The 57,671-nt window shown below is 41.3% G+C and carries 47 protein-coding genes and 1 tRNA gene (2 of these 48 running past the window's edge); 16 read left to right on the forward strand and 32 right to left on the reverse strand.

Annotated features, from left to right (window positions below):
* Positions 1 to 574, reverse strand: partial view of an SDR family oxidoreductase gene (locus LH29_RS05010; RefSeq protein WP_045026374.1) — the 5' portion only. The gene continues 173 nt to the left of window position 1, outside the view; the window shows 574 of its 747 coding nt (coding positions 1–574); the start codon lies at positions 572 to 574; the stop codon falls past the left edge of the window.
* A gap of 267 nt (positions 575 to 841) precedes the next feature.
* On the opposite strand from LH29_RS05010, the gene LH29_RS05015 reads away from it, so the two are divergent.
* From LH29_RS05015 to asnB, 4 genes are all read left to right on the forward strand, one after another.
* Positions 842 to 1,240 carry a hypothetical protein gene (locus tag LH29_RS05015; protein WP_157493569.1) on the forward strand — a complete coding sequence of 133 codons (399 nt, stop codon included), beginning with the start codon at positions 842 to 844 and terminating at the stop codon, positions 1,238 to 1,240.
* Positions 1,241 to 1,246: 6 nt separating this feature from the next.
* Complete coding sequence (locus tag LH29_RS05020; RefSeq protein ID WP_045026376.1) at positions 1,247 to 1,468, forward strand: hypothetical protein; 222 nt, start codon at positions 1,247 to 1,249, stop codon at positions 1,466 to 1,468.
* Positions 1,469 to 1,523: 55 nt separating this feature from the next.
* Positions 1,524 to 1,823, forward strand: coding sequence for a hypothetical protein (locus tag LH29_RS05025; RefSeq protein WP_045028727.1), 300 nt, complete (start codon positions 1,524 to 1,526; stop codon positions 1,821 to 1,823).
* A 462-nt stretch (positions 1,824 to 2,285) separates the two neighbouring features.
* Positions 2,286 to 3,974 carry an asparagine synthase B gene (gene asnB, locus LH29_RS05030; protein ID WP_045026377.1) on the forward strand — a complete coding sequence of 563 codons (1,689 nt, stop codon included), beginning with the start codon at positions 2,286 to 2,288 and terminating at the stop codon, positions 3,972 to 3,974.
* Positions 3,975 to 4,728: 754 nt separating this feature from the next.
* Here the strand turns inward: asnB and LH29_RS05040 are convergent.
* On the reverse strand, positions 4,729 to 5,292 hold the full coding sequence (locus tag LH29_RS05040; RefSeq protein ID WP_045026379.1) for a type 1 glutamine amidotransferase: 564 nt from the start codon (positions 5,290 to 5,292) through the stop codon (positions 4,729 to 4,731).
* Entirely contained in the window at positions 5,285 to 6,166 is an 882-nt protein-coding gene (locus LH29_RS05045; RefSeq protein ID WP_045026380.1) for a patatin-like phospholipase family protein, read from the reverse strand. The genes LH29_RS05040 and LH29_RS05045 overlap by 8 nt, the downstream gene beginning before the upstream one ends.
* A gap of 126 nt (positions 6,167 to 6,292) precedes the next feature.
* Between LH29_RS05045 and LH29_RS23645 the strand changes: the two genes are divergently transcribed.
* Positions 6,293 to 7,390: a TlpA disulfide reductase family protein gene (locus tag LH29_RS23645; protein WP_198152346.1), complete on the forward strand. Its 1,098-nt coding sequence runs from the start codon at positions 6,293 to 6,295 to the stop codon at positions 7,388 to 7,390.
* A gap of 423 nt (positions 7,391 to 7,813) precedes the next feature.
* Positions 7,814 to 8,725 (forward strand): DMT family transporter, encoded by a 912-nt coding sequence (locus LH29_RS05055; protein WP_045026381.1) that lies wholly within the window; start codon positions 7,814 to 7,816, stop codon positions 8,723 to 8,725.
* An 81-nt stretch (positions 8,726 to 8,806) separates the two neighbouring features.
* On the opposite strand, the gene LH29_RS05060 is transcribed toward LH29_RS05055, so the two are convergent.
* Entirely contained in the window at positions 8,807 to 10,108 is a 1,302-nt protein-coding gene (locus LH29_RS05060; RefSeq protein ID WP_045026382.1) for a S28 family serine protease, read from the reverse strand.
* Positions 10,109 to 10,198: 90 nt separating this feature from the next.
* Between LH29_RS05060 and LH29_RS05065 the strand changes: the two genes are divergently transcribed.
* From LH29_RS05065 to LH29_RS05080, 4 genes are all read left to right on the forward strand, one after another.
* On the forward strand, positions 10,199 to 10,777 hold the full coding sequence (locus tag LH29_RS05065) for a peptidylprolyl isomerase (protein ID WP_045026383.1): 579 nt from the start codon (positions 10,199 to 10,201) through the stop codon (positions 10,775 to 10,777).
* 10 nt (positions 10,778 to 10,787) lie between these two features.
* Positions 10,788 to 11,348, forward strand: a complete 561-nt coding sequence (locus tag LH29_RS05070; RefSeq protein ID WP_045026384.1) for a GNAT family N-acetyltransferase — start codon at positions 10,788 to 10,790, stop codon at positions 11,346 to 11,348.
* Between the two features lie 79 nt (positions 11,349 to 11,427).
* Entirely contained in the window at positions 11,428 to 11,820 is a 393-nt protein-coding gene (locus LH29_RS05075; RefSeq protein ID WP_157493571.1) for a hypothetical protein, read from the forward strand.
* 102 nt (positions 11,821 to 11,922) lie between these two features.
* Positions 11,923 to 12,633, forward strand: coding sequence for a hypothetical protein (locus tag LH29_RS05080; RefSeq protein ID WP_045026386.1), 711 nt, complete (start codon positions 11,923 to 11,925; stop codon positions 12,631 to 12,633).
* 54 nt (positions 12,634 to 12,687) lie between these two features.
* On the opposite strand, the gene LH29_RS23650 is transcribed toward LH29_RS05080, so the two are convergent.
* The 3 genes from LH29_RS23650 to LH29_RS05095 are packed head-to-tail and all read right to left on the reverse strand — an operon-like array spanning position 12,688 to position 18,206.
* The gene (locus tag LH29_RS23650) at positions 12,688 to 13,446 is read right to left on the reverse strand and encodes a hypothetical protein (RefSeq protein ID WP_052670608.1); all 759 of its coding nucleotides are present in this window, start codon (positions 13,444 to 13,446) and stop codon (positions 12,688 to 12,690) included.
* A gap of 11 nt (positions 13,447 to 13,457) precedes the next feature.
* A complete protein-coding gene (locus tag LH29_RS05090) occupies positions 13,458 to 15,038 on the reverse strand; it encodes a RagB/SusD family nutrient uptake outer membrane protein (protein ID WP_045026387.1) in 1,581 nt (526 codons plus the stop codon).
* A 12-nt stretch (positions 15,039 to 15,050) separates the two neighbouring features.
* The gene (locus LH29_RS05095) at positions 15,051 to 18,206 is read right to left on the reverse strand and encodes a SusC/RagA family TonB-linked outer membrane protein (protein WP_082063417.1); all 3,156 of its coding nucleotides are present in this window, start codon (positions 18,204 to 18,206) and stop codon (positions 15,051 to 15,053) included.
* 761 nt (positions 18,207 to 18,967) lie between these two features.
* Between LH29_RS05095 and LH29_RS05105 the strand changes: the two genes are divergently transcribed.
* Positions 18,968 to 19,444, forward strand: a complete 477-nt coding sequence (locus tag LH29_RS05105; RefSeq protein WP_045026389.1) for a GNAT family N-acetyltransferase — start codon at positions 18,968 to 18,970, stop codon at positions 19,442 to 19,444.
* A 41-nt stretch (positions 19,445 to 19,485) separates the two neighbouring features.
* Here the strand turns inward: LH29_RS05105 and LH29_RS05110 are convergent, their stop codons facing one another.
* The 13 genes from LH29_RS05110 to LH29_RS05170 all read right to left on the reverse strand — a co-directional run bounded on the left by LH29_RS05110 (position 19,486) and on the right by LH29_RS05170 (position 38,622).
* Positions 19,486 to 19,677, reverse strand: a complete 192-nt coding sequence (locus LH29_RS05110; protein WP_045026390.1) for a hypothetical protein — start codon at positions 19,675 to 19,677, stop codon at positions 19,486 to 19,488.
* A 200-nt stretch (positions 19,678 to 19,877) separates the two neighbouring features.
* The gene (gene trpA / locus LH29_RS05115; RefSeq protein WP_045026391.1) at positions 19,878 to 20,660 is read right to left on the reverse strand and encodes a tryptophan synthase subunit alpha; all 783 of its coding nucleotides are present in this window, start codon (positions 20,658 to 20,660) and stop codon (positions 19,878 to 19,880) included.
* Positions 20,661 to 20,762: 102 nt separating this feature from the next.
* A complete protein-coding gene (gene trpB, locus LH29_RS05120) occupies positions 20,763 to 21,944 on the reverse strand; it encodes a tryptophan synthase subunit beta (RefSeq protein WP_045026392.1) in 1,182 nt (393 codons plus the stop codon).
* Positions 21,945 to 22,054: 110 nt separating this feature from the next.
* Positions 22,055 to 22,681: a phosphoribosylanthranilate isomerase gene (locus tag LH29_RS05125; protein WP_045026393.1), complete on the reverse strand. Its 627-nt coding sequence runs from the start codon at positions 22,679 to 22,681 to the stop codon at positions 22,055 to 22,057.
* A 51-nt stretch (positions 22,682 to 22,732) separates the two neighbouring features.
* Entirely contained in the window at positions 22,733 to 23,521 is a 789-nt protein-coding gene (trpC, locus tag LH29_RS05130) for an indole-3-glycerol phosphate synthase TrpC (protein ID WP_045026394.1), read from the reverse strand.
* Positions 23,522 to 23,541: 20 nt separating this feature from the next.
* Positions 23,542 to 24,537 (reverse strand): anthranilate phosphoribosyltransferase, encoded by a 996-nt coding sequence (gene trpD, locus LH29_RS05135; RefSeq protein WP_045026395.1) that lies wholly within the window; start codon positions 24,535 to 24,537, stop codon positions 23,542 to 23,544.
* Between the two features lie 88 nt (positions 24,538 to 24,625).
* Positions 24,626 to 25,210, reverse strand: a complete 585-nt coding sequence (locus tag LH29_RS05140) for an anthranilate synthase component II (RefSeq protein WP_045026396.1) — start codon at positions 25,208 to 25,210, stop codon at positions 24,626 to 24,628.
* 12 nt (positions 25,211 to 25,222) lie between these two features.
* Positions 25,223 to 26,632 carry an anthranilate synthase component I family protein gene (locus tag LH29_RS05145; RefSeq protein ID WP_045026397.1) on the reverse strand — a complete coding sequence of 470 codons (1,410 nt, stop codon included), beginning with the start codon at positions 26,630 to 26,632 and terminating at the stop codon, positions 25,223 to 25,225.
* 492 nt (positions 26,633 to 27,124) lie between these two features.
* Positions 27,125 to 34,612, reverse strand: a complete 7,488-nt coding sequence (gene sov, locus LH29_RS05150) for a T9SS outer membrane translocon Sov/SprA (RefSeq protein WP_045026398.1) — start codon at positions 34,610 to 34,612, stop codon at positions 27,125 to 27,127.
* A gap of 86 nt (positions 34,613 to 34,698) precedes the next feature.
* Entirely contained in the window at positions 34,699 to 35,280 is a 582-nt protein-coding gene (ruvA, locus tag LH29_RS05155; protein WP_045026399.1) for a Holliday junction branch migration protein RuvA, read from the reverse strand.
* Positions 35,281 to 35,292: 12 nt separating this feature from the next.
* Entirely contained in the window at positions 35,293 to 36,399 is a 1,107-nt protein-coding gene (pdxA, locus tag LH29_RS05160) for a 4-hydroxythreonine-4-phosphate dehydrogenase PdxA (protein ID WP_045026400.1), read from the reverse strand.
* 125 nt (positions 36,400 to 36,524) lie between these two features.
* The gene (locus LH29_RS05165) at positions 36,525 to 37,949 is read right to left on the reverse strand and encodes a leucyl aminopeptidase family protein (RefSeq protein ID WP_045026401.1); all 1,425 of its coding nucleotides are present in this window, start codon (positions 37,947 to 37,949) and stop codon (positions 36,525 to 36,527) included.
* Positions 37,950 to 38,145: 196 nt separating this feature from the next.
* Positions 38,146 to 38,622: a superoxide dismutase [Ni] gene (locus tag LH29_RS05170; RefSeq protein WP_045026402.1), complete on the reverse strand. Its 477-nt coding sequence runs from the start codon at positions 38,620 to 38,622 to the stop codon at positions 38,146 to 38,148.
* Between the two features lie 205 nt (positions 38,623 to 38,827).
* Between LH29_RS05170 and LH29_RS05175 the strand changes: the two genes are divergently transcribed.
* From LH29_RS05175 to LH29_RS24915, 4 genes are all read left to right on the forward strand, one after another.
* Positions 38,828 to 38,904, forward strand: a tRNA-Asn gene (locus LH29_RS05175).
* 406 nt (positions 38,905 to 39,310) lie between these two features.
* On the forward strand, positions 39,311 to 39,748 hold the full coding sequence (locus tag LH29_RS05180; RefSeq protein WP_045026403.1) for a hypothetical protein: 438 nt from the start codon (positions 39,311 to 39,313) through the stop codon (positions 39,746 to 39,748).
* A gap of 48 nt (positions 39,749 to 39,796) precedes the next feature.
* Complete coding sequence (locus tag LH29_RS05185) at positions 39,797 to 40,129, forward strand: PadR family transcriptional regulator (protein WP_045026404.1); 333 nt, start codon at positions 39,797 to 39,799, stop codon at positions 40,127 to 40,129.
* A 44-nt stretch (positions 40,130 to 40,173) separates the two neighbouring features.
* A complete protein-coding gene (locus tag LH29_RS24915; RefSeq protein WP_052670609.1) occupies positions 40,174 to 40,797 on the forward strand; it encodes a PspC domain-containing protein in 624 nt (207 codons plus the stop codon).
* 231 nt (positions 40,798 to 41,028) lie between these two features.
* Here the strand turns inward: LH29_RS24915 and LH29_RS05195 are convergent, their stop codons facing one another.
* The 3 genes from LH29_RS05195 to LH29_RS24730 all read right to left on the reverse strand — a co-directional run bounded on the left by LH29_RS05195 (position 41,029) and on the right by LH29_RS24730 (position 43,731).
* The gene (locus LH29_RS05195) at positions 41,029 to 42,477 is read right to left on the reverse strand and encodes a tryptophanase (RefSeq protein ID WP_045026405.1); all 1,449 of its coding nucleotides are present in this window, start codon (positions 42,475 to 42,477) and stop codon (positions 41,029 to 41,031) included.
* Between the two features lie 310 nt (positions 42,478 to 42,787).
* Positions 42,788 to 43,351, reverse strand: a complete 564-nt coding sequence (locus LH29_RS05200; RefSeq protein ID WP_045026406.1) for an OsmC family protein — start codon at positions 43,349 to 43,351, stop codon at positions 42,788 to 42,790.
* Positions 43,352 to 43,443: 92 nt separating this feature from the next.
* Positions 43,444 to 43,731 (reverse strand): hypothetical protein, encoded by a 288-nt coding sequence (locus tag LH29_RS24730; RefSeq protein ID WP_045026407.1) that lies wholly within the window; start codon positions 43,729 to 43,731, stop codon positions 43,444 to 43,446.
* A 291-nt stretch (positions 43,732 to 44,022) separates the two neighbouring features.
* Here LH29_RS24730 and LH29_RS05210 point away from each other — a divergent pair, with 291 nt between their 5' ends.
* On the forward strand, positions 44,023 to 44,523 hold the full coding sequence (locus LH29_RS05210; RefSeq protein ID WP_045026408.1) for a hypothetical protein: 501 nt from the start codon (positions 44,023 to 44,025) through the stop codon (positions 44,521 to 44,523).
* Between the two features lie 137 nt (positions 44,524 to 44,660).
* Here LH29_RS05210 and LH29_RS05215 read toward each other — a convergent pair whose 3' ends face one another.
* From LH29_RS05215 to LH29_RS05255, 9 genes are all read right to left on the reverse strand, one after another.
* The gene (locus LH29_RS05215) at positions 44,661 to 47,030 is read right to left on the reverse strand and encodes a TonB-dependent receptor (RefSeq protein WP_045026409.1); all 2,370 of its coding nucleotides are present in this window, start codon (positions 47,028 to 47,030) and stop codon (positions 44,661 to 44,663) included.
* Positions 47,031 to 47,081: 51 nt separating this feature from the next.
* Positions 47,082 to 47,810: a head GIN domain-containing protein gene (locus LH29_RS05220; protein ID WP_045026411.1), complete on the reverse strand. Its 729-nt coding sequence runs from the start codon at positions 47,808 to 47,810 to the stop codon at positions 47,082 to 47,084.
* 183 nt (positions 47,811 to 47,993) lie between these two features.
* The gene (locus tag LH29_RS05225; protein ID WP_045026413.1) at positions 47,994 to 49,235 is read right to left on the reverse strand and encodes a DUF418 domain-containing protein; all 1,242 of its coding nucleotides are present in this window, start codon (positions 49,233 to 49,235) and stop codon (positions 47,994 to 47,996) included.
* 216 nt (positions 49,236 to 49,451) lie between these two features.
* On the reverse strand, positions 49,452 to 50,570 hold the full coding sequence (locus LH29_RS05230) for a helix-turn-helix domain-containing protein (protein WP_045026415.1): 1,119 nt from the start codon (positions 50,568 to 50,570) through the stop codon (positions 49,452 to 49,454).
* Positions 50,571 to 50,595: 25 nt separating this feature from the next.
* Positions 50,596 to 51,738, reverse strand: a complete 1,143-nt coding sequence (locus LH29_RS05235; RefSeq protein WP_045026418.1) for a helix-turn-helix domain-containing protein — start codon at positions 51,736 to 51,738, stop codon at positions 50,596 to 50,598.
* Positions 51,739 to 51,812: 74 nt separating this feature from the next.
* On the reverse strand, positions 51,813 to 52,514 hold the full coding sequence (locus tag LH29_RS23655) for a CPBP family intramembrane glutamic endopeptidase (RefSeq protein ID WP_052670610.1): 702 nt from the start codon (positions 52,512 to 52,514) through the stop codon (positions 51,813 to 51,815).
* Positions 52,515 to 52,520: 6 nt separating this feature from the next.
* The gene (locus tag LH29_RS05245; RefSeq protein WP_045026421.1) at positions 52,521 to 53,813 is read right to left on the reverse strand and encodes a retropepsin-like aspartic protease; all 1,293 of its coding nucleotides are present in this window, start codon (positions 53,811 to 53,813) and stop codon (positions 52,521 to 52,523) included.
* 6 nt (positions 53,814 to 53,819) lie between these two features.
* Entirely contained in the window at positions 53,820 to 54,494 is a 675-nt protein-coding gene (locus tag LH29_RS05250; RefSeq protein ID WP_157493572.1) for a hypothetical protein, read from the reverse strand.
* Positions 54,495 to 54,739: 245 nt separating this feature from the next.
* Positions 54,740 to 57,671, reverse strand: partial view of a carboxypeptidase-like regulatory domain-containing protein gene (locus LH29_RS05255; protein ID WP_052670611.1) — the 3' portion only. 272 nt of this gene lie beyond the right edge of the window; 2,932 of the gene's 3,204 nt are visible here — the last part of the coding sequence; its start codon lies beyond the right edge, outside the window; it ends in the stop codon at positions 54,740 to 54,742.

The following is a 57,671-nucleotide window of genomic DNA, read 5'->3' on the forward strand; positions in this document are numbered from 1 at the left end:
GGGCAAGGGAGCGCTTTTTTGTTGCCGATACATCAATCCAACCGGGACTAATGGCATTAACTTTTATTTGCGGGCCAAGACTAGCCGCCAGTGCGTGTGTAAGTGCAAGGATGCCTCCTTTGCTTGCCGAGTAAGCTTCTGTGTCAGGCTCCGATTGTAAAGCGCGGGTGGATGCCATATTAATAATCCTTCCTCCGTATGGTTTCATAAACGGCGCTACGTACTTCGAGCACAAAAAAGCGCCGGAAAGATTGGTTCCAATTACTTTGTTCCACTCCCCGAAAGAAAGTTTCTCCAATGGTTTGTCGATACTAATTGCCGCATTGTTTACCAGTGCATAAATGTTTCCGTGCTGTTTCGCCGATTCTTCTACCGCCGTCTCAACCGATTTCTCATCGGATACATCTACCTGATAAACCTGAACTGTTTCATCGGTAAATTCCTCTTGAAACTCCGCAATTGCTTCTTCGTTAATCTCAAAAACCGATACTGCATAATTGTTGTTCAGTAAATCAACAACCAGGTGTTTGCCAATTCCCTGGGTGCCTCCGGTTACTATTACATGTCTTTTCATACTACAAATCTTCTTCAATAAAATTAATCAAATTTCAATTGTATCATTTCTGTGGATGGGGCAAAAATGAATGTCGCCACAAACTTCCTTTTAGCAAAACTTATCGAAAGCAGAAAACACTACATTTTTGTAGGATCGTCACATTTTTCTTACAAAAAAGAAATGTTGAGCTGTAGTTCAGTTTTTCAAATCGCTGGTTTCCAGCAATCTGATTTTTTTGGTATTTCATTTGCCCGGTTCATACCAAACAATTTAAATGTGCAGGATATGAGAGTGCTATTACCCGTTGCCGGAAAAGAAACAGGAAGAGAGAAAATCGCACGAGGTTTTCATAATGCTAAATTGGTGTGTATCTACGATTCGGAGTCGAAAGCTTTTGAGTGGAAAGAGACTTCAGAGATCAGCCCCAACCCGGGCGATCTGACCCACGAGTTAAAACGTTTGCAAATAAATACCATTATCAGCGGCTATATTCCGCCCATGGTTTTGCAAATTTTTACCCGAAACGGTTTTTCAGTATTAAAAGCACGCGGCCGAAATGTACACGAAAACATCAGCTTTTTTACCCAAAACCAATTGGAATCGTTTACCTCGCAGGCAGCACGCGAATTGTGGGGCTGTGAGAGTGGATGTAATTCATGCAGTTCAACATCGTGTAAAAATTAGTGGCTTATGGCAATCGATAAAGCAATAACATTTGTAAAACGGGCAACTTCCGAAAGCGATTTTCGGAAAGCTTGTTACCGGGCCCCGTCGAGAGAGAGCCTGCTGGAAGAAAAAGGTTTTACTGAGGTAGAGTTCGACGATGCTATAAATATGCAGCTGGTAAAATGCCAGACCTACGAGCAGGCCGAAGTGTATCAGCAGATACGCATGTGGTTTTTATCCCTATAATTATTTAATGAACCCGAATAAAGGAGCAGCTGTATTCGGACAAAAAATTTATACTATGAATTACAGAGACCTGGAAGCCGTTAGGCAAATTGTAAACGAAGCAACCGGATTAGATATTAGCTATGCCTACGAAGATCTTGTTTTTCCGGAGCATGGCGCATTTATTATACAGTTTAACGAAGAAAGTACCGATAAACTACATTGTTACTTTCATGAAGATTGTATTGCAAAAGATGCTGCAACGATTTTTGCCAACCTAAAAAACGAGACCGAAAAACGTAAATGCGAACTTCTGCGCGAGGGAGCCTACAATTTTGAGCAGGTTGGAGACAACATTCAAATTCGATTTTTATAGCTGCAAATCAACCAATTCTACATGGTTAGTCAATAATATATCGGGCTAAAACGACGTAATTTTCTTACATATTCGAAAATATTGCTACTTGCCGGCAATTGAATTGTCATAAATGTTGCCGATTTGTTAACAGTTTGATTAATACAGGGGTGTTTGTTAAAACTTTTTATCTGTGATCCCTGTTAGGGTGTGTTGTGGAAATATATACTTTTTTTAATCGCTATGCTGTCATTTTTTAGGGGGTAAACGAAAAAAGAAATAAAACATGAAGAACATGCCTTGTCGAGAAGGGGGTGATTGTATAATATAAGATTATTAAAATGTTTTATTAATTGCTATTAAAGTCCTAAAAAGATAGCTAAATGTTAATTTAAGTAGAAATTTGTCAATAATAATTTTGCAGTATTGACAAAGTGATTATTTTTGACACAAAATATTTGACAGCTAAGAAAATTTACGAATATGTGTGGAATTGTTGGAGCATTTGATTTAAAAGTTAAAGCTGAGGATCTCCGCCCTCAGGTGCTGATGATGAGTAAAAAAGTTCGTCACCGCGGACCGGACTGGTCGGGTATTTATTGTGGCGAAAAAGCGATAATAGCTCACGAGCGTCTTTCAATTGTTGACCCGGAGTCGGGTGGACAACCTTTATATAGTAAAGATGGAAATCTTATTTTGGGTGTTAACGGCGAAATTTATAATCACCGTGAAATTCGTAAGCGTTACGAAGGGAAATACGAATTTTTAACCAAGTCGGACTGTGAGGTAATTTTAGCCCTCTATAACGACAAAAAGGAAAAATTCCTGGATGAGATGAACGGTATTTTTGCTTTTGCCCTTTATGATGAGGTAAACGATTCCTATCTGATTGGTCGCGACCATATCGGTATTATTCCGTTGTACCAGGGATGGGACAAGTGGGGGAACTACTATGTAGCATCCGAATTAAAATCGTTGGAAGGATTTTGTACCAAGATAGAGGAATTTCCTCCGGGACATTATTTATACAGCAAAGATGGCGAACTTAAAAAATGGTATGTTCGCGAGTGGGAGGAATTTGACAATGTTAAAGATAATCCGGCAAGTGTTGAAGAGTTGTCGCAAGCTCTGGAAGATGCTGTACAGCGTCAGTTAATGTCGGATGTGCCATACGGAGTACTGCTTTCGGGTGGTTTAGACTCATCGATAACTTCGGCCCTGGCTAAAAAATTCTCATCAAAACGTATTGAAGATGGTGGCGAAAAAGACGCCTGGTGGCCACAATTACACTCGTTTGTAATTGGTTTGGATGGCTCGCCCGATTTGGCTGCTGCACGTAAAGTTGCCGATCATATCGGAACGGTTCACCACGAAATTAATTATACCATCCAGGAAGGTTTGGATGCTATCCGTGATGTAATTTACCATATCGAAACATACGATGTAACTACCGTTCGTGCATCAACACCCATGTACATGCTGTCGCGTGTTATAAAATCGATGGGTATTAAAATGGTGCTAACCGGCGAGGGTGCAGATGAAATTTTTGGAGGATACCTGTATTTCCACAAAGCACCAAATGCCGAAGAATTCCACAAAGAAAGTGTGCGAAAAGTGAGCCGACTGAATATGTACGACTGTCTGCGTGCCAATAAATCGTTGGCTGCATGGGGCGTTGAAGGTCGTGTGCCATTCCTTGATAAAGAATTTGTTGACGTGGCAATGCGTTTTAACCCGGAGGCCAAAATGGCCAAAGACGGTAAAATGGAAAAACATTGTCTGCGTGAAGGATTTGCCAAATACCTGCCCGAAGAAGTGGCATGGCGCCAGAAAGAGCAATTCTCTGACGGTGTTGGCTATGGTTGGATTGACACGCTGAAACAAATTGCAGAAGACAAGGTGAGCGACGAAATGATGGAAAATGCAAAATATCGTTTCCCGGTAAACCCACCACGAAACAAAGAAGAATATGTGTACCGCGAAATTTACAGCGAACACTTCCCGTCGGATGCGGCTGCAGCTTGTGTGCCGTCTGAAGCTTCAATTGCATGTAGTACGGCTGCTGCTCTTGAGTGGGATGCTTCGTTCCAGGGAAATGCCGACCCATCAGGTCGTGCGGTTAACACGGTTCATGCACAAGGAGCGACATTTAGGGACATTAAGAAGAAATAATTTTAATTTATTATCAATCAACTCAGGGAGCCATTCGTTTTATACGGATGGCTTTTTTGTTGAAAGTCACTTTGGTAAAAACAAAAAAGTTCACGCAGAGATCACTAAGTTTTTGCAAAGCACGCAAAACAGATTCTATGTCTTTGCGAATTTTGCGCTTCTTCTTTTCTTTGCGTGAATCAATATTGATATCCTTTCAACCCTGTTGGTGATCCCGGGAATCATGACTGTTTTTTCTGAAAGTCGATAAAGGAAAAGACAGCTGTTTTTCGTCCGGGACAAGAAACAAGCATTGATAAGCTTTCTTCGCCGGACGAATATCCTTCGGCCATTTCATCCCGGCGCTACGCACCGGGCAATTGCCTTCGCCCCTTTGGGGCTATCTATGAGAGCGCTGAAAGTGCGTTTTATTTTAGCCCGGGGCAGAGTAATTCAAAGAATTACATCGCCCCGGTTAAGGAAGTAGAATCTGAATCGTCCGGCGAAGAAAATTGGATGGAGGCAGTTCGTTGTCCCGGACGAAATTTTAGGATTGTTGTTTTGTGTACAAACCGTGAAAAAATGATTAGAATGGACATTTTCCACACAAAATATAAATCTGAACCATCAGGATTGTTGTTTTACGGACAAAACGCGAAAAAAAATCATCAGGATGGACATTTTGCACACAAAATATGAATCTGAACCGCCAGGATGGGTATTTTGCGCACAAAATATAAGTCTGAATTATCAGATTACAGGAGTCGTGATCTGATTAGCCACACAAGGCAATAAAATTCAGGATTAGCCGGTGGTTATAAAACTCGGGATGAAACTGGCAGGTATATAAAGGTTTGTTTTTGTGTTTCATCAGTTGGTTTTTGCATGTTGATGAAGTAAGCAGCAATTCAAAATCGTTGGGTACAGTTATCGAGTCGTTGTGCATTTGCCTCACGGTAAACTTTTGAGGCAGCTCATTAAAAAGCGGATCGGTCTTAACGATTTCCACCTCAAAATCGCCCGACTCCGGTTCCTGGCTTCGCAGCAATTCCGATCCGTATAAATAACCGGTAACGTGGTGTCCGGCGCAAATACCAAGTACCGGTTTTTCAAAGTCCTTAATCCATTGAAAATAGGGGGCGTGGTGCTCCACAATATCGTCGCCTTGTGGCGATCCGCTTAAAATTATACCGTCAAAAGCATTCAAATTTGTAGCGGGGCACTCTGCGTATTCAATAAAAGCGGGTGTTGATCCTGCATCCGAAATAATTTGTACTATTGGTTCGGCAAACTCCCTAATTCCGGGTTCGGCATTATTTACAACAACTATTTTAGCCATTAAATTCTGCTTTATCGAGTTCAAGAACAGCTGAATGGCGCCCGATTTCGATCACCTCTTTGGCCTTGTAAAAGTCGTAGGTTCCGCAAACATCGCGCGATACGTTAATAACCACATCGGGTTTTCCTTTTTCAATGGCATAGTCTACCTGTTTTAACATTCCGGTAGCCAAGGCCTGATCCATAAGTGAAAGCATTCCGAGTTGCTCCTTTTTCTCTTTCGGATGGTTAATATTCAGAAAATCGTAAAACTCGTTCAACCATTTTTTGTATTTCGATTCCTTTTCTGTCTCGTCTTCTGTCTCGTAAAACTTTTGTGGAAGCGGAATGGCTGCGTTTACATGAACGGCAATAAGCACATCGCCCTCGGTGCGTTTTACGTTCGAAATAGGCAGGTTGTTCATAACGCCACCATCAACCAAAACGGAGTTCTCGCTGGTAACTGGCGTAAAAACAGAAGGAATTGATATTGAAGCACGAATGGCATTAAACAAACTGCCTTTGGTAAACACCACTTCTTCACGGTGTTTTAAATCAACGGCAGTTGCCGAAAACGGAATAGGCAAATCTTCGATAAGCGCATCGGGGATGAATTCCTGAATTTTTGTCAATACCTTTTCTCCTTTAATCAGTCCGTTTCCTCCAAACGAAAAATCTACCATTCGAAACATATCATGCCGCTCCAGCGATATGGCCCACTCTTTAAACTCCGGCAATTTACCCAGAGCATAAATTCCGCCAATCAGAGCACCCATCGATGTGCCGGCTACTGAGGTGATGTTGTACCCCCGGGCCTCTAATTCTTCAATTGCACCAATATGTGCCATTCCGCGGGCAGCTCCGCCCGAAAGTACCAAGGCAACGTTTTTACTCATTTTGCTTTTTTTGTTAAGCTATGCAAATTAATTAAATTCCGGAGTATAATTCAAACTAATCATTTTTAAGGAATCTACAGAATGATTATATTCGACCCAAATTCAATAAATAGAAAAAACTGTACGATGAGAAAATTATTAGTTGTTATTATAGGTTTAGCCTTGTTTGCCTGTTCGCAGCCACAGGATGGTTTTAAAATTACCGTTAAACTGGATGGTGCAGATGGAAACGTGATGTTGGAGCAACGTGGAGCCAGCCAGTGGATTGGCATTGATACTGCCGAGGTGGTTGATGGTGTTGCTGTTTTGGAAGGAGAAGTGGATTTCCCGGGTGTATATTATTTGTCGGTAAACGGAGAACGCAACAAAGCTGTTGTGTTTGTTGAAAATACCAGCATGTCGATAACCGGAAAAGCCGATTCAATTGCGGGTATTCAGGTTAGTGGTTCTGCTTCGCACGATGAGTTTAAAACGATAAACGATAAAATTCAGAAAATTAGCGAAGAGTACATGGCTATTTACCAGGAAGCTCGCACAGCAAGCGCTTCAGGCGATACAGCCAAAGCCAGTGAATTGATGAAACAGGTTGAAGATTTGTACGCCAGTGTTGGTGTAATTCAGGAAGATTTTGTGAAAGAAAATCCGGCTTCGTATGTTACTCCGCTGCTGTTAAGCCAAATTCAGTACGAAAAAGAAGTTGACGAACTGGAAGCTTTAGTGAGTAATCTGGATGCAAAATTAGACTCTGTTCCTGCCATTGTTGATTTGAAAACAAAGATCGAAAAACTGAAAACCGTAGCTGTAGGAAAAATTGCTCCTGATTTTACTCAAAACGATGCAGATGGAAATCCGGTGAAGTTTTCTGATATCTATTCAAAAAACGAACTGACTTTGCTCGACTTCTGGGCATCGTGGTGTGGACCTTGCCGTGCCGAGAATCCGAATGTTGTAGATACGTATAACAAATACAAAGATCAGGGTTTTAGCGTGTTTGGCGTTTCGCTCGACCGTGATAAAGATGCATGGTTAGAGGCTATCGAGGCTGACGGTTTAACATGGGATCACGTATCAGACCTTGCTTACTGGAACAACGCTGCAGCAAAAATGTATGCGGTTAATTCAATTCCATCGAGTTTGTTGGTTGATAAAAACGGAATGATCGTTGCAAAAAACAAAAGAGGCGAAGAACTAGGAGCAACAGTTGCCGAGTTTTTGAGCAAATAGAACAACTTAAGTTCAACAAAAGAAAACCGTTTTAAGGATGATTACTTAAAACGGTTTTTTTGTGGCTCGTTGTCAGACAGTAATTTAATTTGGTCAGTAAAAAAGAAGTTAAAATTCAGCTTTTTAGGCTGGTTGAATCAGCAATAGTTTTTACGCTGGTGCCATTCCGAAATATATATTGTGTAAGCACAAACCATAAGTGTATTGAAGATTAGGATTGTTGAGGTAATTGGTTAAGTTGTGATAGAAGGAAGAGGTGGAGGACCAATTATGAATGTGTGACCAATTAAAAGTTGCTTTTTAAGACTAGAGAGGAGGAAAAGATCCTGGCATTTTTGTCAGGATCTTTTTTTATGTTAGGCCTGATTTTTTCGGCTAAAAGAAATCGGTAAATACATTGGTTGTATTTAGTACATTTGCCGCATGCAAAATCATTTTGGAGAAATAGCCGGAGTTCTTACTGCCGTATTTTGGACAGTAACATCACTGGCATTCGAATCGGCAGGGAAAAAGGTTGGTTCGCTTGCGGTTAATCTCATTCGTTTGGTAATTGCCTTCTTTCTGGTTGGCACCTACAGTTGGATAGCCCGTGGGTTTTTCTTCCCCACCGACGCAAGCATGTACGCCTGGAAATGGCTGGCTTTTTCCGGATTGGTTGGTTTTGTTATTGGCGATTTATTACTTTTTCAGTCCTTCGTTTTGATAGGTGCACGAATTGCCATGTTGTTAATGGCGCTGGCACCACCATTTGCCGCGCTTATTGGCTGGCTGCTTTTGGGGGAGGTTCTTGCCCCACAAAGTTGGTTGGGAATGGCCGTTACCATGACCGGGATAATTATCGTTATCCTGAAACGAGAGAAATCGGAAGAGAACGGTGTGAAGATCCGAAGGTTTAAATCGTCGTACCCCATACAAGGAATTCTACTCGCGCTGGGTGGTGCCATGGGGCAGGCGGCCGGTTTGGTAATCAGCAAAAAGGGAATGGGCGATTATGATGCATTCTCGGCTACCCAAATACGAATTCTGGCGGGAACTGTTGGGTTCTCTATTCTTTTTGTTTTTATAAAACGCTGGCCACGTGTTTGGGCAGCCTTAAAAAACGGATCTGCCATGAAACGGATTACACTGGGAGCTTTCTTTGGCCCTTTCCTTGGTGTGTCCTTTTCGTTATTGGCAGTTCAGCATACGCAGGCCGGAATTGCAGCAACACTGATGGCTATTGTTCCGGTATTGATTATCGGACCTTCAATATTATTGTTTAAAGAAAAGGTAAACTGGAAAGAAATTCTGGGGGCCGTAATTACTGTTGGGGGTGTGGCCATGTTCTTTTTATAGATCGTCAATCTGAGCGAAGTAGAAGACTGTTGAGATGACACTTCGACTTCGCTCAGTGTGACGTTTTTAGGTTGAAAACTACTAAATCTCGATATTCACTTTCATATCCAGCCACTTTTCGAGCGTTTCTTTTACCTGCTGTTTTTGTTCTTTAGGCAAATTTCCGATTCGGGTGCTGTGGCTTCCTTTTGGTTTTACAATTTTCAGGAAATTGGGTTTGTTCGGGACTTCAAATGCCGAAGCCGACCACGGATCCCACTCCCCGTAAATAAACAGCATTTTCGCATCGGTTTTTTTGATGAATTTTTCTACCTCTTTAGCGGTCTTTTTGTTGTATTTAATGGCTAGTTCGGGCAGGTAAATGCGGTTCAGCCAACCTTCTGCACTTTTAATCGACAAATAGTCTTTAAACGGTTCTACATCGTAACCGTAATAACCCAATTCGTGCGCCGCCTGCACAAAGAATGATTTAAAAACTTCCACACCTTCACTCGATAAGTACATGGGCGACGATACTTTAACCAACTCCGCAAACAAATCTTTAGCCGGTGCATCCAGTGGTGGAATATCATCCAATGAATTGTCGTATTGCCAAAATCCGTAAGAGAATTCGAGTACTACATAATCCAGCATCTCGTTGTTATTTAGCAGCGGATGCAAATTCTGATCCTTGAAATATTGCTCAAGAAGAGGCAGGTAAGTCTCACGGTTTTTGAGAATTTGCAGTTGGAATGCCTGTACTTTTGCCCGGCCTTCCGGTGTTCCTGTTGTATGGGCAATAAACGGCTCATGTCGGCCATCCTCAACACCAAAGTTAAGTGGCGCCACATACGGTACCGAAACATCAACATCGTTGGGGTAAAGCCAGCGGTGATAGGCTGTTGTTTGTCCGCCTTTGCTAATGCCGGTGCTTACCCATTTCCCCGAATAATATTTTTTCATCATTTGAATAATGTGGTGATGATCGGCAGCGGCATTACGCACGGTCAGGTAATTCCAGTTTAAAGGCTCCGGCATCGATTCGCCAAAATAACGATGATCCATGCAAATTTGATTGGCCCCTAAAATCGGGCATAGCTCGTTTATATAATTTGGGTTTTCAGAATAGCCGCCGTTGTAGCCTTCGGTAATAAAAACTACGGGCTGGTCAACACCTTTGTCGGCGATCAGCACCCGTTGCAAAAATGTTCCTTTCGATGAATCGGAATGATCAACAGGCTGCTCCACCATTATTTTGTATTTAACTGCAAAAAAATCGGTGCAGTTCATTTGTTCAACACTTTTAACCTCGGGTTGACTCTCGAGAAAGGCTTTTAGTGTGGTTTGCGAAAAAGTTACTGCCGAAAGCAACAGCAGAACCAGTAACAGTTGAAATTTCTTCATGAGTTTTTTGAATTATGCATTGGCTCTGGTTATCCAAAACCGTTTTTTGTACATTTGATTGCAATTAAAAAATAATATTCAAATTAAATTATGAGGAAAGCCATAATCTTTTTGATTCCTGCTCTGGTGTTGGTGTTTCAAACCATCGCTCAGGAACTTCCCCGCGTTGAAATGAAAACCGTTCTTGGAGACATTGTGGTTGAAATTGATACCATAAATGCGCCGCTAACCGCAACAAATTTTCTACAGCACGTTAAGGCCAATACCTATGAAAATGCCTGGTTTTACCGTGTGGTGCGAATGGATAACCAGCCTAATAATGATGTGAAAATTGAAGTAATACAGGGAGGAATATACACCGAACCACGTTTTGAGACTATAAAACCAATTGAACACGAAACAACCGAAACCACCGGAATAAAACACCTTGACGGCACACTGTCGATGGCGCGAATGGAGCCGGGCACAGCATCAACGGAGTTTTTTATTTGTGTGGGCGATCAGCCGGAGTTGGATTTTGGTGGCAAACGAAATCCTGATGGACAGGGTTTTGCCGCTTTCGGGCAGGTGGTTTCGGGAATGGTGGTGGTGCGTAAAATTCAGCAACAAAAGGATGAGCAGCAAACGCTTGTGGAAAAAGTAAGGATTAAAGAAATGCGGGTGCAGTAAAACAGCAAGGATGAGTAACGCAGAAATAAATACTCTGGAAACCGAACGTCTAAGTTTAATCGAGATCGAAGCGAAAGATCTTGAAAAGCTTCATCGGCTGCATTCTATGGCCGAAGTGGATGAATTTAATACGCTTGGCATCCCGCAATCGATAAAAGACACCGAGCAATTTTTACAGCAACAGTTGGAGGCCAAAAGAAAAACTCCACGCAGTTCGTACATGTGGAAAATTGTATTGAAAGAATCAGGAACTTTTATTGGTGTGGCCGGATTTTCATTGTCGAACAATAGGTTTAAGTTGGGTGAAATTTACTATAAACTTGATCCGGCATATTGGGGAAACGGTTATGCAACGGAATTGGCAAAGAGACTGGTGTTGCTGGGATTTAACACTTTTTGCTTACACAAAGTGGAAGCAGGTGTTGCCACCGAAAATATAAAATCTGTAAAAGTGCTCGAGAAAATTGGAATGACCCGCGAGGGATTGCGCCGAAAAATTTTGCCCATACGCGGAGAGTGGAAAGACAATTACCATTACGCCATTGTTGAGGACGATCCGCGCGATTATTGAAAAACATTTAAAGGTATACGCAACCATTCCGGTTTTGCCTCCATCATCTAATAAACATAAATCTCAACAATTAGGCCGTATGAAAAAATTGCTTTTGCTTCTGAGTTTATTTGCCATTCTATCGTGCTCAAAAGACACCCCGATTGGTTTGTGGGATGATAACATAAAACTGTCTCAAAAAGAAGTTGAATTTGATGCTAAGGAAAATACCATTGTCATAACCACGGAAGGAGCGTGGTGGTGGATTGATGCTCTGAAGCTTAATGGTTCATATATTAATATTGATGACATGGACACTGCCGCTGATAACTTTGTGATTGAAGAGCCTGAATTTAAGATTGAGCGAAAAAACGCCACTGAAATTCATATTTCAATGAGCGAAAACCTAAGTGATAATAAGAGGGTGTTGATTATCGGTCTTGAAGCCGGTGATTATTTTGACGGCATTAGGGTAACTCAATCCGCACATTAAAGAAAGTTTGTTTCAAACACATTCACCTCTTTAATTCCTGAACTTTTATCGAATCACAACAAATGCTTGTCCTTAAGGGTTATAGATTACTAAAAAAGGGCAATGAAAAAGATGATTCAATTTATAGCTAGTGTTGTACTACTTGCATTTGTTAGCTGTGCAGATAAACCCACCATTGAAGGGCTTTGGATAGTTGAACGGGTAAAAGTCGGCGATCAGGAAATGACTCCAAATGCACGGTGGATGCGTTTTAATTCTGATTTCTCACAGCAATCAGGGAACGGATGGTTGCAACATTCTTACGGAACATGGAACTTTAATGCAGAAACAAACCAACTATCGGTTGTTAATGAAAACGGCATAAAAGATCCGGCCGAACCGTTTAAAGTTACTTTGGAAAACGATCGGATGACCTGGAAAAGAAGTGAAGATGGGGAGAGTGTTGAAGTAACTTTAAAACGCTCGGATCATCTGCCCGCAACGTATGGCGACGAACTTCTTGGTTTATGGAAACTGGAGGATGCGGTTGGCGATGGAGATTATTTCGGGACAGAGGATGCAAAAGTTGGTAAAGCCAACATTTTCTTTCGTTGGGATGGCCGCTTTGATATTCGCTCCGGAAAGGGTAGAATTCATGGGGTTTACAATGTTCATGGTCACAAGCCAGAAGTGGAGTTAATACCATACGGAGACAATGTGAACAGAGCTTTTTGGACAATCGATTTTAACAAAAATAGAATTACCCTGCAGTTATTAAATTCAGAAAACATTGTAGAACGAAAATTTAGCCGGATACACGAATTTCCGGAATAGAAAAGGGCTGCCTTTCAGGCAACCCTCTTAAGTGTTTATCTTTGGTTAGATTCGTTATGGTAAAGTCAAAACCTCAACCGATGAATCCCATGCATACACATCAGGAATAAAGTGTGTTAGCGTTACTGAAATAACATTACCGTCAATGGTGCCGCTACCTTCAACATATACTTCGCCGTATTCATCGTCGTAGTACCATGCAGGTTGGGCATTCACGGTTACATTCGTTCCGTCCACAATGAAAATAATATCGTAACCACTTTCATACAAGCCTATTGTTTTGTACAACTGCACTGTGCCAAGGCTGGCTTCGTACATCTCAGGTTGCAATACCTCGCCCCAAAATGGCGAGTCGAATGTTCCCGTGCCAATTGCTGTGAAATCAAGTTTAAGTGTAGCTTTGTATGTCGTTGTTCCAAAAAACTCCGATACCGTTGCATCGCTTAAACTCAGGTTAAAATTAAAAGTAACACCCGGTGCAATTCCGGTAGGAGGTACCAGCGGAACAATTTTGGCATAAGCAACTGTTTCACCATCATTAAAAGTTACCGTATTGCTTTCCAACTCAAAAACGCCATCAATGTTATCGTTTGGTTCAAGGCTGATGCCAACCGTTTCTGTTCCGGTTCCATCAGTACGCACAACCTGAACGTTTACTGAATAATTGTTTTCGGCTGTAAGGAGATTGTTGACCACGATGGAAGAGCTAAAAGCTACATACGCATCGGTTTCGTAAAGTTCTCCGATATTGTCCTGGTCGCATGCTGTTAAGGCCAGAACAAAAACCAATAGTGCTAATTGTATTTTCTTCATAATCGTAATTTTTAATTGTCAGCCCATGGATTTTGATCACTCACCTCGTCCATATTTTTATTCCCGTCAAATTCCGATTGTGGTATCGACATCACAAAATCAGGATATTCCGGGTCGAGTGTATTGCGCGACAGTAATTTTTGCGTGTGGTTACTGCCTTCGAAATCGCGCGAGAAACCCGTTTTTAACCGTTTAATATCATGAATACGGCCTACCTCGCCCCACAATTCAATGCGTCGTTGCAGGATAATTTCGTCGAGTAAGGTTGATGAACCTCCAAGCGGAGTTGTTGGGCCGTTTGCATCGTTTACGGTTAGTGTACTGGCATCTGTCAATCCTGAAATATCGTAATTCGGATCGCGTTCTTCCATCAGTTCTGTAAGAATGGTTCGTGCTTCACCAAATCGGTTTTGCATACAAAGTGCTTCTGCTTTTATCAACATCATTTCTTCGTGACGCATCAGAATATAATCGCCCAAAGCATTTGTAGGATCTGAGAAACGGAATTTAAACTGGTTGTAACTCAACTGAGTTCCCAGTGGTTCATCTACTTCCAGCGGGCCGTTCCACCACATTTGTTTTCTTACATCGGAGTCCGCCATTTGGTCGTATAACCACGAGCTCACACATTTTCGTGCGTTTTCGGCATACGATGATGTACTGGCATCCATGTGTCCAAACAAGGATTCGGTGTCAGATATTTGCTCGGCAATAATTTGCAGGCCCCAAAGCACTGCTCCTGCGTTGGCATCGTTAAATCCAAAACCGTTTGCCAGATTCTCGCGCGAAAGCATTGTTGTACCTCCGCTCATGGCCATTGTAGCTGCCGATTCGGCGGTTGGCCAATCTTGTTTTTCCAGGGCAACCTGCGCTTTTAATCCGTTGGCCACGTAATAATCGATATGCGACGGATGAATTCGTGGTGCTGCCACATCTGGATCAAGCAATGTTAATGCCTGCTGAAGATCAGCATCAATTTGTGTGTAAACATCTGCTACCGTTCCTCTCGGACTTCCTTCCGAAGCGTTGGTAGTTGGTTCGGTATAAATTGGAACTCCCGGAGCATTTTCGTTACCCACATAAGTTTGCTGATAGAAACGGATAAGACTGAAATAAGCATAAGCACGCAAAGCGTAGGCCTGCCCGATAAGGCTGCTGATCTCCGATGGTGCACCGGTTAAAACATCCTGTGATGCAATAATTGAGTTGGCATTTGAAATTACCGTGTAGTAGAAAAACCACACCGAATAAGGACGGCCGCTTTTGTGTGTATAATCCGATTTTACATTGTACATATAATCGAACCAGAACCATCCGCTACCACCTTCGTTTTGTACCATATCGTCGCCCATAAGGTCGTAGGTAAGCAAAAATGCTGTAACTCCGAACTCTTCGTCGGCCCAGTTTACCGACCACTCGTCGGCCACGTACATGGCGCGGTAAATTCCGTTAAGCGCCACATTCGCTTTCTGAACATCGGAGAATAAAACATCTCCCGATGTACTGTCTGTAGGGTTTGTGTCCAGTTCATCCTGGCAGGCAAATCCTGCAACCACCAGAAATAACAGGATAAGGATTTTATCTATTTTCATGATCTGTTTGTTTTAAAATTTTAATTCAATTCCGAAAAGACTCGTTCTCACCGGAGTGTATGAAAAATCTGTAGTTCCGGTAAAGTCAAACTGCGGATTCATTCCGTCGAGATGAGAGAAAATGGCCAGGTTGTCGACTGCCACATAAGCACGCACACTTTCGATACCCACATTTTGCAGAATGGTTTTAGGAAGTGTATAACCTACCGTAATATTCTTGATTGAGAAATAAGAGGCATCGATCAGTTGGCTGTCGGTAAACGGACGCGAGAAACCGGTTCCGTTTTGAATGCGCGGAATATCAGTTACATCGCCGGGTTTTCTCCAGGCGCGTTCTACATTTGCTGCGTAGTTGGTACCGATGTAAATCGGGTTCATCAGGTTTGAATAAACACTCTCATACACTTCTCCTCCAACCGAGAAAGTGGTCATGAACGAAACGTCAAAGTTTTTGTAGATTTTGAAGTTACTGCCAAAACCACCGTAAAAGTCGGGGATACGGCTGCCCGATATCCGTTTACTTTGCGACGCTTTCTGGAAATCATCAGAAAGATAGGAGTCGCCGGGTTTTCCATCAGCATCAAGGTCGTAAACCCAGTACAGCTGCGCTCCGGTAGCCGGATCCACTCCGGCAGATTGTGCCAGGTAGTACGAGTTAATTTCTGCACCTTTTCGCTGAATAATATTACCGTTAACAATTTGATCTGTTTCGCCATCCAGCTCAACAATTTCGTTGCTTAAAGTGGTAAGGTTAAGGTTGGCATTCCAAACAAAGTTCGGATTGGTGATGATATTCAGGTTCGCATTGAACTCAAAACCTGTGTTCAGCATCTCGCCAACATTGGCCCAGTAGCTGTCGAAACCAAGCGATGTAGCCATTGGTTTTTCCATAAGCATATCCACGGTGCGGCGGCGGTAATATTCAAAACTAATATCAAAACGATCGAAAAGAACGGCATCAACACCTACGTTAAAGTTGTTGTTTTCTTCCCATTTAATCGATGTATTTTCAAGCGATGAAAGTAGCGCTCCATTGAGGTTGGCATTGGCCCAGTCGAGGTTATAAAGCGACTGCCAGCCATAATAAGTACCAATATTGTCGTTACCCTGTTTTCCGTAACTGGCTTTCAGTTTCAGGTTGTCGATGAAAGTCATTTCTTGCATAAAACTTTCTTCGCTGATACGCCAAGATCCACCAACCGACCAGAAGTTACCCCAGCGGAAATCTTTGTGGAAACGCGATGAACCATCGGTACGGAAACTTGCCGAGAGGTAATATCGGTCAGCAAAGTCGTAAGTAACATTGCTCAGGAACGATTCGATGGAATAATTATCCTCGAACGAAGTAAGTCCCGAAGTGGTTGATCCCGGAGCCAGTTCTTTAATTCCTGAGTAGGGGAAGCCCGATTTTGAACCTTCCAGTTCGTTAATGGTAAGTTTATAAAACTCGTGACCAGCCAACACCTTAATACTATGTTTACCAAAGTCTTTTTCGTAACGCAACAGTTGGTTAATGGTGTACGACAGGCTACGGGTGTTCGTTTTATCGAGGTAACCGCCAATATTGGCTGCATTACCAAAATCAGGATTCCAGTATACGGTTTGATTGGTATTTATGTAATCGAAACCTACGTTTGTGGTAAATGATACTCCGTCGAAAGAACTGCCAAGTCCAATACCCAACAGATTTAAATGGAATCTTCCCGACAGGTTGTCGGCAGTAGTTTCGTAAGCATCTTCATACAAAGTTGCCACAGGGTTCCAGTTCGGGTTGGCACCCGACGGACGGGTTAAACCATAGTCAAACTGTTTCTCGCCTGTTTCCGAGAGTATAGGACTGCCATTTTCATCTTGCAGATAAACCGGGTAAATAGGTGCCATAAACTGCGCCGAATACCAAACGTTAGAGTTGGATGTGGTACCATCGTAACCCAGGTAATTGGTTTCTGTTTTTGAGAAGTTGACATTACCGCCGTATTTAAACCAGTTTTTCGGAGTCAGCTCTGCGCCAATTCTTCCGGAGATACGTTCGAAATCGGTGGTTTTCAGCAAACCTTCATCTTTTAGGTAGGCTACTGATGCGTAAACCTGCGAGTTATCGGAGCCACCATTTATAAACAGCTGGTATTCCTGACGTGTTGCATTGTCGTTGGTCACTTCATCAAGCCAGTTTGATTCGTAAAGCAATTTAGCCGAAGGATTAACCCGGCCGGTTTGCGGATCGATCAATTCTGAAACGGGCATATTGTATGGATTGTACATTTCGTTGGCACCAAAAATACCGCTGCTTCCTCTTAAGGCATCAACGGCCATTGGGCCGGCCAAATCAGGATGAACACCATCGGTGTAGATCAACGCATTTTTATAACCCTGGAACGAAGCTTCGATAAAATCGGCGGTGCCAAGTGTTTCGTATGGTTTAATAGCACGGTTCGAAAATCCGTAAGTGGCTTTTAGCTCCACCGACAATTCTTTCGACTGTCCTTTTTTAGTGGTAATCACTACCACTCCGTTGGCACCTCGCGATCCGTATAGCGCACCGGCCGAAGCATCTTTCAAAATGGTCATCGACTCAATATCGCCCGGATTTATCGAGTTCAGGTTACCATCGAAAGGCACACCATCAACTACATACAGCGGATTGTTGCTGGAGTTAATGGAGCCAAAACCTCGAATAACGATTTCCGCTCCTTCGCCGGGTTGTCCGGTTCCGGAGGTGGTTTGAACACCGGCTACCTGTCCTTCCAAAGCCTTCGAAATATCGGCAACGGGCCGCTTTTGCAGCATTTCGTTGTCAACCACCTGGGCCGAGCCTGTAAACGATTCCTTTTTAGCAGTACCGTAGGCCACAACCATAACTTCATCAACACCAATTACATCAGGTTCAAGTGTAACGTTGTAAACCATAGCATCGGTGACGGGTACTTCCTCGCGTTTCATTCCAACAAAGGAGAAAATAAGGATTTCATCGACAGGCACGGTTAACGTATAGTTACCGTCCAGGTCGGTAGTGGTTCCGGTAGTAGTTCCTTTTACGGCAACCGAAACACCGGGAATGGGTAGTCCATCTTCGGATGAAGTAACCGTTCCCCTAATTTGCTTTGTTTGGGCGAATAGTATTCCCACTCCACAAAACAAAGCCACAACTAATAGAAGTAGTTTTTTCATATGATTCAAATTGTAGATGTTAAACTATCATGTGGAACGTGCATTTCTCTCCTTGCTTTAGGGTAAGAATGTCCATGATCGTTTCACCGATAAAACTTATATTCATACTCAAGCGTTATTACCCTTCGCTTTTGTAATTTCCAAAAGAAAACTCCCGTCGGGGAAACGGGAGTTTATTATCTGCCAGCCGGCCAGATAATTGCACTTTTTACATTTTAAATGCTGTTTAATTCTGTTTCTATGTAAAAAAAATGGAGTGCCGCTGTTAACGTTTCTAATTCCCCGAATCCCCTGTTTAATGTTGTTTACGTGCCGGTTTGAGCTGTTTAGCGTTTGCCGGATTTTTAGCTTTTTGATCAAACTTACAGAATGCTGCAATACGCCGTAATTTTTATCAACCAACGGTAAGCACAAAGCTATAAATGGAAAAAAACGGTAGATATGAGAACAAAAGCCGAAAAGGATGTTGTTGACAGACATAAAAGGGGTATTGGCAGACGAAAGAATGTTGGTAACCGTAAAACGGGTGTGTTTCGTGGTCAATTTTAAATGGATAAGCCAAATTAACGATTCATATAGATTTGCCGAACCTGCGAAATGTATGGTGATAATATTTTTTGATGTATCATAAAATCCATTATTTTTAAATCCATAATGAATTATAGTGCAAAATAAGCGTTTGTCGTAAACGCACACTTCGATAATCCTGTATATTGAAGGTGTTATAACTTCAGGGGTACATATCCGATAATGTTTGAAAAATGAAGATTAGAAAAGTCCAAAAATCCGATAATAAACAATTAGCCGATTTAATAAGAGCAGCTTTTATTGAGTACGATGCTCCGCGGCAAGGAACTGTCTTTTCCGATCCAACTACCGATAACTTGTATGAGCTGTTTCAGAATGAGAAATCGGTTCTCTGGGTAGCAGAGAAGGATGGAGAGATATTAGGATGTTGCGGCATTTACCCTACCGTTGGTTTGCCCAAAGGCTGCGCTGAATTGGTAAAGTTTTATCTGTTGGCAAAAGCCCGGGGAAAAGGTTTGGGCACGGTATTAATGGAACAAAGTATCGAGTCGGCAAAAGAACTGGATTATTCCGAAATATACATTGAAACCTTGCCAGAGTTTGATAATGCGGTGGGAATGTACGAACGGGCAGGATTTGAACAACTGGATAAGCCATTAGGTGATTCGGGGCATACGGGCTGCGATATTTGGATGATTAAAAAACTTTGAAACATAAAAAAGGCGGGATAAAATCCCGCCCGGTTAATACTTTAAGCCGCGATGCCGGCAAATGCTTCTGCCAGTACATCGGGGTACATCTCTTTAAAATTTTCATAACACCAGTTGCGTAAGTTCTGCAACTGATCGGGCTCTACCCAGTTAATGCATTTGGATAACTCTTTACTGAACAATTCTTTGCTAAAACTAACTTTGGGTAGAATTACTTTTGCGTATTCTAACATGGCTTCTTCTTTTATTGTTCGTTACTAAAAATAACATCCAAAATTGAATAAAAGTATGCTGTAAAATATCCTTTAACACTAATTAACGAGTCTTTTTCAGCGATCATATTCTATTACGCTGAGCATGTGTTATTTAGATCGGTTCTACCTAAATCATGTTTCAGAACATTTATTTTTGTTAAACTTTTAGCAGTCAAACATTAGTCGGCCGTTAGCATGTTTTTTACAAATTGGGCAACCGAATCGGCGATTTTTACCTCCTCGTTAAATGAACTTACAAAGGCACTTCCGATAATGGCTCCGCTGGCATATTTACAGGCATTTGTAAAGGTGGCATTATCCGAAATTCCAAACCCGATAAGGCGCGGATTTTTGAGATTCATGCTCTGAATGCGCTCAAAATAGTCCGCATGGAAATCTTCCACTTTTTTGCCGGCACCTGTTGTCGACGACGATGACACCATGTATATGAATCCTTTGCTGGCATCATCTATTTGACGAATGCGTGCTTCCGACGTTTGTGGCGTAATCAGCAATATGTTGTGCAGGTTGTTCTGCTCAAAAATAGTTTTGTAGTTTGCTTCAAACTCATCCAACGGGAGGTCGGGCAGGATAGTGCCGTCAATGCCAATTTCGTTACACTTTTGGCAAAACTTTTCTACGCCATATTGATAAACCGGATTTAAGTATCCCATTAAAACCAGCGGTATAGAAACCGATTCGCGAATGGTTTTTAATTGTTCGAAAAGCACTTTGATTGACATGCCGTTTTTTAAGGCAATTTCGCTGGTGCGCTGAATGGTTGGTCCGTCAGCCGTAGGATCGGAAAAAGGCATGCCAATTTCGATGAGGTCGACGCCATTTTTTTCCAGCTGCTGAATAATTTCAACGGTATCGTTCAGGTTGGGGAACCCGGCAGTAAAATATACCGAGAGTATGTAAGCTTTTTTTCTTGCGAAAAGTTGATTGATTCTGTTGTTCATGATAATAGTTTTAATAGAACGCAGATTACGCTGATTTTGCAGATTTTCGTTGATAACTATCTGTGGAAATCAAATAAATCTGTGTTGTCAGTGTTCGTTTTTTTAATATCCAAAATAATCCAGGTAGGTTTCCATATCCTTGTTTCCACTGCCCGAAAGGTTAATCACATTCACATCATCAGGATTCATTTTTATTTTATCCAACGCCGCAAGTGCGTGAGCTGATTCCAGTGCCGGAATAATGCCTTCTTTTTGTGTTAGCAGCAACACTGCCTGTAAAACTTCCTCGTCGGTGGCAGCCAGAAACTTTGCTCGACCAGTTTTAAAAAGGTGCGCATGTAATGGCCCGATTCCCGGGTAATCCAGTCCGGCAGAGATGGAATATGGTTCGGTAATTTGTCCGTCCTCATTTTGCATCAACACGGTTCTGCTTGAGTGTAACACTCCGGGCGTTCCAACCGTTAAAGTTGCTGCAGTTTCATCGGTGTCGACTCCTTTTCCGGCAGCTTCCACTCCGATCAGTTCCACCTGCTCGTCATCCAGGAAATGATAAAAAGCACCTGCGGCGTTACTTCCTCCTCCCACACACGCCAAAATACGTGTCGGGAATTCCGATCCGGTTTGTTCCAGCAATTGCTTTTTCATTTCGGCACTGATAACCGATTGGAAACGTGCAACCATATCGGGGTAGGGGTGCGGGCCAACCACCGAGCCGATAATGTAATGCGTGTCTTCCGGATTGTTGATCCAGTCGCGCATAGCTTCGTTGGTGGCGTCTTTCAGTGTTTTGTTTCCACTGTGCACCGGAATTACTTCGGCACCCAGCATTTTCATTTTTTTTACGTTTGGTGCCTGGCGCGATACATCCAAAGCTCCCATGTAAACGATACACTTTATTCCTTTCAGTGCACAAACCGTTGCAGTTGCCACACCGTGCTGTCCGGCACCGGTTTCGGCAATAATGCGGGTTTTTCCCAGTTGTTGTGCCAAAAGAATTTGTCCGATGGTGTTATTCAGCTTATGCGATCCCGTATGATTCAGATCTTCCCTTTTCAGGTAGATTTTGCTGCCGTAATGCTCCGAAAGCCGGCTGGCATAATACAGCGGCGACGGACGCCCCACATAATCTTTTAACAGCTGATCGAATTCTTTTTTGAATGCTTCTGATTCTATAATTTCAAGGTAACGGCGCTTGAGTTCATCAACATTGGTGAACATCATTTCGGGTATCCATGCCCCGCCAAATTCGCCGTAATATCCTTTTTCGTCTACTTGATATTTCATATGATTAAAATTTATCGATTTTAATTTCCCCCTGTCGTCCGTCAGCTGACGGACTCCTGTCCCCCTGGGGGGACAATCGAATCCCGGTTTGTCGGGATGAGAAGGGGGGATCATATTCTGATTTCTTCAATAAAATGTTTTAGTTTTTCAATGTTTTTTAATCCGGGCTCGTCTTCAAAACCACTGTTCAGATCTACTCCTGCCAGCATCGGATGATTTAACTCTTTTATCTCAGCTACATCATCAGGACCAATTCCGCCACTTAGAAAAAAGGGTGTATTCCCGGTGTAATTTTCCAGGATCTGCCAGTTGAACTTTTTACCCGAACCACCGTGCTCTTTGGTTTTGGTGTCGAATAAAAAATAATCCACGTTTTCCTCATAGGCAGCTGTTGTCGCAAATTTAAAATCATCATCCATAGGGAAGGCTTTTAAAACCTGCAGCCCCTGATTTTTTAACAATCCACATGTTTTGGGATTTTCCTTGCCATGCAATTGAATGTATTCAAAATCGAAGTTCTTTGCCAGTCCCAGAATTTCAAACGCATTCTCGTTTACAAAAACACCCACTTTAGGTCTGTCCGATTGAAAGAGTCCGGCATCGGGTGTGTCACCTACAAATCGTTTCGACGGGCCGTAAAAAATATAGCCCAGCAGATCAACTCCAAGCGCTTCTACCTGTTCCCGATTTTGGGTGAATTTCATCCCGCAAACTTTTATTTTTAGATTTTTTGTCATCTCTTCATTTGTTATGTTTCACCCCTTTAATCCCCTCAAGGTGTGTGATTATTAATCTCTAAGCTCCCCAATTAACTTCTTACACGCTGCGCCGGGATCACCCGTTTTCATAAAAGTCTCACCAATCAGGAAGCCTTTAAATCCATGCTCTTTCAGGTAGTTGATCTCGGCAGCTCCTGCCAAACCACTTTCCGATATTTTTACAAATTTGGCCGGAATAAGTTGCGAAAGCTCCACCGAAGTTTCAACGCTCACTTCAAAGGTCTTCAGGTTGCGGTTGTTTACGCCCACAACATCAACGTAGTCGTTTACGATCTCCAATTCTTCGGCATTGTGTATTTCCATTAAAACATCCAGCCCCAGTTCTTTGGCTTTTTTTGCCAGTTCCAGTGCCTCTTCTTTCGAAAGACAGGCGGCAATTAAAAGAATCACATCGGCACCAAAAGCTTTGGCTTCCACAATTTGGTAGGTGTCGATCATAAAATCTTTTCGCAGAATCGGGATATCAGGATTGGCTTCACGTGCTTTCGCCAGGTTCGCCAATGTGCCACCAAAATATTCAAAATCGGTAAGTACCGAGAGACACGAAGCGCCCGCAGCGTTGTAGGCCTTGGTAACTTCTTCCACTTTTGCCGAAAAATTGATTTCACCTTTTGAAGGCGATTTCTGTTTGAATTCGGCAATAATTCCGGAAGCACCTTTTTTCAGCAGGTTTTCTTTTAGCGAATTACACTTTCGCGTAAAACCCGGGTATTTCTTTAGTTGCTCAATGCTAACCACTTTTTTTTGCGCAGCTACTTCCTCTTTTTTTGTTGCTACTATTTTATCAAGAATATTCATTGTCTTTTATTTGTTCTGCCTTAAAAGGATTTGTTCGTAACTGCTTCCATCTTTTTCAACGCGTTTCCGCTTAGTAAAGATTCGCGTGCCATTTCAACACATTCAATCAATGTTTTATCAGGGAAAACAACATGCAAACCAACGGCTGCGTTGGCAAGAACAACATTGGTTTGTTCGGTAGTACCTTTGCCTTTTAATACATCGATAAATATTTTTGCGGCATCTTCTACCGATTCGCCACCGTAAAGTTTTTCAGGCTCAAGCTGCTGCATTCCAAATTCTGATGCTGACACCAGTTTATCTTCCGATTTTGTTGCAAAGTGCGTGTCGGCAGTCAGCGAAATTTCGTCATAGCCATCAACACTGTTTACAATGGCAAAGTTAACATTCAGTGTTTTATACACATTCTTGTAGTAATCGAAATTTAAACTGTTATTTACTCCAAGCAACTGATATTTTGGTTCCGACGGGTTGATCATCGGCCCAAGAATATTAAAGAAGGTTGGCACTTTTAAGGCCCTGCGAACCGGAGCAATGTGTTTCATGGCGGGGTGGAAGAGCGGAGCATGTAAAAAGCAAAATCCTCCTTTTTCCAGATCGCTTTTTAGTTTGTCGGTTTCGTTACTGAATTCGTAGCCCAGAAATTCCAAAACGTTTGATGAGCCGCTGTTTGAAGTGGCGGCATAATTGCCATGTTTGGTAACATTCACACCTGCACCTGCAACAACAAAACACGAGAGCGTAGAGATGTTGAACGTGTTTTTGCCGTCGCCACCGGTGCCCACAATATCGATTGCGTTGTAGTCTGACAGATCAACTTTTTTGCTAAGTTCCACCATGGCATCGCGAAAACCTCCCAGTTCTTCCGACTGCAAAGGACGCATTTTAAAAACGGTGAGAAATGCAGCGAATTCAGCTTCAGAATAAAGGCCTTTCCCAACGCCGGTTAAGGCAGCTTTTGCTTCTTCGCGCGTGAGTGTGTTTCCTTCAAATAGGTATTGTAATGTTTCTTTCATATCTAAGTAATTAGTATTGAGATTTGAGTAGTGAGTATTGACTCAATTAGTTATGCGAGATTTGTTTTAAGCCTGATCTCATTTCTCACTACTTTGTACTATTATCTGAATTCAACCAGTTCTCGATCATTTTTTCGCCCATCGGAGTGAGTACCGATTCCGGGTGGAACTGCACACTTTGCACATCGTATTCCTTGTGCTGCATCGACATTACCAGTCCATCTTCGTCGTAGCTGGTAACTTCAAAACATTCGGGCAGTTGTTCATCCTGAACGATCCAAGAGTGGTAACGGCCCACATCGAAAGATTCCGGTAATCCCTCAAATAACGGCGATTTAATTCCGGTTTGTTTTACGGGGGTGGCAATTCCATGCAAAACACGGTTCATGTTGTGCAATTTCCCACCAAAAGCTTCGCCAATAGCCTGGTGACCTAAACAAACGCCCAGCATACTTTTCTTTGGTGCGTAGGCTTTTATAATGTCGAGTAAAAGACCTGCTTCTTCAGGAATCCCCGGACCCGGAGAAAGAACGATCTTGTCGTATTTGTCAATCTCTTCCAATGCAATCTGGTCGTTGCGAAACACATCAACCGGCTGGCCGGATATCTTTTTTATGGCATGTACCAGGTTGTAGGTAAATGAGTCGTAATTATCGATAACTAATATCTTCATCGTTTCAAGTTTTTAATTAATTCCTTTAGCCATTTCAATAGCTTTTTTCAAAGCAGCCAGTTTGTTATTCACTTCCTGCAATTCACTCTCTTCCTGCGAATCGGCAACAATACCTGCACCCGCCTGATAAAACAGCTTTTTGTCTTTGCTCAAAAACGAGCGAATCATAATCGCATGGTTCACCGAATTATCAAAACCAAGATAACCAATACAACCGCCGTAATAACCACGGTTCTGGTTTTCGTATTTGTCGATCAGTTCCATGGCTTTATACTTTGGTGCACCCGAAAGTGTTCCGGCAGGGAAGGTTTCTCCCAGTACTTTTATCAGGTTGGTATCTGGGGTAATTTCTCCCGAAACCTGCGAAACCAGGTGAATAACATGCGAAAAGAATTGTACCTCGCGGTACGTTTCAACAATTACATTATCGGCGTTTCGGCTTAAATCGTTACGGGCAAGATCAACCAACATTACGTGCTCGGCATTTTCTTTGGGGTCTTTGCTCAGCTTTTCTGCCAGCTCACGATCCTGATCATCATTTCCGGTTCGTTTAAAAGTGCCGGCAATGGGGTGAATGTATGCTTTGTTGTTTTTAATTCTGATTTCAGCCTCAGGACTCGATCCGAAAATACTGTAAGTCCCATAATCAAAATAGAACAGGTAAGGCGATGGATTTATTGAACGAAGTGCGCGATACACATTAAAATCGTCGCCAACAAATTCCTGCGAGAACTGGCGGCTCAAAACGATTTGGAAAACATCGCCACGGTAGCAGTGCTCTTTGCCTTTGGTTACCATGTGCATGTATTCTTCATCAGTGATATTCGATTTTTCTTCGCCGCGGACATCGAAACTTGCCGTTGAGAAGTTGAGGTTCACCAACAAGTGATGCACGTAATCCATTTGCGACTCTTCGCCTTCCAACAAGTTTTCTACAATGTGGATCTGGTTTTTGTGGTGATCGATGGCAACTACATATTTGTAAAAGCTGTAATGTACTTCCGGCGTTTGGTATTCTGCGGTTTTTGGCGACGAAAAACGAATGCTTTCGAAATGTTGAATGGCATCGAAATTCAGGTAGCCAAATAAACCGTTGGCCGGCAATTCAATTTCATCCGAATCAACATTAAATGTTTTGAAGAACTTGTCCAGCTCATCGTGCAATTTCTTTTCGGGAGAAAGGCCAAAGTTTTCTTGCGCACGGCCCGGCAAATCGATGCCAACCTCGCCGTTTGTGACTTTAAAATTGGCAATTGGGTTAAAAGCAATAAATGAGTAAGCATTTTCAACTCCGTGGTAATCGGAGCTTTCCAGCAATATCGACTTAGGATAAAGCGTGCGAAGTCGTAAATAAATGCTAACCGGAGTTACGGTGTCGGCAAGTATTTTACGTACGACAGGTTTAAAATTGAGTTTTTCCATTTTGTTTTTTATGTTTTGTTCTTTGTTTATTTTTTTGCCCCCCTTTATCCCCCGAAGGGGGAAATTTCCTCTCCGCCAACTGGCGGACGGTCAGGAGGGGTGTTGTTATATTCTGGCTAAAACTAAAAACGGCTCACCGTGAAATCCGATGAGCCGCTTTTAATTTATGCAATGACGTATCCTCTCTTCACGATATTTGTAAAAAGTTGCTATGCCACCACCAAATGTTATTGTTTGTTCTCATAATAATTTATCTATTAAACAAAAAAACCTGCTTTTGTTAGAAGCAGGCCTGTCATATCTTTAAAAATAGCAATATGGCTCTTAACTCCTAACTTACGTAAGAAGACCCCACCACGGAAGCCATATTGTATTTATTTTTTGCATTTTTTAATTTTAATCTTCTGCAAGAAAAACGTTTTTTTTGAAATATCAAAATATTGTTGACAGAAGCTTCAAAAAACTATTTCTCAAATAAAGTTGGTTTAACAATTAGTTAGCCAGGGTGAAACGGAAACTCACACCAAAATTAGCATTGGTTGTACGGTATGATAGCGAAGTAAACGGATCATTAATAATACGATCGTAATAAACACGCATTTCAAATTTATCACTCAAACGGTAGTCGGCATAGGTTTTTAAGGTAAAGTTACCTTGTCCTGCCGTAATCTGGTTGCTGTCATCGTCTAATTGGCGTAAAATTGTTTTTGTTTTACGGTACGAAATATCAGCGCGAACATTCAGATCGTTCGAGTAAGCCTGTTGCGAATTTTTTGTTTTAATAATCAAATCCATTCGTGTAAATCGATAGCCTAATCCTATAGTATATTCATTGCTCAGAATTTCGGTTAGCTGGTTGTTCGATAACGACAGGTTTAGGTTGCGTGAACGTTTGATATCTCCACGTGTAGTCAGGTCGCTTAGCCACATAATGTCGATATTAATCAGCGGGTTGAAAGCTTCAACAATACTCACGCTATTAAAATCGTAGGCCGGAACAAAGTTGTCGGCCAGGTCGCGCACCATGGTGTAGCCATCTTCGGCAGCAATAAAATTCAGGTTGGTGGCGTACGAACCAACGTTGTAGCTTGAACGGTAGGCATGTTGGAAATTCAACGAACGCATTACTTTATTCAGGCCCGGAATTCGCGAAACCATTCCTTCGTAACGAATACTCCAGTTCGGACGGATATATTTTAATGACGGGAACATTCCCAGGCTAACCTTTTCCGGATCTTTACCTTGATATGCCGCAAGGAATGCCGGAACAAGAACTTCCACCGAGTTTGGTCCGTAACCATCGGGGTATCCCGGATAGTTTTCGTTCGGAGCATTCGGATCATAACCTGCACTTGTGCCACGCTGTTGAGCCAGACGTCTGGCTATAGTGAGGCGGTTCTCTTTCATTTTTTCGAAAGCATCAGAGCTGGTTACTTCTTCTTTTCCTATTTTAAAGAAGGCAGTTCCCAATGTTAGTGTCGACATACTAAAGTTTCCGCTTTCGGAATAGCTGTTGGCAACAAAACTACCGGAGTTTGTATCGTAATTGTAGAACTCAGTAATATTTTTCGATATCGAGCGGTTGGCATTGATGTCAATTCGCAAATCGGGCAGCGGTTCCCACAATGTACGCAAATTAATCCGCTCGTTTTCCATAATCTGGAACGGTTGATTTAACGTTGAGTCGATGGTTAGCCAGCCATTTTCTGCCGCTTTTAATGCAAAGTCGCGGTCTTGCCAGCCAAATAGGAATGGAAGTCCCGGAGCCAGCTTCGGATCGGGTATTTGCGTTCCCCATTGCGGATCGCCATTAAATTTACCTGTTCCAAACAATGTTGGTTCAGGCAGGAAGCCCGGCAAAACAGTACCTCCGTTTTTGCTGTAGTTCACCGTGAATGTACGCACTCCAATCACCATTCTTGTGGTCAGGTCCAACATGTCTTTCATGAATGACTGATCGCCCCGTTTTCCTGTAACGGTAAGCATGGCCTGCTGCACATCAACCGATGGAACAAACTCGATGGTATTGGCATCAATAATATTAGTTCGTCCCGGAACAGTTTTCCCGTTCACATCAGTAACCAGAACTTTTACTTTTTTGGTATTTAGCTTGTGGGCAAATTGCTGGCCCTGATCGGCCGTAAATCTTGCACTTCGGCTAAACGTTTCTTCCTGTTTTCGTTGCAGTGGTTCGGTTTGCTGGTTTGTTCTTCCTCGTGTACTCCGGCTGTTGAGGCTGCCACGCCCGCGACCTGTTCGTCTGAATTTCTGGTCGACCTCTTTAAAATAAGGCACCTTGTTAAACAGGGTTTGGAAATTAGCATTACCGGTAAGCGTAAGGTTGCGCGAGTTGGTAATTATGTTTCCAATGTTAATGTCATCGTCGGTTAACGATCCGGCTATCCACTCGTAAGTTCCCGAATAGCGAACAGTTCCGCTCATAAAATTTAATGCACGGATACTCCGGAGTGGCACCTGGTAAGTGGCATTAAAACTGTGATTGTATATTGTTGGCCGTCCTAAATCCCAGAGGTTGGTAAGAATCGAATCGCGTTTCCATTCGTAATCGTCGTCGTTTTTATTAATCCGTCCTTCGGGTTCATCAATTCGTGAAGTACCGCGTGATGAGAAATCGAACTTCAATGACCGGGTAACATCGTAACGGATATCGAGGTAACGGTTCCAAAGGAAATCCTTATCGAAAGTAGCCGGCAGAATCAGGTTCGGATTGGTAATATTCCGTGACTGGCGCTCGTGGTACTTACGGAAGAGATCGGTACGATATGAAATTTGTGTTGGCAGCGGATAGAAATTAAAGTCGCCAATTAATTTTAAAGGCCCCTTTTGCAGCAGCTGAACTTTGCTAAATGGCTGAATCAATTTTGGCCGGCTGCTGTAATTGTACGAGAACATAAAACGGTGCGTTCTGTTCACGTTGTACTCCGTTGTAATGTTTCGTTTCGATGTTTCGTTGTAAGAATAGGTAACGGCAAAATTTTCCGGATCCCACAAATGTGTTTTCTCTTTCTGGCGCTGTGGTTCCACTTTTACGTTGGTAAAGTTGAGGCTTTTTCGTTCAATCACATCCTGCGATATGTTTTTTATCGAATCCTTCTCGCTGCCGGTTCGGGCATGCGATAGTGATTCTTTTAACTCGATATCCGGATTTACCGGGTCGTATTTTGGTGTTGCTGTACTGTTGGAGTAACCGTAGTACATCGGAATCCGAACACCGGCCCGTTCAGGGAAGAAGCGACCCCAGTCTATTGATGCCGACACATCGATTTCATCCAGGTCGTCTATCATCCTGTTGTTAATATTCTCATCAATACTTCCGAAACCCGCAGTACGTTTGCGCCCGGCAACCACCACGCTACCCAGGTCGGCTAAACGTGTTGAAACACGTGCATTAGCTGCCCATCCGCCTTCATCGTCAAAATCGGTAAGGCGTAATTCGTTCGCCCAAACAATTACTGATTTTGGCCCCGTATTTACCTGCCCCCGCTTGTTGCGAACACCCATCATCATTACCTCAACATTACCCAGGTTAGGGCTTCCTTTTACTTTCACCCGGTTTTTACCGTCGTTCCAGCCAGGGTGCGAACCTTCATAAACATCCTGCATTGAAATGGATGAGCCTTCCACTCTTATGGCATCGTTGCGTTCCAGTTTCAGGTTGGTAAATAGTTCGAGTGGAATATTAATCCGGTTTTGATCGGGCCAAACAATATAACGGTCGCTTTCAATATCTCCATTGTAAATGCCTTCTGGAGTAAGCGTTAATGGCACCTCGTATTCGTAATAGTTGTAATTGTAATCCGATCCCAAACGAATAAAGAAATACAGTTCATCGTCTTCCAGCGGGTATTCTTCAATTTCTTCGGCGTGCACATCCATTTTCAGGGTTTTGTACCTTCTGAAATCCATGTACAACGATTTGTATGCCGCACGTGCGTCGCCTGTTTCCAGCTGGGTTACTTTCATTTCAATCGACTGCTCGTTTAGCTGGCGCAGCTGCGGGTTGGCTGGGTCGATTACCCGTGATACTCCCGGAGGCAAAATGTAGTTAATCGGTGAACGGCCCGAATTTTCCTCAATACTTACTGCCGAAATATCGAATTGCGCATTTGGTGAGGGAGTTCCGCCATTTTCCAGAATATCGCCGGTGTATCGCCGCCAATCGGCACGAACAAGGTCGAGTGTGGCAAAACGCATAACGGCAGAATCCTGGAAACCGTGCATGAACATTCGCATAAAACGAATGGAACTAAAATCGTTGATGCCACCAATTGCTGCATCAGGTTTTGTTACCGGAATCTTGAACTGGTACCAGGCAGCTTCTCCTGTTTCACCATTTTTTAACTGAACAGGTCGGCTTCTTTTATCAACAATGTAGTTTTGCCCAACAACCATGTCCTCTTGTCGAATACTAACCTTGTATTGAAAATAGCGTTCGTATTCATTGAGTGTATTGTCATCATTAATGTCTTCGATGTCAGGCAGTGTAGTTGCTGACGTAGGATAGCTTTCCGGCGACATTTCGGTTGTTGGCGAGTTGCCGTCGGGACCGTTGTATTGTTTATAACGTGCTAAAATGCTTAATTGATCCCTGTCGTAATCCGATCCGCGGAAATAGTGGAAGTTATCTGAGGATGGATCGTCCAATGCTTTCAGGTAAACCGCGTTATTTACTTTTAGCTCCAGTTCCTGCAGGTATTGCTGGAAATGAGATTGTTCATCGTCATCGTTTAATCCGTCAAAACCAATATCCTGGTATTCGCGCGAATTTACTGTGTTATCAAAAGCATTTACCAGCGATTGTTGTGTTGATACGCGTCCCCAAATGGTGGTGTCGACATTGCTTAGTTCGGCAGATGTTGGCAATCCATTCTCAAATGATTTACGCGAGTCTTTTAATATATCCTCTGATATTTCTCCAAGGTTGAAGTACAGGTCTCCTCCGTTTTCCATTGGCTCAAGAGGACCCCAGTCTTCATCCGGGTCAACGAACGGGTCCATCATCCAGAACTCGATGTACTCGATGTTGGCATTTTCAAAGTCGCTGGTTTGAATTTCGCGCATAATACCACCCCAACGCGACTCAGGATCGCGTAAAGTTCCATCGGGGTTTACACCTGCCGCATGGCTGGAGTTACCGGTGTCGTAGTTATACGGACCACGCTCTGTTGGATAAAAAGCCAGGTCGAGTACGGCAATGTTTGTTGGTTCGCCGGTTGTAAATTCACGTTCCGGAAATATCTCTTGTTCGAACACCTCGCGTACCAGGTGGTTCGATTGTAAATCCCGGTCATCTTTTATATAATCGGGAGTAAGCGAATTGTTTCTCAAAAACAAGGGGTCGATATTGTACCATGCCAACTTTGCACGGTTCATCCCGTATTCGAGCGAGTTGTTCAGGTTGGCTTCCGGGAACAAATTGTCCTGGTTTTGTGGCGTACTGGCCAGCATCCACGCCGAGCGGGTTCGCATATCGATGGCTGTTTTTGTCGACTCAAAATCATCAATATAAACTGCTCCGTCAATCGATTTTGCACTTCCCGGAACCAGTTGGGCAAATTCTGCCTCAACGTCAATTGATGAAGTGGCGGTTGTACTATAAAACGGAAGTGCGTCCAATGCTTTGGTAATAAAAGGCGCTTCGGTGTTGTAGCGGGCATCCAAACCGTAAATCAGGTTCGAAATCGGATCTTCACCATAATCCACTTTTTCGGTTAGCGGGCGTTCGTTCATCCACAACATGGTTGCACCGATGTTAAAATTATCGGAGAAAGCGTAGTTGGCATGTGTTCCCATCAGGGTTTTGCGCTGCATGGTAAACAGGTCCTCGCTTTCGGTTGCCACCTGAATGGGCGTTCCTGCTTCCAACAATGCCTGGTTAATAATTTTTACCCGGCCCAGCGTGTAGTCAACCGTATAATCTACATTTTCGGTAAGCACCTGTCCGCCGGCAGTAACTGTAACCGAACCTTGCGTAACATTTAAAGTTCCCAATGCAATATCGGAACTTGACGAACCTTTGTAACTACCGGTAAGCCTGAATTTATTGTGCTCTGCATCCTGTTCTGCTTTTACCTGGGTTGAATCGTATAGCGTTTGGAAAGTGTATCGTTCAATATCGGACTGATTTTGCAGGGAATCGGCCAGGTGACTTCCGAATGGTTCAACCACCGGGAAAATAATACGGCCCGAGTTGGCGTTAACCGTAATGCCCGGAACATAGTCGAATACCCCGTCTTTTGTTGGGTCGAGCTGCGAGTTGAGCATGTCCAGACGCATTACTTCAAGAAGGATGTGCCCCTCAATGCGTGAATCAGGCAGGTAATTAATGTAAGTTCCTGTTGAATCGTTTTGGTACACCACATTCAACTCAAAATCGTCGCTGGTTAACTGGTAGGCATTCAGGTTATAAATGTTTTTCATCATCAGGTTCCAGGTTGGTTTTCCCGGCGACAAATTGGTGCCTTTCAGCAATTTCATAAAAAGCGTTTGCGGCGCATCAATACCATCGGTTGAGAATTCACCCACCTGAAAAGTTTGCCCGTTGTAGGTGAAGTTAAAAGCCACTGCCAAAACTTCATCGGTATTTAAAGCACTGTTTAACGAAATATATCCCAATTGTTTATTGATGGTAAATTCAGAATCGTTCAGTTTGCGTGCCTGCTCAATTTTTTCAAAATCGGTTCCTCCTTTAAAATCATCCTGAAACTGAGACATTACGTTGGTAATATTCTGCACCTGACGCACGTCGCTGTAAGTGGTCTTCATTTCGTTGTAAAGACCGTTGGCTTCGTTGTTCGGAAAAACATTTTTAGGGTAGGGCAGCCCGTTAGTTTGCTGAAACTCCGTAACAGGGTTGTAAATGTGCGGATCGTGTTCGGCCAAATCCTGAAAAGCCAGGATGTTTCGCGAATCGTCGAAATCGTTTGATTTGTTGGTTACCCACACTTCTACTTTGTTAATGGTGATGGGCGAACGTGGAACAGCCGTACTTTGTAACCATTCGTTATAGTGATCGCGGAAATATTGTGCGAGGAAAAAGTGGCGGTTGGCATCGTAGTTGGCTGCCGAAATATCGAAAGTAGCCACTTGGGCACCTCCTTCGGTTTCCACGGTTCTTGATTCACCGCGGTGTTGTGAGAACAATGTGGTAAGTGTAAGTTTCCCGAATTGCATTTCGGCTTTAACACCAAACAGGTTGGAGGCCCCGGTTATTAACGAACCGTTTAAGGGCAACGACACATTACCGGCTTCAATACGTTGTAGAATTTCATCTTCGTCGCCGGTGTACTCCAGGTTCATTTTGTTTTCGTAATCAAAAGTAGCCTCGGTGTTGTAGTTCACCCGCATATTCATTTTTGTACCGATCTGGCCGGTAACATTCATCTGAATTTTCTCGTCGAAATCGAAAGTCGGAACTTTTCGCAAGCGCTCGGGAATCGACGGGTTTTCGGTTTTATTTACCTGGTAACCAAAACTAACTTCAACATAACCCTGTGGTTGTATATTGATGGTGTTTCCTCCGAAAATACGGTTGAAGGCCTCGCTGCCAATTGTCAGTTTGGGCAGCAGTCCGCCGCGGGCATCAACCGATTCCTGATGTGTTCTCATTCGCCAGTAATCCTGAATCGATTTGTCGAAATCATATTCGAGGTAATCGTCGAGCGACATACTTTGCGGCAAACGGTAATTCAGCGATCCCACCTTTTCGTAGAACACGTACTGGCCGGTAATAGGGTCGTACTCAATTTCGTATTTTATGTTGCTGGGCTTGTTGAGGTATAATTTCGCGGAATCCTGATCGGTATATCCAAAAGCCGGCTGGTCTTTAAAAGGATAGGGTAATGTGCCTGTTGTATCTATTTCCGGCACTTCCTGAGCTTCTCCGTTGAAAGGAACTGAAAGGGCAAAAAATACAAATAGAATGAAGCATATTTTAGGTAAACTTCGGCTAAGTGTCATTTCATTAAAATTACTACAACAAAGGCTTTTCGAAAAAAAATGGTTGCTACTTTCTGTTAGGTTTTCTTTTTCGAAAACGGTAAATTTTATAACCTTTTCAATGCTTGTTTGATAACGCTTTCAACGTTTGCGTCAGGTTGTTCCTGAAGTATCTTCGTTACTATCTTTTCTGCATCTTTCTTTGCAAAACCAAGCATGACTAATGCAGATAACGATTCATTCCTGATAGTATTGTCTGCAACGGTTAAAATTTGCCCCGAATCGGGTATTTTTCCGAGTTTATCTTTTAAGTCGATTATGATACGTTGAGCGGTTTTTGCACCAATACCTTTTACAGCTTTTAATACCGCCACATTTTCGGTGGTTACTGCTGCTTTTAATTCATCAGGATTTAACGACGAAAGCATCATGTTTGCAGTGCTGGCACCAACTCCGTTCACCGAAATCAAATTGCGAAATAATTCACGTTCGGTGGTGGTGGCAAAACCATACAAGGTGTGAGCATCTTCGCGAACTACCTGGTGTACATAAACTTTTACTTCCTTTTTACCGTTAAGTGCGCTGTAGGTGTTCAGCGAAATATGAACAAAGTAGCCCACGCCGGAAGCTTCTACCACAACATGCGTTGCGCTTATTTCGGCAATGTTACCCTTAATGAATTCGTACATAGCAAAGCTTTTTTAGATTGTATCTTCCTCTTCTGATGCTTCAATATCAACACTTTCATCAACCTGGTTGGGGTTAATGTCGTATTTTCTCAGCGGATTTTTACTGATCTCGCTGTAAATACTTCGGTTTTTATAAACATCGATAGCAAGGTACAAAGCCTGGCGGAATGATTCGGGCGATGCTTTGCCTTCTCCGGCAATGGCATAAGCTGTACCGTGAGCAGGCGATGTGCGAATGGCAGGAAGTCCGGCAGTGTAATTTACGCCACGTTCGAACGAGGCCAGCTTAAACGGAATTAAACCCTGGTCGTGGTACATCGCTAAAATAGCATCAAATTTTCGGTAATCTTCCGACCCAAAAAATCCGTCGGCAGGGTATGGTCCGAGTGCCATAATGCCTTCTTTTTTGGCCTGAATTACTGCGGGAAGAATGATTTCCTTGTCTTCTTTTCCAATTAAGCCATTGTCGCCGGCATGCGGATTTAATCCAAAAACGGCAATACGCGGTTTGGTAATGGCAAAGTCCTGCTGAAGAGATTTGGCAATGATCCTGATCTTTGAAAGGATTAGATCTTTATTCAGGCTTTCAGACACCTTCGAAATAGGAATGTGTGTAGTAACCACTCCAATCTTCAGCGATTCGCTCACCATTAACATGGCGTAGTCTTTGGTGTCGAATTTTTGTGCCAGAAACTCGGTATGTCCCGGGAAGTTAAATTCTTCACTTTGAATGTTGTCTTTGTTGATTGGTGCTGTAATCAGTGCATCAATATATCCTTTTTGAAGATCGCTGGTAGCACGGTCAAGCGCTTCAAACGATGAAACTCCGGCTTCAGTGGTTGATTTACCCAATTCAACCCGAATGTTTTCATCAACACAGTTTATTATGTTTGCTTTCCGGGGGAGTAGTTCTTTGGTGCTGCGAATGTGGTTAAAGCTTACATCGTTTATATCGAGAGCTTTACGGTGGTAGGCTGCAACTTTGGGTGAGCCATAAACAACCGGTGTGCACATTTCGAGAATACGCGGATCGGAAAGTGTTTTTAAGATTACTTCGTATCCAATTCCGTTTATATCTCCATGGGTAATTCCAATGCGTATTGTATCTTGTTTTGCCATTGTGTTTTATTTCAGAAAATTTGCCTTTTTAGTAAAGTGTCGCAAAGTTAATTTATTTAATTTAAATAAGCATGATCTTATTTCTGCGCCATTTCCACGCATTTCATGCTCATGCACAGTGTTTTTTATTCTGTTTGCGATTTCAGAAAATCATAAAGTAAGCGCGTGCCAAAACCTGTTCCTCCGGCAGGGCGGTATGCCTCCTTCTCTTTTCTGAAAGCGGGGCCTGCCATATCAATATGTATCCACTTGTAATCGGTAAAATGTTCCAGGAATTTTCCGGCAATGGTTGTTTGTCCTTCACGTACGCCAAGGTTGTTCAGGTCGGCAATCGGCGATTTTAAAGGCGCAGCGTATTCTTCCCAAAGCGGAACTTCTATCAGGCGTTCGTAGGTGTTTAATCCCGATTGTTTTAGTTGTTCCACCTTATCGGCGGTGTTACCCATAACCACCGCAGCGTGTGGGCCGGCAATAATATCGGCCGATCCGGTTAAGGTAGCGCAATCAATTACCAGTTGCGGTTGGTATTTTTTTGCATAGCTTAATGCATCGGCCAGAATGAGCCTGCCTTCAGCATCGGTGTTTTTGATTTCCACCGTGGTTCCGTCGAACATTTTTATGATATCGCCCGGAACGTAAGCATTTCCATCGGGGCGGTTGTCGGTTGCCGGAACCAGGCCAACAATATGCAAGGGAAGTTTATTGAGAGCGGCTGCGTAAATGGCTGCCACAATTCCGGCTGCTCCTCCCATGTCCGACTTCATGTAATCCATTGAGTTGGGTGTTGGTTTCAGACTTAAACCACCGGTGTCGTAAACCACTCCTTTTCCCACCAAAACAATGGCTTGTTTGTTTCTGGCATTTTCAGGTTTCCACTCCAGTATATTAAAAGTTGGCGGATCGATACTGCCTTTGTTTACGGCAAGCAGCCCGCCCATTTTTAGCGCTTCAATTTTTTTCTTGTGAAAAACTTCCAGTGAAAAACCGGCTTCGTCACTCAGTTTTTCAATTTCTTTTGAGAACTGGTTTGCCGTAAGAAACGACAGTGGTTCGTTAACCAGGTCGCGTGCAACAAAAGTCGCCTTTGTTGTATTTATAATTTCATCGATTTTCTCGTTAGTGATCTTCTCATCAAAGATTAAAATATTTTCGAGTTGAAATGTTTCTTTTTCCTTTTTGTATTTCTCGAAGGTGTAGGTGTTAAGCAGCAATCCTTCTAAAAAATCAGGTAAAAAACCGGCTTCACAAAAATTGGTAAGTTGAACTGTTGTATCACCAGCCGATTTAAGGGCGTCGTAAAGTTTTGTGCCGGCTACCCTTGCCATTTCGGCTTGCCGGTAGGGTTCTTTGTCGGTTTTTATTTTGCCAAAAAATAGAAGTTGTGGAATACGGGTAATCACGCATGTATCTTCCTTTTCAAACTTCTTTTGCAGAAACGACTTTTCTGATTCCGAGAGTTGAATAGTAGCTGTTTCCTTTAAGTCAGTGCATAAGCAGGCCAGCGAATGCTCGCCCGATATTTTTGAGGTAATGGATATTTTTGGGATCATAGTTTTTAATTTTAAGCTAAAATAAGGATTAAAAACAAGTTGTTTTGACGGAAACAAATTAAACAGTTGACAGTGGAGTGTTAATTCACCGGAGAATCTTTCCTGTTCAAATGATTTTAAAGATCGAATGTTGGTTAGCAGATACAAAAAAGGACCTTAAACAAGGCCCTTTTTCTATTTTTTTCTGTTGTGCTTTTTAATGATCGTCGCCAAAATAAGCGTGTTCAAAAAGGTGAAGCTTTTCGCGCAGTGTATCGATAATGCTTAAATCGGTGCTTTGTTTGCTTTTCATTGCAAATACCGAAAGGTGGTGTAACAGTTCCAGTTGTTTTACATATTTGCGGTAAGCTGCCTCATCAGCTGATGAGGTAATTTTTACACGTTGATGTAAAAAATACTGGCTTACAATTTCCTGCATTTCCTTGGCGTGTTCTTCTTTGTTCATTACCCAACGAACCAACTGGTTGTAATCGGGGTTTTCTGATTTCGACAATTCGTTAATCTGGTTCATCGATTTTTCAATGGTTTCAATGTGTTCGTATAACAGGGCAATGCGAACCGAGTCGCCATAAATTCCACAAGGAATTTCGCAATGTGCTTTTGCCTGAAAACCTGAAATTGCTACAATGCCCATGATTAAGGCCGCGGAAAAAAGTTTTGTAATTTTTTTCATTTCTCTATTTTGAATGTTTGTATTTAATAACTGTCTGTATAACAATAAAAGAAGAATATGGTTTGAGTTTGTTCCATATTTTCCTTTGATGGGGGATCGAATTTTTAATTGATTTTTTTTAGAAAAAAGTTTTGACTTTTAAGAAAAGCTATTACTTTTGCATCGCTTTTGAAAAGCAAACGTTCTCACAAAGGGAATTAAACCTTCCCCAGTAGCTCAGTTGGTTAGAGCGGCGGACTGTTAATCCGTAGGTCGTTGGTTCAAGTCCAACCTGGGGAGCCACAAAAAAAGGAGATCAAAATTGATCTCCTTTTTTTATGTCCTAATTTTTGAAATAACTCTCCGTTTTCTAAGGTGAGTTTCATCTTATTCTTATTACATAATTCATTTTAGTCGGTGAATTTTTAAAGAGTAGACTATTCTTTAAATAAGTATTTATTACCGGAAATACATTCTTACATTGATTGATTTATTGAATGAATAATTCGTAATATCAAGAAAAAGAGCGAGTTGTGATTGTTTGTGCATGAATCGGGAATATTGTATAGCATAGTACTGAGTAAAAAAAGGAAACATATTAAAAAAAGTACTATATAAAGTGTAACGCTTTGAAAAATTGTGCGTCATATAAATGAAAACGTTACAATACGATTTTACAGATAACAAGAAAAAAACAGGAGGATAAGTCATGAAAACAAAAAACAATGTTCAGAAAGCAACCACACGATTATTGGTACTGGGAATTATTTTAGTCGTTTTTAATTTAAGTGTACATGCTCAGATGTCAGGAAAGTCATCATCGGTAGCTTTTAATTTAATTGCATTTGCGATGGTTGATAACTCTGTCGAATCCAATTCATCATCAGTTGAGGCGGATGTTTACGTAGCAAATTTCGAAGAGGAAGCAGAAGAAGCATTAAAACTGGAAGACTGGATGACAGATTTAGCCAGCTTTGATGTTTACTCACAGTATTTTCAATTTGAACAGGAGGAAGCATTGGAAGTTGAAGAATGGATGATCGATGAAACAACTTTTAATCATTGGTCTTTTCAGTTTGCAGAAGAAAATGAGTCACCGCTGGAATTGGAAGACTGGATGACTTCTGACGTAATATGGAACCGTTAGTTCCATAAGAAATTCACAAAAAATTATAAATATTAAAAGTCAGGAATCATGAAATTAGAGAATACAAAAGCACAAATGAGAAAAGGCGTTTTGGAATACTGTATCTTGCTGGTTTGTAAAGATCAACCGGTGTACGCAGTTAATGTTATTAGTGGTTTGCGGGATGCTAACTTAATAGTAGTAGAAGGTACTATTTATCCATTACTGACCCGATTAAAGAATGACGGATTGTTATCCTATCGCTGGGAAGAATCTACCCAGGGACCGCCTCGAAAATATTATGAACTTACCGAAAAAGGCATGGTTTTTTTAGCCGAGCTGGAAGAATCGTGGGGAGAATTGGTAAGTGCAGTTACAAGAGTTAAAGCCAACAGGGCATAATCGTTAAAATCAGAAAAGAAGTAAAACTTTTAAAATTAAAGAAAATGAAAAAGACATTAACAATAAATATTAGCGGCACGATATTTCATATTGAAGAAGACGCCTATGAAGAGCTGAAGAAATACATGGTAGGTCTAAAAAACTATTTTGGTAAAGATGATGAAGGCAACGAAATTTTCGCTGATATTGAAGCCAGAATTGCAGAGATTTTTACAGAAAAAACGAACGGTAAAAATCCGGCAATTACTTTTGAATGGGTAGAAGAATTGATAGAAACTTTGGGAACTCCAGAGAACTTTTCGGAAGAGGCTGGAGAAGAAGAACCCTTGGCAGGACAAAAAACAAGAAAAAGAAAACTTTATCGCGATCCCGAGCAAACTGTTTTAGGAGGAGTTTGTGGCGGATTAGCCGTTTATTTTAATATGGATCCGGTGATTATAAGATTAATAGTTGTATTACTTGCACTTCTTACATCAGGAGCGGGTATATTGGTTTATGTTATTCTGTGGATAATTGTACCCAAAGCAGTTACTACGTCACAACGGTTGGAAATGAAAGGAGAAGAGGTTACAATAAAAAACATTGAGAAATTTCTTAAAGATGAAGTTGATGCGGTAAAAGAGAGCTATAAAAAAATCCGGAAATCCAGGTTCTTTTCAAAAAGTTAGTCTTAGCTGAAAAAACTTTTAAGTAATGCTTTCGATCGATAAAATGTAAAACTATAAACAATTAGCTCGCTGCTTCAAACTGTCAGGGGAGCCATCAAAAAGGTCAATCGAATTCGGTTGACCTTTTTGATATCTTATTTTTGGGAAGGTAGGTCAGTTTGTCAAATATTGAGATAAAAAAAATCCTGTTCTATTTGAACAGGATTTAGAATATTTAATAATCAATATTTACTACAGACTATCGCCAAAATCGGCTTTAAATTTCTCCACAAGCTTTTCCTGCCAGTCGGAGGTTGGTTTTAGTTTACCAAAGAAAAACCTAAGCACTTTTGGCTCTTCGTAAAACTCAAGTCCGCCAATAAGCTTTCTGTTTTCGTAAAGCCATGCAATCCGGTCGATGGTATATTTTACCTGGGATAAGGTGAAAACTCGACGGGGAAGAGCAAGTCGTAGAAGCTCAACAGCTGCAAAATGGTCGCTGCCATCTTCCTCTCTTTCCTCCGATATTGTACCTCTTTCCATGCCTCGAACTCCACTTGCAATGTATAAAGCGGCTGCTAATGAACCTGCCCTGTATTCCTTTTGTGGCACATGATCAAGAAAGGCCATGGCATCAAGGTGGGCTCCCAGTCCTCCCGGAGGAGTTATTACCGGAACTCCGAGTTTAACCAATTCATCAACCATGTATTTAATAAAAATAGGACCCTGATTGATCATTTCTTCGTCCATGGTTTCATCCAGTCCAACTACCATTGCCTCCATCTCGCGGGTTGACATACCGCCGTAAGTAGAAAAGCCTTCGTAAAGCGGTAGCATCTCCAGAAGTTTTTTGTAGGCAGCCTCATCATTGGTAATTATACCTCCACCTCTTACGTGTCCCAGTTTACGTGCTGAGAAATAAACGATATCAGCAGAATCAGATAAAATCCTGGTAATTTCACGGGTGGAAAGGTTTTTATACTTTTCGTCACGTGTTTTGATGAAATGCAGGTTATCAGCCCACAAACTTGCATCAACAATAAACGGAATCTTGTATTTTCGGGCAATTTTACCTGTTTCAATAAAGTTGTCCAAAGCAACAGGTTGTCCTCCAATCAGGTTGGTACCGGCTTCAATACGTATAAATGAAATCTTATCAGCACCTTCCTCATCAATTAATTTCTGTAACTGATTTAAATCAATATTCCCCTTAAAAGGCTTCGAACTAACCGAATCTAAAGCGTCGGGTAAAAACAGTTCCAGCACTTTGCCACCATTTATCATTATATGGGCTTTTGTTGTGGTAAAGTGGTAGTTCATCGGAATGTAGGTATCTTTTTTTACAAAGGCCAATGATAGCAAGTTCTCACAAGCGCGTCCCTGGTGGACAGGCAAAAAATATTCTTTTCCGAAAATTTCAGCGATTTTGTCTTGTAGCCGGGTAAATGTTGCAGAACCCGCATAACTGTCATCCACAGTGAGCATTGCAGCTGTTTGTTTGTCGCTCATTGCATTTACGCCGCTATCGGTAAGCATATCAAGGTAAATGTCTTTATTGTAGAGGAGAAATGTATTATTGCCGGCCTCCTCAATGGCTTTCAGCCTCCTTTCAACCGGAACTAAATCAAGGCGTTGAACCATTCTAACTTTATGCATCTCCAGGGGTAACTCTTCGCCTAAAAAAAATTTAATATTAGCCATAATAAATAGGTAATTGTTTTTTTGGTTATTAATTATTATTGGTTTAATTTTTCAAAAAGCATAAATATAAGAATATGTCGTAGATTACCATGTTTTGACAAATAGATTGTTAGAGAAAACGCTCAAAAAAATGGGAATAATAAGGCGTTAGCATGGGGAAAGTTGTAGATTGTTAAAACTGGATGTGTCGAATTGGCTGGCTCGCAAGAAAGATTACAACCTTCAGTCTTTAATGGATGAACCAAAATAAAAGAGGTCATTTGCGACCTCTTTATGTTCAATGAATTCTGAATCTATCACAAAAATAAGCCTAAGGACTAACTCGTTCTATTGAAACCTCTACCGGATTTCTGATAATGTCAAGAACTGGCGATGTCTTTTGAACATGGTTGCACAGCTCATCCAGTTTTTCCGTTGGCGCATCTGCACTTATTTTATAAGCAACCTTAATATTCTGATAACCTGGTCTTATCGTTTCTGATAATCCCAGAAATCCGTGCAGGTCAATATCACCTTCCATGTCAAATTCGAGGGAATTAATGGTAATTCCCATTGCAGATGCATTGTAGACATAGCCAACTGTTAAACAGGAAGCTAAGGCGTGTAAGACTGCCTCAACGGCATTGGCTCCATGATTTTCGCCCAGTAAAACTGGAGGCTCGTCACCTTCAAGAACAAAAGCTTCTTCGCGCGATGTATCTTCCATTTTTGCCCCGTAAAAATCTTTAATTTCTGTTTTGCAGTGTCCCCCGTTTATCCAATCGGTGTGCGACCTGAATTGAAATTTTGCAACATCTGCATCCCCTTTTACCGCTTCAATTGTACCAAATAACTGGTCAACATTTACGCCATTTTTTTCGATTACTGTTTCCATTTCTGTCTGTTTTAATGATTAATAATAAGTCATGGCGTGATTTATTAAATGGGTATCCATCTTAAATTAATAAAACGGAGTAATTACTCTTTTTATGTGTACTGAAATCGGTTTGAAAAGTTGCGTTTGATTTCTGCCAATAGTGGTTTTGTTAATACTTTCCGGGATGTAGACTCTTTGGCAGCTGTGGTGCCTCTTTTAGTGGTATCCAATTTCATTTTTGAATCAGCAGATTCTGTGGAAAGGTCATTATACATAAGCATAGGCAATGCCCTTTCTAAAGCATTGTTTTTTTCGGCCTGTTTCTTTTGTCCGCATATTTCAATATTGCTGTAATCGGAGCGATGGTTTCTACAATTAAGCCGGATTATGAGCATCATTTTATTTTTTTTAGTTTACGATTTTACTTTTTATGTTTTTAATAGTCAAACACCAAGTAATTGAAAACAAACAAATACTGACATCTTCCATTAGGTGGCGTGGTTTGTTTATCTGAAAAAATGTTGCTCTGCCAAAGCAGTGGTGGTGTTCTCTGAATCGGATGGAAAAGTTAAACTCGATAATATAATGGGAATGAAATTGGTGAAAATACATGCTGTATTTTTTATACCAGGATCGCGCCTAATTAATAATTAAATCAATTCAATCATTCAAAAACTAATTTAATTGAGATGAAAAGAAATCACACAAACAAACAAATGAGTTTCTTGCGGATGTTTTCAGTTGTTATGTGCTTATTGCTTGTTGTTCCGGCAATGGCAAATGCACAGGGTAAAGCTGACTTTGCAGGCAGTTGGGCTTTTAATGAATCGAAAAGTAAAATGGGCGACAGCGGCCGCCGATTTGGGGGTGGCGACTTTGTTGTAAAACAAGAGGCCAATCTTCTTTCGGTTGAAAGATCTTTTAACGATCAGAGTTTTACAAGTAAGTACACACTTGATGGGAAAGAAAGTGTAAATTCTTTTGGAAGAGGCGAAAGCAAATCGACAGCCAAGTGGTCTGACGATGGAAAATCGCTAACTATCGTTACAAAAATGAACTTCAACGGTACCGAAAGAATATCGACCCAGGTTTGGACATTGAACGATGCAAAAACGCTTTCGATAGTATCAACCAGGCAAAACAGGGACGGAGATAACGTAACCACCACAATGGTTTACGACAAAAAATAGACTTAATCAGAAGTTTAAAAGAGACCTCTGATTCAGAGGTCTCTTTTAATTCCTGATTTTTATAGGTGCTCTAGTCTAATCTGAATAGCAACTTCAGTGATCTGCTATTTTGTTCTATCGGTGTAAACTATTAATCTCTAGAATTCAACCCTGTAATTCAAAATCGGAATCATTCCATTCATATAGTTTATTTCAACTTTTCCGGTTTCCGGGCTGTAGAATTCATCCCACACGTTTAAACGGCCACTTACATTTTGAATGTCGAGCGAAACGATCCACGACCACGAAGGTTTGTTTTTCCGGTAGCTGATTCCACAGTCAACCCTGTAGTAGTCGGGTACTTTTGTTTCAAATGCTCGCGAATAATCCCTCACTTCGCGGTTTTGAGCGAGCGATGCTTCCAAATCAAGCGGGGTGGTGCGGTAACCTCCTCGCCACATGGTTCTCAGGTTTAATCCAAGTATGTTTTGTTTGTTTTTACCCACTTCAAACTCTTTTCCTCCAACCACATTAAAAATGTATTTGCTGTTAAATGCGGTGTTTCGCTCAACTCCATCGGGCATGGTGTATTTCGATTCGAAAAGCGAGGCAGTTGTAAGCATATACCAGTTGTTGGAAAAGAACTTTTCAAGTGTCAGTTCTAATCCGTAATTTCTCCCGGTTCCCTGGTTAGTCAGTTTTTCGTTGGTAAAGCCGCTGCTAAAATTAAGGGAACTTACAGTATTTGTCGAGTCATTCGGGTCAACCGGAACATCATACAAATGCTGATAATACACTTCTGCTTTCAATCGGAAATCGCGTGCAAAATTCCAGTTGTACCCCAAAACCACGTGCGCAGCTTTCGTTATTTTTAAGTCCTTATTGGGTTGAATAATACTGCCATCGTTTAATTCCCTTTCTGCCAGATATACTGAGACCGGTTCAATTTTACTGTGCAGACCGGCACCAAAATTAATACGGTGCTGCTTTGTAATATCCCAGCGGATTCCCAAACGAGGTTCAATACTGTAATCCTTGTTCAGTGCCAGAAAGGAAGAATGTAACCCAGAGTTGATATCAACTTTCTCATTCAGGCGATATTTCCATTGAACGTACGATTCAAAAACCTGGGTACTTCCCTTACTTTTAACTTGTTGTTCCAGAGTGCCGGTATCAAAATTCAAACTTAAAGCATCGAGATTATAGCCGCGGTTATGGAAAATGAAACCGCCCATCAACACGTGCTGCGCATTGAATTTGTGATTGATGAATGAATTCAAACTAAATGTGTTATAGGCGAAATTTTCGTTTTCTGTGGTTGCCGGTCTTAAATCGTAATCCAGCGAATCAACCGTAGCTTCATTTTTGGTGTGCGAATAGGCAGCCACCGTTTTGATATAGGTTTTTGAGTTGGGGAAAAGATAATTATGCGTTATCCCGGCAATTCCAAGTTGATGATCTTCGGTATCCCGAAAACGATCAGACCTGTAATTCCAGAACGAAGTATCCGGAGCAACAGTGGAACCTGCAGAACTAATTCCTCCCAATCCCCAAACCGAAAAGTACCCGGCTTTTTTTGTGGGAATATAGAATTTATACGACAAATCCTGCCATTCGGGAGTGATGTCGCCTCCGCTGATATCAATACCAGCTTTGCTTAAAATTTTTAATGTTGAATAACGGTAGTTTAGCAGGTAAGAAGCTTCGCTGCCTTTTTTTAGCGGACCTTCAAGCGCTGCCTGTGCTCCCAGCACGCCCAGTTGAAAAGCATATTCGTGTTTTTCGTAGTTCCCGTTTCGTAATTTTAAATCGAACACCCCCGAAAGTGCATTTCCGTACTCTGCGGGGAAAGCTCCGGTGAAAAAATCGGAATTGGCTAAAACCTGGGTGCTAAGTGCCGAAACACCACCTCCGGAGCCGCCTTCGCCGTTGGTGAAATGGTTCGGGTTCGGAATTTCGATTCCTTCCATCCGCCACAGCATTCCGCGCGGAGAGTTTCCACGGATAACCAGTTCGTTGTTTTCGTCGTCGGCTGATGAAACGCCTGCAAAAGATTGTGCCGTTCTTCCCGGATCGTTAATCCCGGCTGCTATCCTGGACGTTGATTCCACAGTGATTTGAGTGGCACTAATTGTTGCCATTTGGTTGATCGGTTCGCTTTTATCGTCGTACGCATAAACTGTAACTTCGTCCAAATCGGCAACCGATTCTTTCATTTCAATATTTAAAACAACCTCGCGGCCCGAGCCAACCATTATTTCATTCAGAAAGATCTCTTCGTATCCGAGAAATGTAATTTTAAAGGTTTGCCGGCCAACAGGAACTTTTTCCAGTTTAAAGTTTCCGTTGGCATCCGATGAGGTACCTTTTGCCATAGTTCCGCCCGAAAGCAAAATGATATTTGCCCCCGGTAGCGGTCCTCTTGTATCCGCATCAATTACCTTTCCTTTAACGGTTTGAGTTAATTCCTGGGCAAACAGTTTTGCAGGAAAAGTACATATAAGTAAGACTAATAGTATTGTTTTCATAGCTTTTTGTTTCTTGTTTTCAATGGGTTTCTGTTTTCTGTAGCCTGGTTTCTAGTTTACTTTGATGATTTCGGAGGCGTCCTTCAAATCCTGCTCTTCGATGACTCCACTTCCTTTGTAATATACTTTTGAAGCACCTCTGGCAGTAACATCCAATTTTTGCTGAACGCTTAGAGAGATTTCAGAGCCCCCATCCAGATTGGCATTCAGGTAATCGCTGACAAAATCAAAACCGGTCATTTCAGAAGCTCCTGTTGCATCGATATGGAAATTGGTGCAAGCGCCATCGATTTCCATTGTTGAGGCACCTTCAAGGTATGCGTTTACTGTTACGGTTTCAATCGATCCTTTAAACTGGCTGGCTCCAATCAATTCTATTTCAAACTGATCGTTTTGTAAAGCATCGTTGAATTCAACGGTTGTGGCGCCCTCGGCCATAACTTTTGAAAGGGAAGTGGTTGTAATGTAAACGTTTAAAACCGGGACCCCGCGAATGTTGGTGTTTTTCTCCAATCCTACCGATAAAAGATCGCCCGTTTGATCTGTTTCGATAACTGAGTGTAAGTTTTCATTGGCCTCAATACGAACTGATTCCTCTGTTTCTGAGAAACTAACATACACATGGAAGACATCTGAAACGGCCAACTGGCTAACACCTGACACCGAAAAATCGATTGTGGTAACATTTGATGATGGAACTACTTCTAAATGATCTTTTTCACATGAAGTGAATAAAACTCCGATTGCTAAAATTGTTGCTAAAAATACTTTTGTTTTCATGACTTTAAATTTTAATTGTTACTAATGATATTGTTTAAGTTTTCTGTTTTAAGTTCTAAATCTCTTGGTCAAATTTGGGGTATTAAAGGCCTGTAATCGACCGACTGCATAAAGTCGAACTGTTTCATCGCTGTATAATTGGTTCGATTGAATATTTTAATTCGTTCGACTATGTTGTAACAGTTAGTTTCCCTCGTGTTTAAGACATATACTGCTGTCTTGAATAGATTCGTTTTCATAGCGTTCTTTTTGTGGTAAGGCCATTTTATAGCTGTATTTTTTCCAGATGTATTCGATGGGCCCCTGATTAAATCGTTGCAGATAAAAATGAGTGATTAAGGTTTGGAATACATAAAATCCGATGGCAATCATCCACGATTGAAAATTGGTAAGCTTTCCGAAAAGATTAAAGAGGTTGAAACAATGATAGAATACAAAAACGTAAAGAAACGATTGCAGAATATAATTGCTCAGCGCTGTGCGGCCAACCGGATTAAAAAATTGTAATACTTTTCTAAAAGATTTATACTGGTATAATTTCAGGAATGCCGAAATGTAAAACAGGCTTTGCAAAATCATTCCTGTCACAAGAACAAACGGCACCCAGATTAATGAATAATCCAATTCCAGATCGCCAACTGATATCTTATAGAAAATAAAACTTGCTGCCAGGCCAAAAGTAAGACCAAGTGTGATAAACCATGTTGTTAGTTTAGCATGTTTTTCCGGATGTTTGAAGAAATCGATTTTTGCCAGGATAAACCCAATTAGCATATTCCCAAAAGCAAATACAAGTGTTAAGGGCATATCTCTAAGGAAATTAGTCCACGGGTCGAACATAAAATTTAATTTCAAATACCGCAGAAACGATGTGGCTACCGGTATCTCGCGAGCCAGTTCAAAATCGAAATTACGCGAAGCCCAGCCCAAAGCAGTTAAGCCGATATAAATGGCTCCGGTTAATACTACATTTAGCAGTACCGCCAAAACAACCAGTTTTTTAACCGATACTTTTCGTAGGATTAAAAGAAATATACCACCTAAAGCATAGGCGCGTATAATGTCGCCATTCCACAACAACAGGCTGTGTGCATAACCCACTCCGAATAAAAGCAGCATTCGTACGATAAAATACTTATTGAAGTTTACACTCCTCTTGGCAGCCCGTTGCATTTGAATGTAAAATCCAAAACCGAACAAAATAGAGAAAATGGTAATAAACTTTTTATCTACTAAAAAGTGGTACAGGAAAGTCATTAATGAATCCAGTTCTCCAGTTACCGGCGTGTTATACTCATAAGGAATATTGGCAATTATTATCCCTAATAAGGCAAATCCGCGTAAGGCATCAACAGAATCAATTCTGTTCTTTTTCGTTGTTTGTTGCAACTTTGCTTCTTGTATTTCCTGTTTCTGATTCATCATTAAATATTTTTGTGTTGAAAAATCGTTAATGCAAATATCAAGTGAATCAGTGGTTTATGAAAGTTTTTGGTGTCGCGCATTCGGAAATCAGAACATGCTAAACACCGGAATGCAGAATTCAGGACAAAAGAGGATTTGTTGTGCAGAAATCAGGACAGCGGAAAATCGTGTCTGCAGAAATCAGGACATGAGAATATGGTGAAAAGGAGGATGTTTTTAGTTGTTTCGGAAATTGCCGGGTGTTTTTCCGGTTTTCTTTTTAAACGCAATGTACATTGCCGAGCGCGATTTAAATCCGGAGTCTAAACCGATACCTTCAATGGAAAGGTGATCGTTGGTTTTGTCGTTCAAAATTTCCAAAGCTTTTTCTACCCGATAGTTGTTTACCCATTCGTTAAAATTAAAACCAAAGCTCTTGTTTATGCAGGTTGAAATGGTACGGGCTGAAATATTTATTTCTTTGGCGAAATCGTGAATGGATAAATCCTGGTTCAGGTAGTATTGTCCGGTTTCCATCGCATTTTTAACCGATTCGCAAATTGTATTTGATGATTTGGATTTGTCTTCTTCCGGATCTTTTCGAGTATGATTTTCTTTGGTTTCAGCTCTCTGGTAAAATAGATCCTGCTGTGTAAATGCTTTAAAACTTACAATATAAATAATGATGGATACAGCTCCCCAGATTACCACAACAATGTCAGATTGACCAACTCCTCCGATAAGAATCCGGATTAATTCGATTCCCCATAAAACTACAACAGGAACAAAAATCAATACAAATTGCCACAGCCAGTTAATATCGAGAAGTGTTATATCAGAATACTCGTTTTTTACAATATTCCGGTATTTTATTGTTTCAACAATAGCAAGTGAAACTGCCGAAACAGTAAGTAAATAGGCGTAATATTGTATTGCCATAAAGTATTTGTCGACTGTGTCGAATTCAATAAAACTATAAATGGATTTCCCGTTCACAAAAAATATTCCCAGGTTGACGAAAGTAATGGCAACAACGATAAAAGCCAGAATATAATGGAGGCGAATAAAGGATTTATAAGAAGATGCCCGCTGCAGTTTAACAAGAACATAGTGCAGGAAAAGTGTCGGGAATAAGAGCTTTACTTCGGGAATAGTAAAATATCGTTCGATAGAATATCCCCCAATGTTGCTAAATGGTAAAAGATCGGTAGCTGCTCCAAGTATAAATGTAATGAGAAAAAATCCTAACAACTTATTGGAGAAACTTTTGTGTTTCTTTGAAAAGATAAAAACAAATCCAAGCAGAACTCCTTGAAAGACAGCAGCCCAAATTAAAGTAGTTATAATTATTTCCATAGATATTCAATTATTGAATTCGTTTTTATGTTACAGATACCTTGTTTTTTCTGCGGTATTCAGTGGGCGTAAGGCCCGTATGTTTTTTAAAAGCAGTGTTAAACGACGATTTTGAATTAAATCCTACTTCATATAATATTTCTAAAACGGTGTATTCTTTCCGGTCGGGAGCAGCAAGTAATTCCATTGCTTTTTCAATTCTGTACTCATTAACAAAATCAAAAAAGTGTTTGTTGAGGTGGTGGTTGATCAATATGGACAATTCGCGCGATAAAATTCCGGTTTTTTGTGCCAGCGAATGTAGGGTAAGCGATGCATCCAAAAACGGTTCTTTTTCTTTCATATATTGATTAACACGCTCAATTAGTTCGTTATTCTCTTCCTCCGGTTTTAATGCCGAATTACCTGCATTTTGTTTTACCAGCTTTTGTACCGCGGGTTGTGCTTCTGTTTCGTCGATAAAAAGTTGGGGCGATCGTAACCCAAGGATGATAAGCCAGCAAAACAAAATTAAAACAGCTGTTATTACAACATAAGAGATGAAGGAAAAACTTTCAAGCTGAAATACCCACCGGGTAATGATATTTACCATCGACAGGGAATAAAGCACAGCAACAAATAGAATTAGATTTGATATGTATCCATATCTGTTTGTGTTGGTATTTGAGTAGTTTTCAAAGAAAATTTCTTTGTGATTTTTTAGCTGGCGATAAGAAAAATACAGATACAGAAAGGTTTGCAAATACAACACGGCATAAAAACACAGCCCAATAATTCGTTCGGTTTTTGCCGGTACGCTACCCTGCATGTTTTCAATGATGATAAGGGAAATGACTATACCGAGGAGAATAAAAAAAGGTATGGTATGCAACAGGTCTTTTGTTTTTAATCTGTAGTTTGGGAATAACGAGGTTTTGACATGTAAAAAGAAGGCCGGAGCAGCCAGATAGATCAAGATTTGTAGCAGTGCAGTAATGTTTTCCGACCAGCGGTTTAATATCAGATCAGCAAAAAAATCCAACACATTATAAGCCAGTAAAACGATAAATATGGCGATAAAGTAGTTGCTTAACTTTTTCCCTTCTTTGTTAAACAGGAGGTAAATGGCAAACAGAAATGCCTGAAATCCGGCGAGTAATTCGATTGCATTTAAGAACGTAATTTCCATCAATTCGATATTTGCTCCATACAATTATACAAATAAATGGAGATTGAGTGAAATATGGTTTTGATGGAAAACCTCTAAGTGAGAAAGAAAAACAGGTTCTCCATTGCCCAGTTGGTAATGATTCGTTCTTTATCCAAAAAAATCAACGTAATTCCAAATACATCATAAAAACCATGTGTAAGAACCAGTACCCAAAGGTTTTTCTGGTTTTTGTAGAATATTGAACTAAACAACAAGGCTACAAATCCGGTGGTAATTATTCCCGAGGTTCCCTGGTATAAATGCGCAAAACCAAATGCAAAAGATGAAATAAGTATTGCTGCAGCCCATGCCGGCTGGCTGTTTCCAAAAATACGGGCCAGTTGTTTAAGCATGTAACCACGATATAAAAACTCCTCGCCAAACGCGGCAAAAATCCACATTATTGCCAGAAACACCAGGTAGTTTTGCCAGTTTCCTTTCAGGCCTTCGAAATTGCTTAAATCGGTAGCACCGTAAAAATATTCGATTACCGGTTGAAAGAGAAAGTCGTTTGCAACAATAATGAGAATGGTATACAAAACGGCTTTGAGAATGGTTTGTGCAAGCGGATTTTTTTGAATTGAAAAAAACGACCAGTCCCATTTTACTGCCCAGGCGGTGACTAAAACGATAACATACCCCAGGATGGTGCCATAATTGCTGGTGGCAATTGATAGCGTTAGAATTATAGAAATAAACGTTAGAATTACGGCCGGTTGCGTGAGGAAAGTTGCTGCTTTTTGTCTTGCTTTCATTTTAAATTAGTTAAAAGTTACCGATGCATATTTAAAACTGATGATCATCTCATTAAACTGTTTAATGTAATCTTGTCCAAAGTTGCCGTGGAAATTACTTTCCGTGCTTCCAATATCTTCAATGTGCAGACGAACGCTATCGAGTTGAGCCTCTGAATCTGCTACCTTTAAATTAATTTTGTCGATTACATAACCCTCAAATTCAAGAACACCGCCACCACTTCCGGCGGTAAATTTTTCCTTCTCAAAATTTTGCTCAATCTGGCTTTTATAGTCCTTATAAAATTGCGGATACAAAGATGTGGTTGTGGCGCCGGTATCAAAATCAAAACGCAAAGTATCACCGTTGTATTCGGCAGCAATTATTGGCATTAAACCGTTCAAAGCAAAATTATTGTACGAGTATTCTACCGGGTTTTGCGGCACAAAAATTTCGTTGTCTTTACTCACCCGAATTTCATCCATGGCTTCAATTACCGGAAAACCAATTGCTCCGTTTATATAATAATCGATTTGCGGAAACGAAAGGTCTTTGTCATTGAGTACCAAAAAGAAAACATTTTTAAAGGTAATGCCGCCAATGTTTAGTTCGGGTGCAATTGCGATATCGCTTTTAACACGTAAACCGGTTGCTGCAGTTACATAAAAATCGGCTTCCGTTATTTTTAAATCCAGTTTTTTTGCCAGCGACCGTACCATAACCGAAAAATTGGCGCCCGTATCGAAAAGCAGGTTTTTGGTGGAGTCGCCAAAGCTTACATCGATATTAAAGAGCCCCACTTTATCTTTTGTCATCGGAATGGAAGTATCAGCGGATTTGACAATTTCCTGACGGGGCACATCTTTTAATGCCTTCCAGATTTTTATTTCATTTTGCAGGCTTTCTAACTCTGAAGAGTCGTTGAGCACTGCAAAATTGTTTAAAATAATTTCGCTGGCTTTTGCCGCCTCAGAATATTCGTACAGGTTTACATGGTTTAATAGTTTTGTATTGTAAAGTTCGTTGCGCATTGTATCGGTAAGTGAGGCCTTGTGTTTTTCGAGTAATTCGCCAATGGCCAGGTTCGATTCTTCAGCCTGATTAAATACATTGCTGATTAATGCACTGTAGTAAAGTTTATGTGTTTCTGAAAGCTGATCGATATGTTGATTGTAGGTGTCTTTTAGTTTAAAAAAGTCGGAGACTTCGATATAGTGTTCCAGCTTATTCACCACATTCTGGTTGGATACTTCTGACCTTGATTGTCCACAGCCAGCTAAAAATGTAGCGATGATTAGTATTGATAAAATTCTTTTCATGGTGTTTTATTCTTCTAAATTTAATGCGTGGCGTAAAGCCTCCTGAAGTTCTCTGTTTTTGTCCAGTGCTTTTCTGTAAGAATTGTTGTTTTGTTGAATAAGTGAGATTACCCCGAGGTACATATTGGTAAACTCAAGTGTTTGATAACTCTCTTTATTTATAAATTCCTGCGTTAGTAAATTCACGGTTTTATACAAAACCGGAAACCCATAACTGTCCATATGTTTTTGATAATAATGCTCAACATTTTTTATCTCATTCAGGAAGGTGTAATACGAACTTATTTTTTCTTTTAGCTGATAGTCCGAAATGAGATTTAGATTTCCACTGTTGATAATGTCTTCGTAGGTGTCATTGGTGGCCGACAACCATTCGATGTATATAATCTCAGTCACAATCTCGCCCGCCAGTTCTTCGGTAAGGGGTTTGTTTACCAGTTCGGTTGCTTTTAAAATGGATATTAATTTATCGGCTTTCAACTGGCTGCTTGTTACCAGCGTATCAATCTGGCTTTCGTTATTCTGAACATCTTTGTAAAAGCTATTCAGGTATTTCGCCTCCAGTTTTTTCTCTACGTTTTCTTCGCGCCAGTTATTTAACAGAAAACCTGCGGTAACTCCAATAAATACTACCAATACCTCCAGGGTATAATGCCATCCGTTTATTTTTCTCTTGCCCATCCTGTTTTTATTTTGAAAACAAATGTGCTTTAAAAATCCATGTTTTGCGACCGAATAAATAAAGTCGAACGCTTTTCCCATTGGGAAATTGGTTCGACTTTTTCAATGAGGAGATTCTGTTTTCTGCTAAATGTTAGAATTTGAACTTTTTTGTTTCCTCTTTTTTTATGAGCTTAATTGTTTTCGTTTTCTCCTGCTTACTGGTTTATATAATTGTAATTCTTTTGCCCTTAGTTGCTTTTTGTTTAAAACTCAATCTTATAACTAAGATTTGGGATAACAAGCCCGTCGTATTTTGTATCAATCTGGTTTGTTTTCAGGTTGTAGAAATCGTTTGAATATTCTTCGGTGCAATTGGCATTGAGCACCTGCAATGACCACACCGATGAGTATTTTGCTTTGTTTTTCCGATATGAAAGGGTGAAAGATACTACCGGCAAATCATCATGTTTTTGACTAAATGCGATGTTCCCGTTTGTTTCGCCATAAACCACATCGTGTTGTTGCAGCGAGGTATCCATATCAATTGGTTCAATGCGGTTTCCTCCCAGGTAATTTAGCCTCACGTTGGCACTCAAAATGTTGTTTTTAGCGGTTTGCCATTCTTTCCCGGCCATCAGGTTAAAAACGTAGTTTCGGTTAAAACGCGTGTTTCGTTCAATACCATCGGCTGCTGAATATTTCGAATCGAAAACCGAAGCAGTTAGCATGTAATAATAACCGCGGCTTAAAAATTTCTCAAGCGTAAAATCAATACCCACATTTCGTCCTTTTCCTTTGCTAACCAGCACTTCGTTAAAGAAAAGTGTGTTGTTATTGTTTAAAGTTGAGATATAACTATCGGGGCTTACCGGAACATTGTTTAATTGCTGGTAGTAGGGTTCAATTCGTAGATGAAGGTTGTCGGTGAGTTTTGCCTGGTAAGAAAATACATAATGGGCAGATTTCATAAAGTCGAGATCTTTGTTGGGTGTGCTGCCGTTGGCCGAAACAAAATATACCGGCAACTGCTCCAAACGGCTGTGAATTCCGTAGGCCAATCCCAGGCTGTGTTTGTTGTTGATGTTATACTTTAACCCGATTCGTGGTTCAATCGAAAAATTATCGTTTAGCAATAAATATTGGGCGTTAACACCGGCATTTAAAACAAGGCTTTGAGACAGGTTAATTTTCGATTGCGTGTAGAATTGAACAAAGTCGGTGCTGCCAGTTTGCTTGGCAATTTGGGTAGGTGTTTCTCCTTCGGCAAGCGATTCTGCCACATCAATATCAAAAGAAAGATGATTGTATCGAACACCTGTTTTATTACTGTGTGTTTCGTTAAAACGTTTGGTAAAATCGCTTTGAACCGTAATTTGGCTGGTGGTGTTTTGGGCTTTCGATTGCGGATAAGGATTAAGGTTAAAGTCCAAACGCTGCTCTTCAAACTCCAATCCGCTGCCCGAATACGATACGGCTGTTTTTAGGAATGCTTTGCCGGGCAGATTTATTTTATGCGAAAGGGCGGTTGCAAACATATAAATTGATGTTTCAGAATTGTCGCGATCAAAGTCTGATTCCCAATCAATGCTATCGGCTGCGTCCATATTTACGCCATCGATTGTGCCAATTCCCCAAAGTGTAAAAGTTCCACTCTTTTTAGTTGGGAAGTTGGTTTTAAACGACAAATCCTGATACCGTAAAACTCCGGCATCATCGGGTAGAAGTGGTGCCACAAGTGCCATGGTTGAATTCCGGTAATTGACAATATAAGTAGCATCCGATCCTTTTTTGAACGGCCCTTGTGCCATTGCATCAACACCTAAAATTCCGGCTTCGAAAGCATATTGCCGTTTGTTGCGGTTTCCTTCGCGTAGTTTTATATCGAAAACACCGGATGAGGCATTTCCGTATTCTGCCGGAAAAGCACCGGTGTAAAAATCGCTGTTTGCCATCATTTGGTTACTAATGGCCGACATTAGTCCTCCGCCGGCAATGGTGAGGTTGGCAAAGTGGTTCGGATTCGGTACCTCCACGCCGTCGATGCGCCACAATAAACCGTCGGGATTATTTCCGCGAACCGAAATGCCATTGTCGCTTATCGACGGATTTGCCACACCGGCAAACGAAGCTGCCAAACGTGCCGGATCATCCAATCCACCTGCATAACGCTGGGTTTCTTCCACTGTAAACTGTCGGCTGCTTAAAGTTGCCATGCTGTTTAGCGGTGTTGATTTGTTCACCCGAACCACAACTTCATCAAGTTCAGCATTGCTTTGTTGCATCCCGATATTCAGATTAATCTCCTGCCCCGAACTCACCAGTAACTCCTTCATCTCATAGGTGTCGTAACCAACCATTGAAATGCTTAGGATTTGGCGCCCAACCGGAACGTTTTCCAGAATGAAGTTCCCTTCTGTATCTGAAACAGTGCCGATTAACGGTTCGCTTCCTTTAACTACAATGCTTGCAAAAGGCAACGATTCGTTTGTGATGTCATCAAACACTTTCCCATTAATGGTTTGCGTAACATTCTGTGCCGACAAACTGCCTGTTAATCCAACAAAAAGCAATCCAAGAAACATAAAGGCAACGATCAATTTCGAAGTCTTGTTTACCCAAATTGTTCTGTTTTTTTGACTTGTTGTTTTTATTTCTTTCGAGAAGAAAAAAGATTTGTCGTTTGCTACGATATAAAGTGCAAACAGTATTAATAATCCCGTTTGAATGACTTTACTCATCGGGTGGGTGGCGAATATTTCGTTAAAAAAACCGGCTGCGATGTGAAATATGACGGGCAAAATGATATTTCGGTTGGCTTTGTAATAAATCCAGTTCATAATAAGTACAAAGGGGAAAAGACTTACTATAAAATTGAGCGAATAAATCCAACCTGCCTCAACCAGATTACTGTGGTAATAATCTTTAATACCACTTAGTGGTACATGCCATATTCCCCAGAATAAAGCGAATAATAATGATGTTGCGAACAGATTGAAACGAACCCGCAAAGAATCAGTCCCATACGAATGCCAGGCCAGTTCTTCCAACAATGGAGCAATGATCAGCATCACCCAAACAGGGAAAATGCCCGATGTAAACGAAAAAGATTTTGCGAATTGAAACTGGTCGATACTGTATCCAAACATTAGCGATACAGCTTGAGCAAGCAAAATGCTAAAAGGCATTAATAATAAT

The sequence above is a fragment of the Draconibacterium sediminis genome (assembly GCF_000949475.1).
In the GTDB taxonomy this organism is placed as follows: Bacteria; Bacteroidota; Bacteroidia; order Bacteroidales; family Prolixibacteraceae; genus Draconibacterium; species Draconibacterium sediminis.

Excerpts from the sequence above, each read along its gene's own strand:
- LH29_RS05015 (WP_157493569.1), top strand. The coding sequence starts at position 842 with ATGAGAGTGCTATTACCCGTTGCCGGAAAAGAAACAGGAAGAGAGAAA.
- LH29_RS05020 (WP_045026376.1), top strand. The coding sequence starts at position 1,247 with ATGGCAATCGATAAAGCAATAACATTTGTAAAACGGGCAACTTCCGAA.
- LH29_RS05025 (WP_045028727.1), top strand. The coding sequence starts at position 1,524 with ATGAATTACAGAGACCTGGAAGCCGTTAGGCAAATTGTAAACGAAGCA.
- asnB (WP_045026377.1), top strand. The coding sequence starts at position 2,286 with ATGTGTGGAATTGTTGGAGCATTTGATTTAAAAGTTAAAGCTGAGGAT.
- LH29_RS05040 (WP_045026379.1), bottom strand. The coding sequence starts at position 5,292 with ATGGCTAAAATAGTTGTTGTAAATAATGCCGAACCCGGAATTAGGGAG.
- LH29_RS05045 (WP_045026380.1), bottom strand. The coding sequence starts at position 6,166 with ATGAGTAAAAACGTTGCCTTGGTACTTTCGGGCGGAGCTGCCCGCGGA.
- LH29_RS23645 (WP_198152346.1), top strand. The coding sequence starts at position 6,293 with ATGAGAAAATTATTAGTTGTTATTATAGGTTTAGCCTTGTTTGCCTGT.
- LH29_RS05055 (WP_045026381.1), top strand. The coding sequence starts at position 7,814 with ATGCAAAATCATTTTGGAGAAATAGCCGGAGTTCTTACTGCCGTATTT.
- LH29_RS05060 (WP_045026382.1), bottom strand. The coding sequence starts at position 10,108 with ATGAAGAAATTTCAACTGTTACTGGTTCTGCTGTTGCTTTCGGCAGTA.
- LH29_RS05065 (WP_045026383.1), top strand. The coding sequence starts at position 10,199 with ATGAGGAAAGCCATAATCTTTTTGATTCCTGCTCTGGTGTTGGTGTTT.
- LH29_RS05070 (WP_045026384.1), top strand. The coding sequence starts at position 10,788 with ATGAGTAACGCAGAAATAAATACTCTGGAAACCGAACGTCTAAGTTTA.
- LH29_RS05075 (WP_157493571.1), top strand. The coding sequence starts at position 11,428 with ATGAAAAAATTGCTTTTGCTTCTGAGTTTATTTGCCATTCTATCGTGC.
- LH29_RS05080 (WP_045026386.1), top strand. The coding sequence starts at position 11,923 with ATGAAAAAGATGATTCAATTTATAGCTAGTGTTGTACTACTTGCATTT.
- LH29_RS23650 (WP_052670608.1), bottom strand. The coding sequence starts at position 13,446 with ATGAAGAAAATACAATTAGCACTATTGGTTTTTGTTCTGGCCTTAACA.
- LH29_RS05090 (WP_045026387.1), bottom strand. The coding sequence starts at position 15,038 with ATGAAAATAGATAAAATCCTTATCCTGTTATTTCTGGTGGTTGCAGGA.
- LH29_RS05095 (WP_082063417.1), bottom strand. The coding sequence starts at position 18,206 with ATGAAAAAACTACTTCTATTAGTTGTGGCTTTGTTTTGTGGAGTGGGA.
- LH29_RS05105 (WP_045026389.1), top strand. The coding sequence starts at position 18,968 with ATGAAGATTAGAAAAGTCCAAAAATCCGATAATAAACAATTAGCCGAT.
- LH29_RS05110 (WP_045026390.1), bottom strand. The coding sequence starts at position 19,677 with ATGTTAGAATACGCAAAAGTAATTCTACCCAAAGTTAGTTTTAGCAAA.
- trpA (WP_045026391.1), bottom strand. The coding sequence starts at position 20,660 with ATGAACAACAGAATCAATCAACTTTTCGCAAGAAAAAAAGCTTACATA.
- trpB (WP_045026392.1), bottom strand. The coding sequence starts at position 21,944 with ATGAAATATCAAGTAGACGAAAAAGGATATTACGGCGAATTTGGCGGG.
- LH29_RS05125 (WP_045026393.1), bottom strand. The coding sequence starts at position 22,681 with ATGACAAAAAATCTAAAAATAAAAGTTTGCGGGATGAAATTCACCCAA.
- trpC (WP_045026394.1), bottom strand. The coding sequence starts at position 23,521 with ATGAATATTCTTGATAAAATAGTAGCAACAAAAAAAGAGGAAGTAGCT.
- trpD (WP_045026395.1), bottom strand. The coding sequence starts at position 24,537 with ATGAAAGAAACATTACAATACCTATTTGAAGGAAACACACTCACGCGC.
- LH29_RS05140 (WP_045026396.1), bottom strand. The coding sequence starts at position 25,210 with ATGAAGATATTAGTTATCGATAATTACGACTCATTTACCTACAACCTG.
- LH29_RS05145 (WP_045026397.1), bottom strand. The coding sequence starts at position 26,632 with ATGGAAAAACTCAATTTTAAACCTGTCGTACGTAAAATACTTGCCGAC.
- sov (WP_045026398.1), bottom strand. The coding sequence starts at position 34,612 with ATGACACTTAGCCGAAGTTTACCTAAAATATGCTTCATTCTATTTGTA.
- ruvA (WP_045026399.1), bottom strand. The coding sequence starts at position 35,280 with ATGTACGAATTCATTAAGGGTAACATTGCCGAAATAAGCGCAACGCAT.
- pdxA (WP_045026400.1), bottom strand. The coding sequence starts at position 36,399 with ATGGCAAAACAAGATACAATACGCATTGGAATTACCCATGGAGATATA.
- LH29_RS05165 (WP_045026401.1), bottom strand. The coding sequence starts at position 37,949 with ATGATCCCAAAAATATCCATTACCTCAAAAATATCGGGCGAGCATTCG.
- LH29_RS05170 (WP_045026402.1), bottom strand. The coding sequence starts at position 38,622 with ATGAAAAAAATTACAAAACTTTTTTCCGCGGCCTTAATCATGGGCATT.
- LH29_RS05180 (WP_045026403.1), top strand. The coding sequence starts at position 39,311 with ATGAAAACAAAAAACAATGTTCAGAAAGCAACCACACGATTATTGGTA.
- LH29_RS05185 (WP_045026404.1), top strand. The coding sequence starts at position 39,797 with ATGAAATTAGAGAATACAAAAGCACAAATGAGAAAAGGCGTTTTGGAA.
- LH29_RS24915 (WP_052670609.1), top strand. The coding sequence starts at position 40,174 with ATGAAAAAGACATTAACAATAAATATTAGCGGCACGATATTTCATATT.
- LH29_RS05195 (WP_045026405.1), bottom strand. The coding sequence starts at position 42,477 with ATGGCTAATATTAAATTTTTTTTAGGCGAAGAGTTACCCCTGGAGATG.
- LH29_RS05200 (WP_045026406.1), bottom strand. The coding sequence starts at position 43,351 with ATGGAAACAGTAATCGAAAAAAATGGCGTAAATGTTGACCAGTTATTT.
- LH29_RS24730 (WP_045026407.1), bottom strand. The coding sequence starts at position 43,731 with ATGATGCTCATAATCCGGCTTAATTGTAGAAACCATCGCTCCGATTAC.
- LH29_RS05210 (WP_045026408.1), top strand. The coding sequence starts at position 44,023 with ATGAAAAGAAATCACACAAACAAACAAATGAGTTTCTTGCGGATGTTT.
- LH29_RS05215 (WP_045026409.1), bottom strand. The coding sequence starts at position 47,030 with ATGAAAACAATACTATTAGTCTTACTTATATGTACTTTTCCTGCAAAA.
- LH29_RS05220 (WP_045026411.1), bottom strand. The coding sequence starts at position 47,810 with ATGAAAACAAAAGTATTTTTAGCAACAATTTTAGCAATCGGAGTTTTA.
- LH29_RS05225 (WP_045026413.1), bottom strand. The coding sequence starts at position 49,235 with ATGATGAATCAGAAACAGGAAATACAAGAAGCAAAGTTGCAACAAACA.
- LH29_RS05230 (WP_045026415.1), bottom strand. The coding sequence starts at position 50,570 with ATGGAAATAATTATAACTACTTTAATTTGGGCTGCTGTCTTTCAAGGA.
- LH29_RS05235 (WP_045026418.1), bottom strand. The coding sequence starts at position 51,738 with ATGGAAATTACGTTCTTAAATGCAATCGAATTACTCGCCGGATTTCAG.
- LH29_RS23655 (WP_052670610.1), bottom strand. The coding sequence starts at position 52,514 with ATGAAAGCAAGACAAAAAGCAGCAACTTTCCTCACGCAACCGGCCGTA.
- LH29_RS05245 (WP_045026421.1), bottom strand. The coding sequence starts at position 53,813 with ATGAAAAGAATTTTATCAATACTAATCATCGCTACATTTTTAGCTGGC.
- LH29_RS05250 (WP_157493572.1), bottom strand. The coding sequence starts at position 54,494 with ATGGGCAAGAGAAAAATAAACGGATGGCATTATACCCTGGAGGTATTG.